A 42,128-nucleotide genomic window follows, 5' to 3' on the forward strand; every position below is an offset into this window, starting at 1 on the left:
GGCTGCGGTCCAGGGACGCCCAGACCACCACGGCATCGGCTCGCTCGCCGGAGGTGACGAAGATTTTCTCGCCGTTGAGCACGTAATGATCGCCATCCTTTACCGCCGTGGCGCGGATCGCCGCCGAGTCGGAGCCGCAACCCGGTTCGGTGATCGCCATGGCCGCCCAGGTGGAGCCGAAGCGCTGCAACTGCTCCTCGTTGGCCACCGCAGCGATGGCCGCATTACCCAGGCCCTGACGCGGCATGGCCAGGAGCAGGCCGACATCGCCCCAGCACAGCTCCATCACCCCCAGACAGGCGGACAGGTTGCCACCGTTGCGCACGCCCTCCTCCTGGGCCGTGCTCTTGCGCTTGCTCGCCGAGGTGGCACCGACCGCTTCCGGCGAACCGGCGTTCATGCCGTCTAGCAACGCCGCCAGCAGATCCAGCTCCTTCGGATAGGCGTGCTCGGCCTTGTCGTATTTGCGCGAGATCGGCCGGAAATAATTGGCCGCCACCTGATGTGCCTGGGTCACCAGGCCACGGAATTTCTTCGGGGTTTCCAGATTCATAGAAGCCTGCCTTAAAGGTGCACACCACCGGCCATCACAGCCAGGGCTCGGAGATCGCGGTACCAACGCTCGACCGGGTGCTCCTTGGTGAAGCCATGGCCGCCGAGCAGTTGCACCGCGTCAGTGCCGATCTTCATCGCCTTCTCGGTGCAGAGCAGGCGCGCCAGATAGGTTTCGCGCTGGAAATCCAGCCCCTGCTCGGCCCGCGCGCAGGCGCGCCAGACCATCAGGCGCATGGCATCCAGTTCAATGGCGATGTCCGCCACCATGAACGCCACACCCTGCCGATGGCTGATCGGCTCACCGAAGGCCATCCGCTCGTTACAGTAGGTGGTCACGTAATCCAGCGCCGCCTGGCCGGTACCCACGGCCAGCGCACACCAGGCCAACGCACAGTAGTCGACGAAGCGGCGGTAATCGAAATGCTCGGCCGCCAGGCGGCTCTCCGCCGGCACCTTCACGCCTTTCAGGCGAATGCGCGCCAGCCCCCCGGCCTTCAGCCCCATGGCTGGGTCGGCGCACCGCTCTATGCCTTTGGCGCCAGCATCGACAATGAACAAGGCGGGCCCCTGCTCGGCTTCGGCGGCAACGATCAGGTGGCTGGCCTCCAGACCGCGCAACACCAAGCACTTTTCGCCGGACAGCAGATAGCTGCCGCCCTTACGGCGGGCCTTGGTAGCCAGTTGCTGCGGATCGAACATCAGCGTTGGCTCACTCACCGCCAGGGCCATCAGCGGCGCTGTTTCCTCGCCGACGAAGGCCGGCAGCCAGCGTTCCTGCTGCTCCGCATTGCCCCAACGGCGAATGCAGTTGGCCGCGGATAGCGGCACCAGCAGCGCCGCGCCGAGGGACAGGTCGCCTTTGCCCAGGCACTCGGCGATCAAGGCGTTGGTTACGGTGGTGCGCTCACCGGCCATGCCGCCATGAACTTCGCCGACCCCATAGTAGGTCAGCCCCAGCTCCTGCACCTGATTGAGCAATTCGGCAGGGATCGACGCCGTCTCGTCGGCATCATGGGCTGCGGGACGCAGCACCTCGGCGGCAAAACCGTCGAGCATGTCCACCAGCATCCGCTGTTCGTCGGACAGCGACAGATCGAACAATGCATCCGGGTCGGGCTTTCGCGGAACCTTGCCTTGCTTGGCCGTTCGTTCGGCGGCCATACGGAAGCTGGCGCGGCTGCCGCTGTAGATGAGTTTCTCGAAGGGTTTACGCAGTTTGAGGCGGTCCGGCCAGTCGGCCTGGGCCACACGGTTGAGCATGGCCAGGGCGTGGCCTTGTACGTCGGTCATGGGCATCTCGTTCCCCGCAGGAGGCAGATGCCCAGATGATGCGTCCGTGGCCAAGGAGCGCCTATGACCGCTCCGCCACTTGCGTCTGGCAACCGGGCCAGTCGAGGTCCCGATACAGGCTCTTACTTCTGGCGAATCTTCTCGACAATGGCCGTAGTCGAGCTGTTCTCCACCAAGCCGAGCACCTTCACCGTACCGCCGTAAGCCTTGACGATCTCGGCTCCCACTACTTGGTCGATGCCGTAGTCGCCGCCCTTGACCAGCACGTCCGGCTTGACCTCGGCGAGCAGGCGCTCGGGGGTGTCTTCGCTGAAGCTCACCACCCAGTCCACCGCCCCGAGGCCGGCCAGTACAGCCATGCGCCGGTCGACGGAGTTGATCGGCCGGCCAGGGCCCTTCAGGCGGCTGACCGAACCATCGTCGTTGACCGCGACGATCAGCCGGTCACCCTGGGCGCGGGCCTGCTCCAGGTAAGTCACGTGTCCGGCATGGAGGATGTCGAAGCAGCCGTTGGTGAAGACGATCTTCTCGCCGTGGGCGCGAGCATCTTCGATGGTGGTGAGCAGTTGTTCGAGGCTCAGCACGCCACGCTCGGAGCCCTGCTCGCGCTGCACCGCCCGGCGCAGTTCCGGGGCACTGATAGCAGCAGTCCCCAGCTTGCCGACGACGATGCCGGCCGCCAGGTTGGCCAGGGCCACGGCCTGGGGCAGCTCTTCACCGGCAGCGATGGCGGCGGCCAGGGTGGAGATCACCGTGTCGCCTGCGCCGGTGACGTCGAACACTTCGCGGGCACGGGCCGGCAGGTGCAGCGCCGGATGGCCGGGACGCAGCAGGGTCATGCCGTGTTCGCCACGGGTGACCAGCAGCGCGCCGAGTTCCAGTTCGCGCATCAGCGCCGCGCCTTTGGCCACCAACTCGGCCTCGTCGGCACAACGGCCGACGATGGTCTCGAACTCGTTGAGATTGGGGGTAATCAGGCTGGCGCCACGATAAATGGAGAAATCCTTGCCCTTGGGATCGGCCAGCACCGGAATGCCGTGACGACGAGCTGCCTCGATCAGTACCTGATGGTTCTTCAGCGCACCTTTGCCGTAGTCGGACAGCACCAGCACCTTGACCCCGGCGAGCAGCCCGTCCACTTCGGCGGCCAGGGCGGCGGCGTCGGTGTCGAAGGCTTTCTCGAAGTCCAGGCGCAGCAGTTGCTGGTGGCGGCTCATGACCCGCAGCTTGACGATGGTCGGCTGGTCGTCGATGCGTTGGAAGCGCGCCTTGACTCCGGCGGCGGTCAGGCTGTTGCTCAGGCTTTCGGCCGCCTCGTCCTCACCGGTGACCCCGACCAGCACGGCCGGCGCACCCAGCGCGGCGATGTTCAACGCGACGTTGGCCGCGCCGCCCGGACGATCTTCGATCTGCTCGACCTTGACCACCGGTACCGGAGCCTCCGGAGAAATCCGCGAGGTACCGCCATGCCAGTAACGGTCGAGCATGACATCGCCCACCACCAGGACGGGGGCTTGGTCGAAACGGGGCATGGACAGCTTCATGGGTACTCCGGGCGGCGAAAAACGCCGCGGATCATAGCACAGGCGGTTTCGGGGCCGGCGCAGGCGGCGTCAGCCCTCCCGCGCCACCTCGGTGGTGGTATCCATATCCTCGAACTGCTTGGCGTGCAGACGGGCGTAGTAGCCATTGAGCGCCAGCAATTCGGCATGGGTGCCGCGCTCGACGATCTGTCCCTGGTCCATGACCAGAATCAGATCGGCCTTCTCGATGGTGCTCAGGCGGTGGGCGATGACCAGGGTCGTGCGCCCTTTCATGACGCGATCCAACGCACCCTGGATATGCCGCTCGGACTCGGTGTCGAGCGCCGACGTGGCCTCGTCGAGAATCAGCACCGGCGCGTTCTTCAGCAGCGCGCGGGCAATCGCCAGGCGCTGCCTCTGACCGCCGGAGAGCAGCACGCCGTTCTCACCGACCAGCGTTTCGTAGCCGTCCGGCATGCGCTCGATGAACTCGGCGGCGTAAGCGGCCTCGGCGGCTTCGCGGACGTCCTCCATCGGCGCGCCGGCCAGGTCGCCATAGGCGATGTTGTTGGTGACACTGTCGTTGAACAACGTGACCTGCTGAGTGACCAGCGCGACGTGCCGGCGCAGGTTACGCAGCCGATAATCCTCGACATCCACACCATCGAGCAGAATTTGCCCGGATTCATGATGGTAGAAGCGCGGGATCAGGCTCGCCAGGGTCGACTTGCCGCTGCCGGAGCGGCCGACCAGAGCCACCATCTGCCCCGGCTCGGCCGTGAAGCTGATGTTGTTCAGCACCTGCTTGTCGGTGTTCGGGTATTGGAAGCTCAAATCGCGCACTTCGAGACGTCCGCTGACCCGCTCGCGCTCCATGCTGCCGCGATCCACTTCCGGCTCCTGATCGAGCTGTTCGAAGATGCTCTCGGCGCCGGCCAAACCCTTCTGGATGGTCGCGCTGACTTCGGAGAGCTGGCGAATCGGCTTAGGCAAGAGACCGGCCGCAGTGATATAGGCGATCAGTTCGCCGGGCGAGGCGTCGCCGCGAAGATAGAGCACCAGGTACATCAGCAACGCCATGCCGATGTAGATGACCAGTTGCAGCAGCGGCGTATAGATCGACTGGGTGCGGGTCATACCCAGGCTCTTGTTCATATTGTCGGCGCTGGCCTTTTGGAAGCGCTTCTGCTCGTACTCCTCGCCGCCAAAGCTGCGCACCACCCGGTAGCCCTGGATGGTTTCCGACGCCACGTGGGTGACGTCGCCCATGGCTACCTGGATCTTCTTGCTCTGTTTGCGGAATTTCTTGCTGGCGCTGGTCACCAGCAGGGCGATGATCGGCAGGATCGCCAGCAGGACAAGAGTCAGCCGCCAGTTGCTGAACAGCAGGTAGCCGAACAGGAACACCACGGTCAGGCCCTCGCGGATCACCACCTTGATCGCATCGGTGGCGGCGCCGGTCACCATGGTCACGTTGTAGGTGATACGGGAAATCAGGTGACCCGAGTTGTGGTTGTCGAAATAGCGGTTGGGCAGGGTCAGCAGGTTGTCGAACAGTGCGCAACGCAGGTCATGCACCACGCCGCGTGCGACCTTGGCCAGGAAATAGTTGCCCAGGTACGAACCTATGCCTTGGTAGAGTGCAATGAGTACAATCAGCAGCGGCACGCCGTACACCAGCGGCACGCCGAGCAACATGGCGTTGTCGGGTGACTGCAGGCCGTCCAGGAAGTATTTCAGCATGTCAGCCAGCATTGGCTGGCTGGACGCGAACAGCAGGAAACCCAGGATACTGATCGCAAAGGCTCCCCAGTAAGGGAGAACGTATTTCAGCAAACGCAGATAGAGTTTGAGACTGGATTGCTGGGCAGATTCGGCCATTCGGCAAGCCTCGTACGACTGGCTAGAGAGACAAGATGCGGATTGTAACAGCGAACGAATTGCAAGGATGGCTCGATCAGGGAGAGGTACTGGAAAAGGACAGTCGAGGCCCCAAGGTCATCAAGCTCGCCGACGGCGACCTGCTGAAGATTTTCCGCAGCCGCCGCACCCTCATGGGCCGCTTGCGCCCGGATGCGCAACGCTTCGAAAAACATGCCCAGCACCTGCGCAAACTCGGTATCCGCACCCCCGACATCAACGCCTGTTACTGGATCGATCCCAGCCAGCGGATCAGCGCCTGCCTCTACCGACCACTGGAAGGAACTCCGCTGGACAAGCTGTTTCATCGGTCGCGTGAGGATTTCGACAAGCTGCTGCCCGAACTGGCGACCTACATCCGCAAGCTGCACCGGAGCGGCATCTACTTCCGTTCCCTGCACTTGGGCAACATCCTTCGCACGCCCGAAAACGATTTCGGCCTGATCGACTTCCTCGATATCCGCTTCAAGGGCCGCCCACTCGGCCGACTGCTGATCCGCCGGAATTTCCAGCATCTGCAGAGCTATTTGCAACGTCGCAAGGTGCAGGATTTTCCCTGGGAGCGACTTATGCGCTGCTATGAGGAAAGCTCAACATCGCATCCAACTGATCGAGGCTGATCTTCGGCACTACGCTGGACGGCAGACGACTGTCCAGCGACAGGTTGAAGACCTGGAAATCAGGATTGATCACCCTCTCGGCCAACAGTTGGAAGCTGGGTAGGATGTAATCCTCATAGTCTCCATCCAGGCGACTGGGTACGGCCTGTTCATTCTTCTCGTAGGACCGCCCTTTCTTTGAATCCAGGTCTACGCCCACCAGGAAGACCCGACTGAAGCCCAGATGGTAAGCGAGCTGGATGCCCGCGTAGGGAATGGTACGGCTGTTGAAATAGCCCTTGTCCAGATTGCGGCTGAAACCGATGCGGTTGGGTTTCTGCCGAAACCAGGAAAACCGACATTCGAAATCGGGATCGCGGCGGGCACGCCGGGAGAACTCGCGGTCGGATAATTCGCGGCCTGCCCTGTTCAAACGACCAGCCCGCGCCAGGCGATGAATCGACCGGGGTCCCAGGCTGTCGCCCGAAAGCCTTGCCAGTTCCGCAACGACTCGTTCGGAGAAAGCAACTTCATGGCTCCGACGCATCCCCTCCAGCAAGAGCGGCAGACGATTGCGCACGAAACTACTGTCATCACACAGATAAAACAACGGGGACAGCCCGGCTTCGGCGAACAGATGGATCGACCCATTCATCGCGAACATCGGATAGTTCGCGTAATGCGACAGGGGAAAATCCCGAGCGGATGGGCCCGAAGCGATGATGAACACCGCCCCGGTGCGGCTATTCCGGCATTCAGCAAAGGATTTCCAGCGTACATCGTCGAACGAGCGGGGTTCCCGTTCTCGTCCTGCGTCTGCATGACTTGGCATTCCAACCTCCTTGTCAGTCTCATATGAAACCTGTGTTACCCCGGCCTCGCTAGCCGGGTTTCGCAGAATCCTCTGCAAAGCCACCCGCGAGAGCCAGGCTCAGCCCCAGCGGCAGCCAAGTCAACAGCCAATCCGCACTAGGCTTCAACCAGGGGCCGAATCCATCGGTCAACAACGCCACTCCGGAGAAGACCCAGAGCGCAATCAGTGCCCGGCCCAGCTCATCCCGGTAATGCTGCAGCGCCCGCCAGCCTATCGCCGCCCACAGCGCCAACCAGAGCAGCAGCCCGCCCACTCCCAAACGCATGGCGACATTGAGGAACAAATTGTGCGGATGCTTGAAGGTCCGTCGCAATTCCTCAACCGGAATGTGGAATTCATTGAAGCCCATCCCGAACAACCAGTGCTCCTTCATCAGACGAACGCCACCGGACCATAAGGTGGGGCGATAGGACAGGCTGCGCTCCAGCAGCACGTCCGGCCAGACGAGCCAGACACCGGCCATGCCGAGCACCATCACGGCCAGCCCCGCCAGGATCAGACGGTTCCGACTCAACGCGGCCGTTACCAGCAGGCTGGCCGCCAGAGCCACCCAGACGCCACGGGTCTGGCCGAATCCCAGAAACAGCAGATAGCCGACCGCTGCGATCAGCATCGATGCCACTACCGGCCCACTCGATCGCGCAGGCGCCAAACACAACCCCAGCAAAGCCAACGCTCCGGCCGCGTGGGCTGCCATGATCGGCGTATCCCATATGCCCAGGGCGACCAAACGATCCGACCAGGGATGCCCCTGAACACCGTAGAACACCATCCAGGACAATGCCGCGCCCCAGCCGCCGGCCACACTGCTCCAGAACAGCAGCGACAGCAGGCGTGCCCGTCCGGCCTGTGCGACGGAGGCGATGGCGAGCAGTGTCAGCCCCACGTAGAACGGCAATTTGGCATTGCCGAAGTCTCCACCGCTCACCGCGATTACCAGCAGCGTCCAGGCCGAGAACAACAGAAAGATCACCATCTCGGGGCCTTTCATGCCCACCGGCAGCGCTCTGCGGGATAGCACCGACAGCAGGGCCGGCAGCCACAGCAGAACGCCGATTGCCTGGTGATAGAGCTTGTTGCTGGAGAGAATCCAGGGTGCACAGAGCAGCAGGACCAGCCCTGCCGACGTCCAGATCTCCCAGCGCCGCTGACAGGTCAAAGGCGTCCACTCATGACGACGCAAGCATGCGCTGCGCAACTTTGCGCAGGTGCGTCTGGTCTGCATCGCGCCAACTGCCGGGAATGCAGTACTCCTCCGCCATGTACAGGAAGAAATGCTGGCGCACCCGTTCGTCCAGCGACCAGTTCGGGAAGTCTTTCGCCAGTTGCAGTACCTCTTCCAAGGAGTCAGCGTGCGCCACCAAGCCTTCGATGTTGAAAAAGGCCTGCCCCAAGGTCATGACCGGCTTGCCGAGCAAAAGACTCTCCAGGCCGACCGTAGAGTTGAGCGTCACCACATACTGGCTGGCCTCGATCAGCGCCTGGGTGCTGTTGCCATTGGCGAACAGCACGCTCTTGCCCGCCCGCTCATGCAGGTCGGGATAGGTTTCGCGACTCGACGGATGCTCCTTGAACACCACGGGAATGCCGGAGGCCTGTGCCAATCGCTCACCGACCGCGAACAACTCGCGCATGCTCTTGATCCAGGGGGAGAACAGGCGGACCTGGGTATCGCGATCGTCCTGGAACGGAATGAAGATGAAGCGTTCGGGCAGCTCGATTTCCGGCAGCCCCGTCTGCCTCGGCTTGCGCGGCACCAGCTGCACGGCCTGCCTATCGCCCGGCTGGCCGCTGGACGAGCGGTAGTTCAGGAAAAACTCGGCATTCCGCGGAACCGAATTGAAATAATTCACCCCGCGCGGATCGAGGGTAGTGGTGTTAGGCAGCAGGCCGTTCTCGAAGAAAAAGGTCCGGGTGCCAGCCGGCAGTATGGCGCGCAACACTTGGCAGTAGCGGTGGGAGCCGTTCCACATCACCACCGCACCCGGCTTTTCCCGGTCCAGCAGGGCCACCGCGCGCAAGGCCATCACGCCCAGCTCCAGACGTACCAGCAGTCGATAGAGGCGTCCAGCGTACTTCCGCTTGACCAGGCGCTCCTGGCACTTTTCAGCAATCACTGCCGGCCAGTCGATTCGGCCGGCCACTCGAGACCATTGCCAAGGTCTCGGCAACGGCCATTGCATCGGCCCCACTACTTTGCCGCGCAGATCGGTCTCTTCGAGCAGACGACGGAAGTAAATCGTCTGGTGCTTGGCCAAGGAAAAGAAAAGAAAAGTCGTCATTGCTCGCTCCAAGCGCATCGCTGTTCCCTACCGGCAGTTGCCCGGCAGCTCACGGACGTCCGCCACCGACGCATCCAGCGCACCCGTCCGAAGGAGCGTTTCCAGAATCCGCACACTGTTCTCGAACCCTTTGGAGCCGTGGGCCAGATGGAATTCGACGAACTCACGGGAGCGCCGCACGTAATCGTCATAATGCTGCTCGATGTCCTGCAGGCGCGCTTCCAACTCGTCGGCGGTGGTCACGGTCTCACCGAAAAAACGCGGCTGGGAAAAGATGTCCCGGTCGTCACTGAGGTTGACCGGCACCACTGGGCGTCCCGCCAACGCCGCCTCGATCACCGCGTTGGACATCAGGTTCGCGACCACCGAGGCCTGCGCCAAGGCATCGGACAGCGAACAGTCCGCCGGCAATACCTGCAAGTTCGGAAGGTTTTCGCTCAATTGCTGCCAGAACGGCACCTGGCTGCGCGGGTGCCGCTTCACCAGAATCCGGTACTCGGGATGGCACCGGGCCCACTCGCCGAGCAGCGCATAGGTGCGCTGATAACCGGCTTCCTTCTCTTTGTCAGGACCGACGCCGAGCACCAGCAGAGCGCGCCACTGGGGGGCCGCCGGCGGTAGATCGTAGGCATCGTCGATCATGTGCGAGCCGGCCAGGACGACCTTGCAGCTTCCGAAACGCAGGGAGCGCTGAGCCAGGGCATCGAAGGAGCTCTGGCCGAAAATCAGGTAATAGTCGTAGTCGTTCATGCCCAGCTTGCGCGACCCTTCCACGGTGGTCGCATGGGCCAGGTGCACTAGCCGGCTCCCCCGCGCATTCAGCGCCAGCCGCAGGAACGGCGAATGCAGGCTACCGTTGCGGTCATTCAGCAGAATACGCGGCTGATAGCGCTCCACCAGCCACTGGGCATGCGCGGCATAGCCGAGGTAACGGAGCGGCACCTTCTCCGGTGGCCGGGCCAACAAGGCTTGGCGCAGGACCTCGCGCGGCGCCTCGATCGCTACTTCCTCCAGCCGATGGCCACGCTGACGCAGCGCCCCGATCAGCAGCTTCTTCCGTCGAAGAGCGATGACCTTGGGCGAGGCTTGTAGCAAGAGAAAATCGCAGGGAGTAGCGGAAGGGGATGCAGCCAGTATACGCGACCGGGCCTGCACGCCGAACATCAGGTCGACCAGCGCGTCGCGACCGTAGCGCAGGGCCGCGCCGAGCAAGCTGTGGCGTTCGCGCAGGAGGCGCCAGCGATAACGGTCCAGCGCCCTGGCCTTGCCCTTCCAGGCTCCTTCCATCGAACTCATCCCTGTGCTTCCGTCCACTGCGGCCCCATGCGTACTGCCCATCACTTCGCTTCGTTGAACGACGAAGGGAGGGGCAATTTCCAGAATTGGCGACGTACCGCCCCATCGGAGAAGTGCTCCTGCAAGCGCGCATCCATCGCCGCGACGCAGGCCCGACGCTGTCTGGGGTCCAGAGCACTGAGGTGGCCCAGGCCCTCCGCCAGCGCCATGTCGTCGCCCAGCGGGAAGAGGATGCCCAGCCCTTCCACCACTTCCCGGGCGCCGCCACAGGCCGTGGCGATCAGCGGTACGCCGGCCGCCATGGCTTCCAGCAGGACCATGCCGAAGGGTTCGTGGTCGGAACTCAGGGCAAAGATATCGAACGCCTTGAAATAGCGCCGCGCCTCCGGCACCTGGCCGAGGAACAGCACCTGCTGGGCGATGCCCAGTTCACGCGCCAAGTCCTTCAGTTCGTCTTCCAGACGGCCGCTGCCGAGAATCGCCAGCCTGGCGTTCTCCGGCAACTTGGGCAAAGCCGCAGCGAAACCGCGGAGCAGCGTGGCCTGGTCCTTATCCGGGTGCAGGCGGCCGACATTACCGACGATCCAGGCATCCTCCGGCAGACGAAGCTGCTGGCGGGCCGTTGCCCGGTCGACCTGCTGCGCACGCAGCGCCGCAACATCGACGCGGTTGTACAGCGTTTCGATACGCTCGACCGGCCAGTCGGGCAGGCATTGGCGGATGTCGTCGCGCACGGCATTGGACACGCCGAGCAGCGTCAGGCGCTTGCGGAACAATCTGGCGAACAGTCGACGAGGCAAGCGCTTGTATACACCGAAAGCATGGTGCACGCCGATGATCGGCAGATGGGTGGCCAGCGCAGCGATATACAGCGGCTTGAAACGATGCGCGATGCAGAAGCGGAAGTCTCGCGAACGGGCTATCTCGCGCAAATCGCGGATCGCGCCGAGCTTGAGGCCGCGTACTTCCTTCGAGCTGTAGTCGAGAAACAGCACCTCGTCGGATGCGCAGCCGGCAGCCACGTCCGGATCGGGCGCCCCGGTGAGGAACACCGTGGTCACCCGGTAGCCGCTACCCTCGAACAGACTGGCGTATTGACGGGCACAGTCGAGGAACGGCCCGTCATAGCCGTGGCAAAACTGCAGAACACGGGGCTCAGCTGACCGAGTCATACCAGTCCATACCCTCTTTGACGACCAGGATGTTTTCCATGATCAGATAGCGAAGGTCGGAGCCGTAGAACATGTTCAGGGCATCGGTGGGAGAGCAGACCATCGGCTCGCCACGGCGGTTCAGTGAAGTGTTGAGCGACACACCGTTGCCCGTCAGCTTCTCCAGCTCGACCATGAGATCGTACCAGCGTGGGTTGTACTCGCGTTCGAGCACCTGGGCACGGGAGGTACCGTCCTCGTGGACGACCTCTCCGACACGCTCTTTCCACTCTTCGTTCACTTCGAAGGTAAAGGTCATGAACGGGCTCGGATGGTCCACCTTGAGCATTTTCGGCGCCACGGTATCGAGCATCGACGGGCAGAAGGGTCTCCAGCGCTCGCGGAACTTGATCTGCTCGTTGATCCGGTCGGCCACGCCCGGCACGCTGGGGCAGCCGATGATGGAACGGCCGCCGAGGGCACGCGGGCCGAATTCCATGCGGCCTTGGAACCAGGCCACCGGGTTACCGTCGACCATGACTTTGGCGATGCGCTTCTCGACGTCGTCGATCTTCTTCCACGCCGGCGCGTTGGGATGGCGGGCGCAGGCTGCAATGATGTCTTCGTTGCTGTAGGACGGGCCGAGATAGACGTGTTCCATCTTCTCCACCGGTACGCCGCGCTGGTGCGAGACATAAGCCGCCGCGCCGACCGAGGTGCCGGCGTCGCCAGAAGCGGGCTGGACGAACAGCTCCTTCACTTCCGGGCGGGCGATGATCTTCTGGTTCAGCTTGACGTTGAGCGCACAGCCGCCGGCGAAGGCGATGCGACCGGTTTCCCGGATGATGTCGCCCAGGTAGTAGTCCATCATCTCCAGTGCCAGCTTTTCGAACAGCGCCTGCATGCTGGCGGCGTAATGGATGTAGGGGTCATCGGCGATGTCGCCTTCGCGCTTGGGTCCCAGCCACTCGATCAGCTTGGGCGAGAAGTAATAGCCCTTGCCCTTTTCCTTGTAACGGCGGAAGCCGATGACGTTGGCGTAATCGGTGTTGATGATCAGCTCGCCGTTCTCGAATGTCGCCAGGCGGGAGAAATCGTACTTGGCCGCATCGCCGTAAGGCGCCATGCCCATCACCTTGAATTCGCCGTCGAGCATCTCGAAGCCGAGGTACTCGGTGATCGCGCCGTACAGGCCGCCGAGGGAATCCGGGTCGTAGAATTCCTTGATCTTGTGAATCCTGCCGTTCTCGCCCCAACCGAAGAAGGTGGTGGCGTACTCACCCTTGCCGTCGATGCCCATGATCGCGGTCTTCTCGGTGAAGCCGGAGCAATGATAGGCGCTGGAGGCATGCGCCAGGTGGTGCTCGACCGGCTGGATCTTGATCTTCTTCAGATCGAAACCAAGCTGCTGCAGGCACCACTGGATGCGTTTCTTGTAGCGGTAATAGCGGCGGTTGCCCATGAGGATCGCATCGAGGGCGCGGTCCGGGGCGTACCAGTAGCGCTTGGCGTAATGCCAGCGTGCTTTCTCGAAGATGCTGATGGGGGCGAAGGGAATCGCCACCACGTCGACATCGGACGGTTTGATACCGGCTTGTTCCAGGCAGAACTTGGCCGATTCGTAAGGCATGCGATTCTTCGCGTGCTTGTCGCGCACGAAGCGCTCTTCTTCGGCGGCGGCGATCAGCTTGCCGTCGATGTACAGGGCGGCGGAAGGATCATGGCTCAGCGCGCCGGAAAGGCCGAGAATCGTCAATGCCACAGGTAAAGCCTCTTAGTCTTCGGTGCGGGCGTCAGGCGCCTGCGGTAAACGTTGGTCCAGCAACCGATACAGCGCCGAGTCGGCCGGCCAGTTGCGCAGAAAACGGGCGCGGTCCCTGGCATAGGCACGGGCGAAACGTGCCAGGCTGCGATGCTGCCGCACGGCGTCGAGATCGATCAGCAGCCAGCGACCGTTGTCCCAGAACAGGTTGTGCCCCTTCAAATCGCCGTGGCTGATGCGTTCGCGCAGCAAGGCGGCGAACAGGCGATCCAGCGCCAACAGCTCTTCTTCCGGCGGCGAACCGGTCAGGTACGGCTGAAAACGCGCGATTATATCTTGCCCGGCGGCATATTCGGTAATCAGCCAGGCGCGGCCACGTAACCAGCACCAGCGATTCTCGATCACCGCCAGGGGTTTTGGCGTGGAAATGCCGAGGAAATCCAGGCGGTTGCCCTCAACCCAACTGTGCCAGGCACGGCTCGGACGCCAGAAGCGCTTCAGCCAATGGCCGACCCCCTTGATGTTGTAGCGCTTGATGACCAGCTTCCGGCCATCCCGCTCCGCGCCTGCTACCGTGGCGGTGCCGCCGTTCTTGTAGAGAGGTCCCTGGACGATCGCCGCATCGGGGTCATCCAGCAGAGGATCCAGGGTCGCCGCGACGTCGCGCCGGACCACACGCAGGCCGAACGCACCGATCCTAGTGCTGAACAGGCTGCAATCGCGGGCAATCTTGCCCAGGTAGTCGCGCAGGCGCCAACGCCGCACCTTGGCCACTTCCTTGAGCAATGCCTCCAGCGGCAGGGCATGTTCGCCATTGGCGAGCAGGTAGTAGACCAGCAGCTCCTCGGTGAATGGCTCCAGGCTGGCCGGCAGCTGGGCGAAGAACACGCCGAGATTTTCCAGCACCCGCGCCCGCGACAACGGCTGGCCCGGAGTTTCCGCCTGCACCGCGCCGCCATCGATCAGATACAACTGACCGTTGTGACGCAGCAGGTTGTCCAAATGCAGGTCGGCCTGCCAGAGCCCCTTGGCATGCAGACCGGCGATGGCCGCCAGGGCTTCGCCGAGTACCGCTGTCTGGGCCTCGGACAACGGCGACTCACCTTCCAACGAGCGCCAGGCATCCCACAGGCTTTCGGCGCCCTCAAGGTAATCGAACAACAGCCAGCCGCCCTCACCTTCGGCCAAGCCGTCGACCAGCAGCAGCGGCGTGGTCAGTTGTTGCTCGGCCAGCAAACGCGCGCCGTTCAGCTCGCGCTGAAAGTGCCGCGCCGCCCGGTCGCCGACCAGCAACTTGGCCAGCACCTTCCGTCCACGCCATGCGCCGACGCCGACATAACGCTGGCCCGGCAGGACCCGCAGCAACCGCTCCATGCTCAAGGTCGCCATCCCGGCGGCATCGGCCAGCTCGACGCTGAACGGCAGCGCCGGTGTCCGCCCGGCACGGGAGAGTTCATGCAGTTTCATCGACGTGCCTCCTTCTGCCGCTGTCGCTTCGACAAACGCTGGCTCCAGCCATCCACAGCCTGCCGGTCCGGCAGATAGGCCGTCAGGAACTCCTGCACATCCGCTTCGCTCCAGGCATTCGAACGGCGCACCAGCGGCTCCAGATCCTTGATCCGGTCACGCTGGCCGAACAGGATCGGACGGGTCTTTTCGAGATCGATCAGGCAAGCCTCGAACACCCCGTCGCGTTCGCGCAGGAAAATGTGCTTGGGGTAGAAGCAGCCGTGGATTTGCCCCGCTTCGTGCAGGCGCCTGGCCAATCCGCCACAGGCATGCAGGATTGCCGTGCGTCGTTCCGTGTCGAGGGTAGTCCAGGTGGCAAGCCAGCCGTCCAGGTCGCGCCAGTCGTCGAGCGCGCGGGTCAGAAGGATCGCCCGCTGCTCGCCGGGCACCCGGCGCATGCCGAAGAATGCGGCCTGCAGGGCGGGGATGCCCAGCTCCCGGTACCGCCGGATATTGCGGAACTCGCGGGCGAAGGTCGGCTCGCCGAAGGGATGCGCCAAGTTTCGGGTGAGATGGTTGTTCTGCCGCTTGAGGTAGTAAGCGGCACCGTCGAGCTCCAGGCGGAACACGCTGCTCCAGCCGCCGCGCTCGGTATTTGGCGTATCCACCGCCTCCAGCCGCAATTGCCAGAGGGCATCGAAATCATCCAGGCCATTGACGCGCAGCTGCGCGCGATCTTCCTCGGCGATGAAATCCTCGTCCTTCATTCCCGCCCCTCGAAAAAAGCCAGGATGCGTGCGATACGGCGTTTATCGCAGACGCTCAGGCGCTCGCGACCACGGTATTGCAGGTAGAAACGAAGGCGCTGGGTGCGCGATAGCTGGTACTTGGCGACTTTATCCAAGCAGGCGAGGTCCTTGATGACCCGGTGGTGCAGCAGAGGCCCCCGCCAGAAAGCGCCGGTCGGGCAGTCGATGAGAAACAACTCACCCTCTTCGTTGACCAGGAGGTTGCGCCACTTCAGGTCGTTGTGGGCGAAGTGGTGGTCATGCAGCGTCCGAGTAGCCCGCGCCAGTTGCCGGCTGATGCCGTCGACCCAACGGGGCTCGGCCAGACGGGGATCGCGCCGCTTGGCGAGCAGTGCGAGGTCTTCGGTGCCACCCAGCTCACGGGTGATCAGCGCCCCTCGCACGAAAGCACCCAGCTTCCGCTCCAAGCCCCAGGCAACGATGGGGGCGGTAGGCACGCCCCATTTGCGGAAACATTGCAGGTTCTGCCATTCGGCTTTCACCCGCGGACGGCCAAGATAGCGGCGCAATCCCTTTCCGGCACCCCAGTAGCGCTTGACGTAGTAGCGCACGCCGTCGCGCTCGATGCGGATCACTTCCGAGAGAGGATCCTTGGTCAGCCGCTCTCCCGTCAGGGCGAACACCGCGTCGAGACTACCGAAATCCTTGGCCAGCCCGGCATAGGCCGGGTCGAGATTCCAACCCGCCATCAAAGCGCATCCCCGTAACGTTGCTTACGCGCGTACAGCTTGGCGGCCTTGCGTTCCAGCCGCGCCAGCAAGGGGGCCTCTTCGGCGAGGATATGCCGCGGCGGGCGCTGAAAGTAGCCGGCCAGGAAACGCAGCTTGTCGCGGCGGGTCAGGCCGATCTCCAGCGCCGAGTAGTACAGCGCGGCCAGATCCTTGTCGCGCCAGCGACGCGGCGTGGCGGCACGGGTCTGGGCGCGGTGCAGATCGATCACGGAAATCCGGAAGTCATCGGCACGCACCGGTTTATCGGTGTGCAACAGGAAATGGCAGATATAGCAGTCGCGATGGTTCACTCCCGCGCGGTGCATGGTACCGACCATCCGCGCCATCTCGGCGATCAGCGCCCATTTCAGGCGTGGCTCCGGCGGACGGCTCGGCCAGTCGCGGCAGTAATCCTCCAGGCTGATAGTCGGCGCCAGCTCCTCGGTAACGATGAACGAGTGCTGCGCGGCGGGGTTGCTGCCACGCTCGCCGTAGGCCACCGCCGTCATAGTCGGCACGCCGATCTGCTCCAACCGCCGGATCGCTGCCCACTCCTGTCCGGCACCGAGCACGGGCAGCTTGGCGCTGAGCAGGTTCTTGGCGATCTCGCCCCAACCGATGCCCCGGTGAATCTTGACGAAATAACCGCGACCGGCGACTTCGGTGCGCAGGGTCCGGCGGCCTTCCAGCTCGCGATAGACCTGCCCCTCGAGACGCTCCACTTCGACGAAGGGGTCGCGTCCGGCCCAGAGGCTCTTGAACGGCTCGGCCAGCATCAACTTCATGGGCGCTCCGCCAGGATCACATCGGCCGCTCGTTGCGGCATGCTGTAGAGGTCGGCCTCGTCGGCGTAGGCCAGGCCGTTGCGGTGCCAGAACGCCCGCTGGCGCGCGTCGGCCAGCATGTCGGCGAGCATGCGGTTGAGGCGCTCCTGCTCGAACGGGCTCGGCACCACCCGGCCGCAATCGGCCTCGGCGATGTAATGGGCATAACCGCAGATATCGGTAACCAGCACCGGCAGCCCGGCAACCAGGGCCTCCAAGAGCACGGTGCCAGTGTTCTCGTTGTAGGCCGGATGAATCAGCAGATCGGCTCCCAGCAGGAAACGCGGGATATCGCTGCGCCCCTTGAGGATGCGCACCTGATCGGAAATCCCCAACGCCTTGACCTGCAGCTGGAAGGGTTTGGGATCGTCCTGGCCGATGACGATCAGCCGGGTGCGTTTCTTCAGCTCGCGCGGCAGGGACGCGACCGCCTTCAGCGTGCGGTCCAGGCCCTTGGTCTTGAAGCCGGAACCGATCTGCACCAGCAGGAGCTGGTCGTCGCCCAGTTCGAATTCTCGACGGAACTCGACACGGATTTCCGCCGCATTCGGCGGTGCCCGGCGGTCCTGGGCGATGCCCGGTGGCAGCAGGTGGAAGCGTTGCCGGGGCGTGTGGTAGTGCTTGATGAACAACGGCTGCTGCACCTCGGAGATCATCAGGATTTCGGTCCTGGCCTCCGGCGCGAACACCGCCCGCTCGTAGTCGGCGAAATGCTTGTAGCGCCCCCACTTGCGATACAGCGGGTTGCGCAGGGTTTGTGCCTTTTCCTCGAAACAGGGATCGGCGGCGTAGTAGACGTCCAGCCCCGGCATCTTGTTGAAGCCAATCACCCGACCCACCGGCCGCTGCGCCAGGTCAGCCTGCACCCAGGCGGTGAATTTCTCATTGCGCCGGTGGTTGAACAGCGCCTTCACCGGCGCCACCCGTACCTCGAAACCGTCCGGCACATCGCCTTCCCAGATCATGGTGTAGACGCGGATGGCGTGGCCGCGCCGCTGGCACTCCAGGGCAATGCGCATGAAATCGCGCTGCAGGCCGCCGAACGGAAAGTACTTATAGAGGATGAAAGCTAATTGCATGAGACCGCCCCGCTGCGCAGGTCCGTCGATTGGCGTCGCGCACGCCGCTGCCCGATCAAGGGCATTTCAGCGAGCAACCTAGCAGCACTTGATAAACCCTGCACCCTCACGGCGCCTCGCTCAACAGCAAGGCTTCCAGCTCGGTGGCGACACGCTCCGCAGGCAGGTCATCGAAGCAAGGCTTGTGGCGATCGCCGCTACCGGCGTGCGGACCGCTGGCGCACAGATGAACCTGAGAACGGCCGTAGGCACCCACCCGCTCGGGCCGGGTCGGGCCGTAGAGCGATAGCGTCGGCACGTCCAGCGCCGCCGCCAGATGACCGAGACCGGTATCCACCGCCACGCAGGCCCGCGCCCCGGCGATGACCTTGGCTACCCCGGCGAGGTTGAGACGAGGCAGCACGGCGGCGTTGTCCAAACCGGCGACGATGCGCTCGGCACGCGTCTTTTCAGTGTCGTTACCCCATGGGAGGCGGATCGCCCACCCGAGTTCGCTCATGCGCTCGGCCAACTGGCGCCAATTGGCTTCCGGCCAGTGCTTGCTCGGCCAGGTGGTGCCATGCAGGAACAGCAGATAGGGTTGCGCCGACGGATCGGCCAGTTGCGTCCGGTCCAGACCGTAATCGCCGATACCGTCCGGCAGCGGGTAGTCCAGCGCCTGGGCGAACAACTGGCGCACCCGCTCCAGGGCATGCTGTTCGCGCGGCACCCGATAGGTCCGATCATAGAAACGGCAGGCCAGCGGCTCGCGGGCGGACTCGCGGTCGAGCCCAGCCACCGGGGCCTTGACGTAACGGGTCAGCCAGGCGCTCTTCAGCAGGCCCTGGGCGTCGATCACCAGATCGTATTTCGTCTCGCGCAGGCGCTGCTTGAAACGCCGCCACTCGCCGTTGCGCAGGGTTTGCCAGAGGTTCTTGCGCCAGCGGCGGATCGCCACCGGAATCACCCGTGCCACTGCCGGGTGCCAGGCGGGAATCTCGGCGAAACCCTCCTCCACCACCCAGTCGAACTGGATGCCGGGGATCGCTCGCGCAGCGTCGGTCAGCGCCGGCAAGGTATGAATGACATCGCCCAAGGAGGACGTCTTGATCAGCAATACCCGCACTTACTCGACCTCAATGGGTTCGGCAGGGTCGCCCACCAGGCGGTCCAGCGCATCGATCACCGCCCGCGGCCTCAGCTCGCGCAGGCAGTTGTAATGACCGAAACGGCAGGTGCGGTCGAAACAGGGGCTGCAATCCAGGCCCAGGCGGACGACTTCCACCTGTTCGGCCAGCGGCGGCGTGAACTGCGGCGACGTAGAGCCGTAGACGGCTACCAGCGGGCGGTTCAGCGCGGCGGCCACATGCATCAGGCCGGAATCGTTGGACACTACCGCCGAGGCGCAGGACATCAGGTCGATAGCCTCGGCGAGGGTGGTATCGCCGGCGAGGTTGATCGCCTCTTCGCGCAGACCGGGAATCAGCCGGGCACGGATTTCCTCGCCCACCGCTCGGTCGTTCTTCGAGCCGAACAGCCAAACCTGCCAGCCGGCGCGGATCTTCACTTCGGCGACCTTGGCGTAGTGCTCCACCGGCCAGCGCTTGGCCTCGCCGAACTCGGCGCCCGGGCAGAGGGCCAACACCGGACGGTCCAGGGTCTGACCGAACTTGGCCAGCGCCGCGTCGCGGCTGGTCGGATCGATGCGCAGCGCCGGCCGCGGATACGGCTTGGGCAGCTCGGCGCCCGGCTCGTAGGCCAGCGCCATGAAGCGCTCGATCATCAGCGGATAGCGCGCCTTGTCCAGCTTGCGGATGTCGTTGAGCAGGCCGAAACGCATCTCTCCGCGCCAGCCGGTGCGTTTGGGAATGCCGGCGAAGAACGGCACCAGCGCCGACTTCAGCGAATTGGGCAGGAGGATCGCCTGATCGTAACGGCCGCGCAGCGACTGGCCGAGCGAGCGACGGGTCGCCACGTCCAGCACGCCATGGCCGAGCGGGAAACTCAGCGCCTCACGCACTTCGGGCATGCGCTCGAGGATCGGCCGGCTCCACTCGGGGGCGAGCACGTCGATCTCACAGTCGGGATGGCGCTGTTTCAGGCAGGTGAACAGCGTCTGCGCCATCACCATGTCGCCGACCCAACTGGGACCGATGATTAGTATCTTCATAAGGGCAGCTTCAAGCGGCGAACCTCGAGCTACAAGCCGCAAGGGCATCAAAGCGCTTGCAGCTTGCGGCCAGTGGCTTACGGCTTATTTGACCAGGGTGCGCCACTCGGCGTGGGCGGAGGTCTGGCCGGTCACCAAGTCGAAGTAGGCCTTCTGCAGCTTCTCGGTCACCGGGCCACGGCGGCCGGCACCGATCTGGCGGCCGTCGACTTCACGGATCGGGGTCACTTCGGCGGCGGTACCGGTGAAGAACGCCTCGTCGGCGATGTACACCTCGTCGCGAGTGATGCGCTTCTCGACCAGCTTGATGCCCAGCTCGTCGGCCAGACGCAGCACCGTGTTACGGGTGATGCCGTTCAGGCAGGCGGTGACTTCCGGGGTGTAGACCACACCGTCCTTGACGATGAATACGTTCTCGCCGGAGCCCTCGGCCACATAGCCTTCCGGGTCCAGCAGCAGCGCTTCGTCGGCGCCGGCGGACAGGGCCTCCTGCAGCGCCAGCATGGAGTTGATGTAGTGACCGTTGGCCTTGGCGCGGGTCATGGAGATGTTCACGTGGTGACGGGTGAAAGAACTGGTGCGCGCCTTGATGCCGACCTGCAGGGCTTCGTCGCCCATGTAGGCGCCCCAGTTCCAGGCGGCGACGATCACATGGACCTTCAGGCCGGTGGCGCGCAGCCCCATGCCTTCCGATCCGTAGAACACCATCGGGCGCAGGTAGGCGCTTTCCAGGTTGTTCTCGCGGACGGCAGCGCGCTGCGCCTCGTTGATCTGGTCCTTGGAGAAGGGAATCTTCATGCCCATGATGTGGGCGGAATCGAACAGCCGGTCGGTGTGCGCCTGCAGACGGAAGATCGCCGTGCCCTGCGGAGTGTTGTAGGCACGCACGCCCTCGAACACGCCCATGCCATAGTGCAGGGTATGGGTCAGCACGTGGGTGGTGGCGTTGCGCCACGGCACCAGTTCGCCGTCATACCAGATCACGCCATCACGATCGGCCATCGACATAGTTGCCAGCTCCTCAAAAAATTCGATTCATGCAGCCTGAATTCTAACCGAGTCCCAGTTCCCGCCAGATGCGCAGCACTTCGCGGCGCTCGGCCTGGAACTGGTCCCCGCTTACCACGCCCGGCTGTTTCTGCAGCGCCTGTCGGTGGGCCGCCGAACGGTAGGCCTTGTAGGCCTCCTGCAGGAGCTGGACATCCGCGCCGGGCAACAGGCCGGCTTCGCCGAGGCCGTCGAGGATGCGGATGTTGTCGGTGTAGCGCAGCAGCTCCGGATGCCGGTGCGACCAGGCCAGGGCCGCGTATTGCACCATAAATTCGATATCGACGATACCACCGGCGTCCTGCTTCAGATCGAACAGAGCCGAGGCTTCGAAAGCCTCTGCCGAGGTGCCGCCAGCCGTTTCCCGACTGCCCAGGTTGTCGCGCATCTTGGCGCGCATCTCGCTGACTTCGGTGCGCAGAGCCTCCAGCTCGCGCGGCCGGCCGAGCACAACGGCGCGAACCTGCTCGAACGCAGCCCCGACCCGCCGGCAACCAACCAGCACACGGGCGCGCACCAGGGCTTGGTGTTCCCAGGTCCAGGCCTCGTTCTCCTGGTAGCGCTGGAAGGCGCCCAGCGAGCTGACCAGCAACCCCGCTGCGCCACTTGGTCGCAGGCGCATGTCGACCTCATAGAGCTGCCCGGACGGAGTCTGGGTCGTCAGCAGGTGGATGATTCGCTGCCCCAGGCGGGTGAAGAACTGGGCACCATCGATGGGTTTGGGGCCGTCGGTCTCGGCCTGCGGATCGCCGTCGTGGATGAACACGAGGTCCAGGTCGGAGCCATGCCCCAGCTCGATCCCGCCGACTTTGCCATAGCCAACGATGATGAAATCCGGGTCGCACAGGCTGCCATCCGGCCGGCGCGGCGTGCCGTACTTGGCCACGCTCTGCCGCCAGGCCAGCGCCAGCACCTGTTCGAGAATCGCTTCGGCCAGCCAGGTCAGGTAGTCGCTGACCTTCATCAGCGGCAGGGTCCCGGCGATTTCCGACGCCGCCACTCGCAGCCCATGGGCCAGCTTGAAGTGCCGCAGCGCCTCCATCTGCTGTTCGAGGTCGTCCTCGGGGATACGCATCAGCCGCTCGCTCAGCTCGGCGACCAGCTCCGGCGCCTGCGGCGGGCTGTAGAGCCGTCCTTCGTTGAGCAATTCATCGAGCAATAAAGGAAAGCGCGTAATCTGCTCGGCGATCCACGGGCTTGCCGCGCACAGCATGAGCAGACGTTCCAGGGCGCCAGGGTTCTCGCTGAGCAGCACCAGATAAGCCGAACGCCGCGCCACCGCCTCAACGAGCGGCAGCACCCGTTCCAGCACCAGATCGGGCTCGCCGTGCTCCACCGCCATGGTCAGCAGGCGCGGAATGAAGGCATCCAACCGCTCGCGCCCCAGGCGCTGCATGGCCCGCACCTGCGGACCGTTGCGCAACCCGGCGAGGCGCTTCCAGGCCGCCGGCGCGTCGGCGAAGCCCGCCTCACTCAATTGGCGGCAGGCGGATTCTTCGTCCAGGGCTTCTTCCCACAGCGGCAGCCATTCGCTGCCCGGAGAACTTTCGCTCGGTGCGCCTTCCTCTTCATCGGGGTCAGCGATCACCTGACGGAAGTGCCAGTCGACCCGGCCCCGCCAGAATGCCAGCCGTTCGAGAAAGCTCATCCAGTCCGGGAAGCCGAGGATGCAGGCCACCCGCGCGCGGTCGAGGTCGCTGTCCGGCAACATTTGCGTCTGCCGGTCGGCGATGGCCTGCAAGGCGTGCTCGGTATAGCGGAGGAATTCGTAGCCGTCGCGCAGTTCGGCGACCACCGCCGGCGGCAGGTAGCCCTGCCCCTCCAGGGTCGCCAGCACCTTGAGCAGGGGGCGCTGCTGCAGGCTCAGGTCGCGCCCGCCATGGATCAGTTGGAACGCCTGGGCAATGAACTCCACTTCGCGAATGCCGCCGGAGCCCAGCTTGATATTCTCCGCCATGCCCTTGCGCCGCACTTCCTGCTGGATCAGCTGCTTCATATTGCGCAGCGCCTCGATGGCGGAGAAATCCAGGTAGCGCCGATAGACGAACGGACGCAGCAGCTCCAGCAACTGCTTGCCGGCCACCTGGTCGCCACCCACTACCCGCGCCTTGATCATGGCGTAGCGCTCCCAGTCGCGACCTTGGTCCTGGTAGTACTGCTCCAGGGCGCTGAAGCTGAGCACCAGGGCGCCGGACGAACCGTAAGGACGCAGACGCATATCGACGCGGAAGACGAAGCCATCCAGGGTGATGGCGTCCAGCGCCTTGATCAGCCGCTGGCCGAGCCGGGTGAAGAACTCTTGATTGTCCAGCGCACGCTTGGCACCGACCGTCTCGCCGCCTTCCGGATAGGCGAAAATCAGGTCGATGTCCGAAGACAGGTTCAGCTCCACCGCCCCCAGCTTGCCCATGCCGAGGATGACCATGTGCTGCGGCGTGCCGGAGCGGGCGCCGGTCGGTACTCCCGACTGTGCACTGAGTTGGTCGTAAAGCCAGCGATAAGCCAGGTCGATGCCGGCATCGGCGAGATCGCTGAGATCGCGGCAGGTTTCCTTGAGATCGGCCCGACGGGTGATGTCGCGCCAGATGATGCGTACCTGCTGGCGGGTCCGGTAGCGGCGCAGGCGGCGCGCCAGCTCGTTTTCGTCGACGCAGCCGTCGAGGGCCTCGACCAGTTGCTGACGCAGCTCGCCGGAGTTCAGCGAACGCTCCAATTCCCCCGACTCGGCCAATGCCAGCAGCATTTCCGGGTCGCGCATGGCCTGTTCGGCAACGAATTCGCTGTTCGCGCAGACGCGGCGAAAATCCTGTCGCCGCGCCTCTGGCCAGGCGGAGAAGTACCCGGCGGCTTCGGCGCCGAGCGCCTCGATCGCAGTCTGGAAGGAACGCTCGACACGATCGGCGAGGGGCAGCAGGGAGGCCGGCAGATCGACCGGCGAAGGCAGGCTCATGGTCTATCCTTTCGGGGCGCAAAACGGTGGGCCAGCCACATTTTTTCGCGGCTTCTGCCGCCCCGATTGTAGTTTTACTACTGATGAATGTGTCCGGACTGCTGAAACGGCCGTCAATTTGTAGTAAAACTACACGCGGCCGGTCCTACCCCCGGTTAATCCAAGAATTAGCCGCTGCACCCAAAAGGTGCCAGCGAACACTGGCTACCGATTCTGGAAGCCTTTCCGCCCTGGAGCAAGCCATGCAAGACCTCGATCCAATCGAAACCCAGGAATGGCTGGACGCCCTGGAGTCCGTTCTCGACCGCGAAGGTGAATCCCGCGCCCATTATCTGATGACCCGGATGGGTGAACTGGCCACTCGCAGCGGCACCCAGCTGCCCTATGCGATCACTACGCCTTACCGCAACACCATCCCGGTAACCCACGAAGCGCGCATGCCGGGCGACCTGTTCATGGAGCGGCGCATCCGCTCGCTGGTGCGCTGGAACGCACTGGCCATGGTGATGCGCGCCAACCTGCAGGACCCGGACCTGGGTGGACACATCTCCACCTTCGCCTCCAGCGCGACCCTGTACGACATCGGCTTCAACTACTTCTTCCAGGCCCCGACCGACGAACACGGCGGCGACCTGATTTACTTCCAGGGTCACGCCTCCCCCGGTGTCTATGCCCGCGCCTTCCTCGAAGGCCGCATCAGCGAAGACCAACTGAACAACTTCCGCCAGGAAGTGGACGGCAAGGGCCTCTCGTCCTACCCGCACCCCTGGCTGATGCCGGACTTCTGGCAGTTCCCCACCGTTTCCATGGGTCTCGGCCCGATCCAGGCGATCTACCAGGCCCGCTTCATGAAGTACCTGGAAGACCGCGGCTTCATCCCCGCCGGCAAGCAGAAGGTCTGGTGCTTCCTCGGCGACGGCGAGACCGACGAGCCGGAGTCCCTGGGCGCCATTGCCCTGGCCGGCCGCGAGAAGCTGGACAACCTGATCTTCGTGGTCAACTGCAACCTGCAACGCCTGGACGGCCCGGTGCGCGGCAACGGCAAAATCATCCAGGAACTCGAAGGCGTGTTCCGCGGCGCCAACTGGAACGTCAACAAGGTCATCTGGGGCCGTTTCTGGGACCCGCTGTTCGCCAAGGACGAAGCCGGCCTGCTGCAGGCCCGCATGGACGAAGTGGTCGACGGCGAATACCAGAACTACAAGGCGAAGGATGGCGCCTTCGTGCGTCAGCACTTCTTCGGTGCGCGTCCGGAGCTGCTGGAGATGGTCAAGGACCTCTCCGACGAGGAAATCTTCAAGCTCAATCGTGGCGGCCATGACCCTTACAAGGTCTATGCGGCCTACCACCAGGCGGTCAACCACAAGGGCCAGCCGACCGTCATCCTGGCCAAGACCATCAAGGGCTACGGTACCGGTGCCGGCGAAGCGAAGAACACCGCGCACAACACCAAGAAGGTCGACGTCGACAGCCTGAAGAAATTCCGCGATCGCTTCGATATCCCGATCAAGGACGAAGACCTGGAAAAACTGCCGTTCTTCAAGCCGGAAGAAGGCAGCCCCGAAGCCAAGTACCTGCGCGAGCGCCGTGCCGCCCTCGGCGGTTTCGTGCCGCAGCGCCGGACCAAGAGCTTCAGCATCCCGACGCCGCCGCTGGATACCCTCAAGGCCATCCTCGATGGCTCCGGCGATCGTGAAATCTCCACCACCATGGCCTTCGTGCGCATCCTGTCGCAACTGGTCAAGGACAAGGAACTGGGCAGCCGCATCGTCCCGATCATCCCGGACGAAGCACGTACCTTCGGCATGGAAGGCATGTTCCGCCAGCTCGGCATCTACTCCTCGGTCGGCCAGCTCTACGAGCCGGTGGACAAAGACCAGGTGATGTTCTACCGCGAGGACAAGAAAGGCCAGATCCTCGAGGAAGGCATCAACGAAGCCGGCGCCATGTCCAGTTGGATCGCCGCGGCGACCGCCTACAGCAACCACAACCAGCCGATGCTGCCGTTCTACATCTTCTATTCGATGTTCGGCTTCCAGCGTATCGGCGACCTGGCCTGGGCTGCCGGCGACAGCCAGGCACGCGGCTTCTTGGTCGGCGGCACCGCCGGCCGCACCACGCTGAATGGCGAAGGTCTGCAGCACGAGGACGGTCACAGCCACCTGATGGCGGCAACCATCCCGAACTGCCGCAGCTACGACCCGACCTATGGCTACGAGCTGGCGGTGATCATCCGCGAAGGCATCCGCCAGATGACGGAAGAGCAGCAGAACGTCTTCTACTACATCACCGTGATGAACGAGGCCTACGCCCAGCCGGCCCTGCCGCAGGGCGCCGAGGAAGGCATCATCAAGGGCATGTACCTGCTCGAGGAAGACAAGCGCGAAGCCGCGCACCACGTGCAACTGCTGGGCTCCGGCACCATCCTGCGCGAAGTGCGCGAAGCGGCGAAGATTCTCCGCGAGGAGTTCAACGTCGGCGCCGACGTATGGAGCGTCACCAGCTTCAACGAACTGCGCCGCGATGGCCTGGCCATCGAGCGCTGGAACCGCCTGCACCCTGGCCAGAAGCCGCGCAAGACCTATGTCGAGCAGTGCCTGAACGGCCGCAAGGGTCCGGTCGTGGCCTCTACCGACTACATGAAATTGTTCGCCGACCAGATCCGCCAGTGGGTCCCGAGCAAGGAATACAAGGTGCTCGGCACCGACGGCTTCGGCCGCAGCGACACCCGCAAGAAGCTGCGTCACTTCTTCGAGGTGGATCGTCACTGGGTCGTGCTGGCCGCCCTCGAGGCCCTGGCCGACCGTGGCGACATCGAGCCGAAAGTGGTGGCCGAGGCCATCGCCAAGTTCGGCATCGACCCCGAAAAACGCAATCCCCTGGACTGCTGAGGAGACGCATCGTGAGTGAGATTATCCGCGTACCCGATATCGGCAGTGGCGAAGGCGAGGTCATCGAGATCCTGGTCAAGGTCGGCGATCGCATCGAGGCTGACCAGAGCCTGCTGACCCTGGAATCGGACAAGGCCAGCATGGAAATCCCGGCGCCCAAGGGCGGCGTGATCAAGGCCCTGAAAGTGAAGCTGGGCGACCGCCTGAAGGAAGGCGACGAACTGCTCGAACTGGAAAGCGAAGGCGGCGCTGCCGCGGCCGAAGCACCGGCCCCCGCTGCCGAGACGCCGAAGCCAGCCCAAGCCGTCGACGAGGCCGAGGCGCCGACTCCGGCCGCAGCCTCCGAAGCCAGCGCAGGTGCCGAGAGCAGCCAGGAAATCCGCGTGCCGGACATCGGTTCGGCGGGCAAGGCCAAGGTCATCGAAGTGTTGGTCAAGGTGGGCGATAGCGTCGCCGCCGACCAGTCGCTGATCACCCTGGAATCGGACAAGGCGAGCATGGAAATCCCCTGCCCGCAGGCCGGCGTGGTGGAGAGCCTGTCGGTCAAGCTGGACGACGAAGTCGGTACCGGCGACCCGATCCTGACCCTGCGCGTAGCCGGCGCCGCCCCGGCGGCCAAGGCCGAATCCAAGCCTGCCGCCGCCCCGGCCCAGGCAGCGGAAGCCGCCAAGCCGTCCGCTGTGCCGGCAGCCGCACCGTCCGCCAAGGCCGAAGCACCGCAACCGGTCGGCGCGCCCAGCCGTGACGGCGCCAAGGTCCATGCCGGCCCCGCCGTGCGCATGACCGCCCGCGAGTTCGGCGTCAACCTGGCCGAAGTCACCGGCACCGGGCCCAAGGGCCGCATCCTCAAGGAAGATGTGCAAGCCTACGTGAAGGCGATGATGCAGAAGGCCAAGGAAGCGCCGGCCGGCGCGACCGGCGGCGCCGGCATCCCGCCGATCCCGGAAGTCGACTTCAGCAAGTTCGGCGAAGTGGAAGAAGTGGCGATGACCCGCCTGATGCAGGTCGGCGCCGCCAACCTGCACCGCAGCTGGCTCAACGTGCCGCATGTGACTCAGTTCGACTCGGCCGACATCACCGAGCTGGAAGCCTTCCGCGTTGCCCAGAAGGCCGCGGCGGAAAAGGCCGGCGTGAAGCTGACCGTCCTGCCGCTGCTGCTCAAGGCCTGCGCACACCTGCTCAAGGAGCTGCCGGACTTCAACAGTTCCCTGGCTCCCAGCGGCAAGGCCGTGATCCGTAAGAAGTACGTGCACATCGGCTTCGCCGTGGACACCCCGGACGGCCTACTGGTCCCGGTGATCCGCGACGTCGACCAGAAGAGCCTGTTGCAACTGGCCGGCGAGGCCGCGGAGCTGGCCGAGAAGGCCCGCACCAAGAAGCTCTCCGCCGATGCCATGCAGGGCGCCTGCTTCACCATTTCCAGCCTCGGCCATATTGGCGGCACCGGCTTCACGCCGATCGTCAACGCGCCGGAAGTGGCGATCCTCGGTGTGTCCAAGGCGACGATGCAGCCGGTATGGGACGGCAAGGTCTTCCAGCCGCGCCTGATGCTGCCGCTGTCGCTGTCCTACGACCACCGCGTGATCAACGGCGCCGCCGCGGCGCGCTTCACCAAGCGCCTGAGCGAACTGCTGGCGGACATCCGCACGCTGCTGCTGTAACGCACCGGGCAACCCAAGGGTTGCCCGGTATCGAATTCGAGCACGCCACGCTCGTTCCTCGGCCCCGCCACTTGGCGGGGCTTTTTTTGAATGACATGCGGATCATTCGCACTCATACCCCTGCAAATCGAGGGCATCCGTCAGATGCTCCGCGAGGTACGGATGGGCGATGAGGTATTCGGCCGTTCGGGTATTCCAGCTCTCGCGCGCCTCCTGCAGGAGCGCCGTCCAGTCCTCGAGGTCACCGTCGCCTCGCCCCAGCCACAGCAACGCCACGACTTGTTGCTGCTGGTCCGGCTCCAGATCCTCGATGATCGACTTGAACTCCTGGAAGACCTCGTCATCCGCATGGTCGGCGAGCACCTGCAACGCCCAGTCGTCACTGGGGCTGGTCGGTTCCTGGGGAAAGACCACGACGTCCTTGGCATGGAACGCGCGGGCCAGCGCGATAAGTCTGCAAACGGTATCGGGATTGACGTCCAGCATGATGCGCCCCTTTTCGGCAGCGACATTCGTCTATAAAGAATAGACCCGCCGCTGCGTCATCCGCAGGCGGTGCACGGCTCCGTTCCGAAGCCCGATTCCATACCGTTGAAGGACACTGGCCGCCCAATCGATGAGGCGGCCGGCTCGGTCAGCCCTTCTGCACGTTGCGGATCAGGAACGACAGCGCCTTGGCCAGCTCGGCGGCGCCATTATGATCGCGAAGGATGGTCAGCCAGGGGCTGCCGTCGGCGGGGTTGAGCAGCACGCAGGAAACACCGTTGTGCGGGCAGTCGTAGCGAATGAAGGGATCGACGCCGAATACCGACAGTCGCGTATTGCGCACCGCCACCTGGCCGCCCTCCGCCGCCCTGGACTCCTCGCGCACCATCAGCTCGCCGGGCGCGCCGAGGCTGAGACGGTACAGCAGGTCCTGGCGACCGGGCTGGCCGACCTGGTAGCCCGCCCGCAAGGCGTAGGTCTGCAGCAGGTCGTTGCAGTGCGCGAGGAGCGCCTTGCGCTCGTCGTCGGTCAGGTAGAGCCGTTTGATTTCCGCCAGGTAACGCGCCGGCTCATCCCCGCTGAGCGCGGGCCCCGTTTCGGCGGAATGGGCCGGAATAGAGCCGAATAGTGCCGTAATGAGGAATAGTCCACCGAGTCGCCTTGTCAGTCTCCGCCGCATGATGCACCCTTGCCGAACGCGATAGTGAAGAGGGCCGAGGCCCGAACTCGGTCAGCATACTGGAAGCGAGTCGCCCGATGAAAAGCCATCCCGATGCCGCCAGCCGTTCGGCGGCCGAGGTTGTGACGCAGTTGCCAGTCCCTTCGAGACTGGGTCTGCTGCGCTTCGAGCGACTGAACGAAGCCAGCTGGACGCTGCTCTACCTGGACCCCGCCTGCGAACGGCAACTGGGTCTGCCTGCCGGCGACCTCTGCTCGCTGATCGGCACCCCCTACGCCAGCCTGATGGAACCCGCCGAACGCTACCGGCTGCACGATGCCATCCAGCAGCAGCTCAGCGCCGGCCCGCATTATCTGGTGCAATACCGGCTGCACACGCCCCACGGCTCGCTCAACCTGCTGGAGCTGGGCGAACCCTTCCAGCAGCACGGCCGCCAGTTGCTGCGCGGCTATCTGCTGGTGGCGGATGATTCCCTGAGCCCCGAGGAGCTGCAGCGGCAGATCGAACGGCAAGACGAGACCAGCCGGATCGAAGCCACCCTGGAACTCTACCAACTGTCCCAGGAAGACCATCTGAAACACCTGGCCCGCTCCCGCGCACAGCAAAACCTGATCCTGCGCCTGGCGCGCCACCGCTACCAATCCGACGACCCGCTACGCGAAGCCGCCGAGCTGATCACCCAGGCGGCCAGCGAAGCCTATGACGTGGCCCGCGCCGGCATCTGGCGTCTGCAAGGCGAGCACATGGAGCCGGTGGCGCTCTATCGCCAGGACCTCGCCCGCCACGAGCCCGGCGAAACCATGGACGTCGGGCGCTACCCGCTCTACCTGGAAGCGCTGCACAGCGGTCGCGCCATCGATGCCCATAACGCCGCCCGCGACCCGCGCACCAGCGAGCTGAGCGCGGACTACCTGCAACCCATGGGCATCACCGCCATGCTCGATGCCAGCATCCGCGTCGGTGGCGAGGTGGTCGGTGTACTGTGCCTGGAACATACAGGCACGCCGCGCATCTGGCAGACCGACGAGATCGCCTTCGCCGGCGAACTGGCCGACCAGTACGCCCAGGTGCTGGTCAACCAGCAACGCCTGCATGCCACCGGTACGCTGCATCTGTTCCAGCGCGCCGTCGAGCAGAGCGCCAGCGCCTTCATGCTGGTCAACCGCGAAGGCGTGGTCGAATACGTCAACCCGAGCTTCACCGCGATCACCCAGTACAGCGCCGAAGAAGTGCTCGGCCGCCGCCTGGCCGAACTGCCAGCGGTGGAGAACCTCAGCGAATTGCTGTTCGACGCCCGCTCCAGCCTGGCCCACGCCAACAGTTGGCAGGGCGAGTTCCGCAGCCGACGCAAGGACTTCGAACCCTACTGGGGACAGTTGTCGATCTCCAAGGTGTTTGGCGAGCACGGCGAGCTGACCCACTACATCGGCATCTACGAAGACATCACCGAAAGCAAGCTGGCCCAGCAACGCATCGAACGACTGGCCTATACCGACAACCTGACCAGCCTGGACAACCGCCCTGCTTTCATCCGCCGCCTGGAAGAGCGCTTCGCGGAACACCGCGACACCCCGGTCAGCCTGCTGCTGGTGGACATCGACAACTTCAAACGGATCAACGACAGCCTGGGCCACCAGATCGGCGATAAGCTGCTGATCGCCCTGGCCCGACGCCTGCGCAACAGTCTGAGCCCGAACGGCAATCTGGCACGCTTCGCCAGCAATGAATTCGCCGTGTTGCTCGAAGATACCGGCCTCGAGGCCGGGCAGATGGTCGCCAGCCAGGTGCTGAATACCATCGGCAAGCCTCTGTTCGTCGAGAACCAGTTGATCAGCGTCACCGGCTCGGTCGGCCTGGCCAGCGCACCGCTGCACGGCCAAGACCCGCAGACCCTGATGAAGCACGCCGGCCTGGCGCTGCACAAGGCCAAGGCCAACGGCAAGCATCAGGTGCAGGTGTTCACCGAGGCCCTGAACGCCGAAGCGAGCTACAAGCTGTTCGTCGAGAACAACCTGCGCCGCGCCCTGACCCAGAACGAACTGGAAGTCTTCTATCAGCCCAAGCTGTGTCTGAAGAACGGCCAGTTGATCGGCATGGAGGCGCTGCTGCGCTGGAACCATCCGGAAAAGGGCATGATCCGCCCCGACCAATTCATCGCCGTGGCCGAGGAAACCGGCCTGATCATCCCCATCGGCAAGTGGGTTCTGCGCCAGGCCTGTCGGATGAGCAGACAACTGTCTGCCGTCGGCCTCGGCGAATTGCAGGTGGCGATCAACCTGTCGCCCAAGCAGTTCTCCGACCCGGACCTGGTGGGCTCCATCGCCGCCATCCTCCACGAGGAACAACTGCCGCCGGCGCTGTTGGAACTCGAACTCACCGAGGGGCTGCTGCTGGAAGCCTCCGACGACACCCGCCAGCAGCTCAACCGCCTGAAGAGCCTGGGTCTGTCTCTGGCGATGGACGATTTCGGGACCGGCTATTCGTCGCTGAGCTACCTGAAGAAATTCCCCATCGACGTGATCAAGATCGACCGCAGCTTCATCAAGGACATTCCCGACAGCCAGGACGACAAGGAAATCACCTCGGCGGTGATCGCCATGGCGCACAACCTGCGCCTGAAGGTGGTTGCCGAAGGCATCGAGAGCGCCGCCCAACTCAACTTCCTGCGCCGGCAGCAGTGCGATGTCGGCCAGGGCTACCTGTTCGACCGCCCAATCTCAGGCCGCGACCTGATCGACAGCCTGCGCCGCTATCCCTGCCGGAGTTGAGTGCGTCTTCATGTGGGGGTAGATGAATTCGCCCCCACGCACAAGCGGTTTCCGGCCGTGACGGGCACACCGCACTCAAACGGTTGCCCGGCCGGGCGCTTGCTTGTAGCGTGGAACCCCACGCTTGACGCTACGCTGGCCGGAGGCCCCATGGTTCTACGTTCGCAAATCCTCGCCCACAAACTGGAGCTGCCCACCGCCGAACAAGCCCTGCCCGGTCGTGATACACCCATGCCCGTGCCGGAAACGCACTTCGTCAATGGCAATCCACTGCAACCGCCCTTCCCCGCCGGCCTGCAACAGGCGGTGTTCGGCCTCGGCTGTTTCTGGGGTGCCGAGCGGCGTTTCTGGCAGCAACCCGGCGTCTGGACCACCGCGGTCGGCTATGCCGGCGGTGTCACGCCGAACCCGACCTACGATGAAGTCTGCTCCGGCCTGACCGGGCACACCGAAGTGGTGATGGTGGTGTTCGATCCGCAGGTGACCAGCTACGAGGCCCTGCTCAAGGTGTTCTGGGAAGCGCACAACCCAACCCAGGGCATGCGCCAGGGCAACGATGTCGGTACCCAGTATCGCTCCGCTATCTATACCTTCGATGCTGCCCAACGCGCCGCCGCCGAAAGCACCCGCGAACGCTTCCAGGCCGAACTGGCCAAGGCCGGCCTGGGCGAGATCACCACCGAAATCGCCGACGCCCCGCCGTTCTATTACGCGGAGGCCTACCACCAGCAGTATCTGGCGAAGAACCCCAACGGCTACTGCGGCCTGGGCGGCACCGGCGTATGCCTCGGTTAGAGTAGCGGCAAGCTTCAAGCCGTAAGCTGCAAGACAAGAGCAGCTCCGCAGACCGCCTTTAGCTTGTCGCTTGCAGTTTGAAGCTTGCCGCTGCTTTTTCAGGCTTCATCGATGATCCAATCGAGCCGCCAGTCGCCGCGGGTCTGTGCCAGGGCCTCGGCCAGCCAGGGCAGCAATTGGCGCAGCTCGTCTTCAAGCCCCCACGGCGGGTTGGCGATGGCCAGGCCGGAACCATTGAGGCCAAGGGTGTTGTCGGGGGCATGGACCATCAGTTCGGCGCGCAACAGCTTGGGGGCGCCGGTTTTTTCCAGATCCTGATAGAAACGCTTGAGCTGGCGCTGGTCCTTGATCGGGTACCAGATCGCCACGATTGCCTGGCGCATGCGGCCGATGGCCTCTTTCATCGCCTGGGCACAGCATTCCAGCTCGTCGACCTTTTCGAAGGGCGGGTCGATCAGCAGCAGGACCCGCTTTTCCCGGGCCGGCAACAATGCGCGCGGCACGTGCCAGCCCTCGCCCAGGTGCACCGCGACACGCCGGTCGCCGGCCATGTTCTCCTTCAACAGCCGGCCATCCTCGGGATGCTTCTCGTTGAGGTGCAGGCGATCCTGCTCGCGGGTCAGTTGGCGCGCCAGTTCGGGCGAGCCAGGATAGAAGCGCAACGAGCCGTCGGCATTCAGGGCCTGGATCACGCCCAGGTAATCGGCCATGACCTCCGGCAGGTCCTGGCGCTCCCACAACCGTCCGATGCCTTCCTGCCATTCGCCGGTACGACTGGCCTGGTCGCTTTGCAGGTCATACAGACCGACACCCGCATGACTGTCGAGGTAGGCGAACGGCGCCTCCTTCTTTTTTAGCAGCGCGATGATGCGGGCCAGGGTCTGGTGTTTCAGGACGTCGGCATGGTTGCCGGCATGGAAGGCGTGGCGGTAGTTCATGGCAGGGCTCCTCGAAGGGCGGAGTGTACCGGCTTGCCCGACCCCGGCACAGCGCTTGCTTTCCCCCTCCGGGAGACATCCAGGCGGGCGGGATTCGGGAATTTGCTACACGCAGGGCGTAACCCGGGTGTAGACCGGTTGCACCCGACCAGATCACCGAGGCTTCCATCAGCGCAACCAGGTCCAGAAAAGTTGCACCTCGGCATTTCGCCAGCCCCATCTGCCCCGTTTTGCAGCGCAATACGAGGGCTGTTGTCCGGAATGCGCAGCGAGCATGCAGTCGCACGACCGTTCAGCGGAAACCCTCCGAAATGCTCCTGGGCTCCGCGAAAAATGCGGGTTGCACCTAGTTGCACCCTTAAACGGACATCGCTACTCTTCGCGCTGGCTGACGCCGTGACCAAGCGGTTTTATTGAGGATAAGAAACATGGCAACCACCACGACCCTCGGGGTCAAACTCGACGAAGCGACCCGGGAGCGGCTGAAGGAAGCGGCGCGCAAGATCGATCGCACGCCCCATTGGCTGATCAAGCAGGCCATCTACAGCTACCTGGCGACCCTCGAGAGTGGCGTCAGCATGCCCGAGCTGGAAGCCATCGCCACGCGCCTGGCCGAAGGCGACAACGAAGCCGTCGAGGCACTGGTGGATCCGGGCTTCCAGCCCTTCCTCGAATTCGCCGAAAGCATCCTGCCGCAATCCGTGCTGCGCGCCGCCATCACCGGAGCCTACCGCCGCCCCGAGCAGGAAGTGGTGCCCATGCTGCTGGAACAGGCGCGTCTGCCGGCCGAACAGGCCGAAGCCACCCAGAAGCTCGCCCAGCGTATCGCCGAGAAACTGCGCAACCAGAAGAGCGCCGGCGGCCGCCAGGGCCTGGTCCAGGGCCTGCTGCAGGAATTCTCCCTCTCCTCCCAGGAAGGCGTGGCCCTGATGTGCCTGGCCGAAGCCCTGCTGCGTATCCCGGACAAAGGCACCCGCGATGCCCTGATCCGCGACAAGATCAGCACCGGCAACTGGAGCCAACACCTCGGCCAGAGCCCGTCGATGTTCGTCAACGCGGCTTCCTGGGGCCTGCTGATCACCGGCAAGCTGGTGTCCACCCACACCGAGGCCGGCCTGTCCAACTCGCTCAACCGCATCATCGGCAAGAGCGGCGAACCGCTGATCCGCAAGGGCGTGGACATGGCCATGCGCCTGATGGGCGAGCAGTTCGTCACCGGCGAAACCATCGCCGAAGCCCTGGCCAACGCCAGCCGCTATGAAGCCAAGGGCTTCCGCTACTCCTACGACATGCTCGGCGAGGCCGCGCTGACCGAGGAAGACGCCCAGCGCTACCTGGCCTCCTACGAGCAGGCCATCCACGCCATCGGCAAGGCCTCCCACGGCCGCGGCATCTATGAAGGCCCCGGAATTTCCATCAAGCTGTCCGCCCTGCATCCGCGCTACAGCCGCGCCCAGTACGAGCGGATGATGGACGAGCTGTACCCGCGCCTGCTCAGCCTGACCGTCCTGGCCAAGCAGTACGACATCGGCCTCAACATCGACGCCGAAGAAGCCGACCGCCTGGAAATCTCCCTCGACATGCTCGAGCGCCTCTGCTTCGAACCGCAGCTGGCCGGCTGGAACGGCATCGGCTTCGTCATCCAGGCCTACCAGAAGCGCTGCCCGTACGTCATCGACTACGTCATCGACCTGGCCCGCCGCAGCCGCCACCGCCTGATGATCCGCCTGGTGAAGGGCGCCTACTGGGACAGCGAAATCAAGCGCGCCCAGGTGGAGGGCCTGGAGGGCTACCCGGTCTACACCCGCAAGGTCTACACCGACGTCTCCTACATCGCCTGCGCCCGCAAACTGCTGGCCGTGCCGGAAGTCATCTTCCCGCAGTTCGCCACCCACAACGCCCACACCCTGTCGGCCATCTACCAGATCGCCGGGCAGAACTACTACCCGGGCCAGTATGAGTTCCAGTGCCTGCACGGCATGGGCGAGCCGCTCTACGAGCAGGTGGTCGGCCCGGTTTCCGAAGGCAAGCTGAACCGCCCGTGCCGCATCTATGCCCCGGTCGGCACCCACGAGACGCTGCTCGCCTACCTGGTGCGTCGCCTGCTGGAAAACGGCGCCAATACTTCGTTCGTCAACCGCATCGCCGACCAGTCCATCTCCATCAAGGAACTGGTCGCCGACCCGGTGCCGACCATCGAGCAGATGGCCATTCAGGAAGGCCAGCTCGGCCTGCCGCACCCACGCATCCCGCTGCCGCGCGACCTGTACGGCAAGGCGCGGATCAACTCCAGCGGTATCGACCTGGCCAACGAACACCGCCTCGGCTCGCTCTCCAGCGCCCTGCTGACCACCGCCCACGCCGACTGGAAGGCCGCGCCTATGCTCGGTTGCGAGAGCAGCAACGGCGTCGCCGTGCCGGTACTCAACCCGGCGGACCACCGTGACTTGGTCGGCCACGTGCAGGAAGCCAGCGTCGAGGACGTCAACAACGCCCTGCTTGCCGCCCTCGCCGCCGCCCCGATCTGGCAAGCCACCCCGCCGGCCGAGCGCGCCGCCACCCTGGATCGCGCCGCCGACCTGATGGAAGGCCAGATGCAGACCCTGATGGGCCTGCTGGTGCGCGAAGCCGGCAAGACCTTCGCCAACGCCATCGCCGAAGTCCGCGAGGCCGTGGACTTCCTGCGCTACTACGCCGCCCAGATTCGCGCCGACTTCTCCAACGACACCCACCGCCCGCTGGGCCCGGTGGTCTGCATCAGCCCGTGGAACTTCCCCCTGGCGATCTTCAGCGGTCAGGTCGCCGCCGCCCTCGCCGCCGGCAACACCGTGCTGGCCAAGCCGGCCGAGCAGACCCCGCTGATCGCCGCCCAGGCCGTACGCATCCTCCTCGACGCCGGCATCCCGGCCGGCGTGCTGCAACTGTTGCCGGGCCGCGGCGAGACCGTCGGCGCCGCCCTGGTGGGCGACGAGCGCGTCAAGGGCGTGATGTTCACCGGTTCCACCGAAGTCGCCGGCATCCTCTCGCGCAACGTCGCCGGACGCCTCGATGCCCAAGGCAGGCCGATCCCGCTGATCGCCGAGACCGGTGGGCAGAACGCCATGATCGTCGACTCCTCCGCCCTGGTGGAGCAGGTGGTCACCGATGTGGTCGCCTCCGCCTTCGACAGTGCCGGCCAGCGCTGCTCCGCGCTGCGCGTGCTGTGCGTGCAGGAAGACGTGGCCGAACGCCTGATCGCCATGCTCAAGGGCGCCATGGCCGAATGCCGCCTGGGCAACCCGGACCACCTGGGCACCGACATCGGCCCGGTGATCGATGGCGAAGCCAAGGCCGGCATCGAGCGCCACATCCAGGCCATGCGCGAAAAAGGCCGCAGCGTCTACCAGAACGCCCGTCTGGAAGGTGATGCGATCCGTCGCGGCACCTACGTGACGCCGACCCTGATCGAGCTGGAAAGCCTGTCCGAGCTGGAACGCGAAATCTTCGGCCCGGTGCTGCACGTGGTGCGCTACAAGCGCAAGGACCTCGGCGCCCTGATCGAGCAGATCAACGCCACCGGCTACGGCCTGACCCTCGGCGTGCATACCCGCATCGACGAGACCATCGCTCAGGTCGTGAGCAAGGCCCACGCCGGCAACCTCTACGTCAACCGCAACATGGTCGGCGCGGTGGTCGGGGTGCAGCCGTTCGGCGGCGAGGGACTCTCCGGCACCGGTCCGAAGGCCGGCGGCCCGCTGTACATGTACCGTCTGCTGTCGACCCGTCCGGCCGATGCCATTGCCCGCGGCTTCGCCCACAGCGATGCCGAGACCCCGGCGGACGCCCAACTGCGTGCGGTCCTGCAGCTGGATAAGCCCCTGGCAGCGCTCAAGTCCTGGGCACAGAGCAACGACCAGCAGGCCCTGGCTGCCACCGCCGACGCGTTCTCCTCCGCCTCGCAGAGTGGCATGACCCGCCTGTTGCCCGGCCCGACCGGTGAACGCAACACCTACAGCCTGCTGCCGCGCGAACGCGTGCTGTGCCTGGCCGAGACCGAGCAGGACCTGCTGACCCAACTGGCCGCCTGCCTGGCGGTCGGTAGCAAGGCGCTTTGGGCCGAAGGCGAGCTGACCCGCGGTCTGGCCAAGCGCCTGCCGGACGAGGTCAAGGCGCGCATCGAGCTGGTGGCCGACTGGCAGAAGGACGAGGTGCGTTTCGACGCGGTGCTGCACCACGGCGACTCCGACCAGTTGCGTGCGGTCTGCCAGCAAGTGGCCAAGCGCTCCGGCCCGATCGTCGGCGTGCAGGGCCTGTCCCAGGGCGAAACGGCGATCCCGCTGGAGCGCCTGCTGATCGAACGCGCCCTCAGCGTCAACACCGCCGCTGCCGGCGGCAACGCCAGCCTGATGACCATCGGCTGACGTCCGGTGCCCGCCCCGGTTGCCGCCGGGGCGGCACCACGCCGCGCAGCGTGATGAACGTGGGCTACCCGCCCGGCACGGCGCTCTTCCTCTCTCGCGTCTGCGGACGCACTGCCACGAAGGTGGACGAAGGCGAGGCCACAAGCCCCGCCTTTCGCTTTTCTGCGCCCCGGCTTTTCAGGCTTTATCAAGCGCATGGATGGTGCTGGGCACCCATCATTCAGCGGGACTAGACTCGGACATCCCACGGAGGAACGTCCATGTCCGAAACCCTGCTCAGCTCCCGCAACCTGGCCTTCGAACTCTACGAAGTGCTGGACGCCGAAGCCCTGACCCAGCGCGAACGCTTCGCCGAGCACAGCCGCGAAACTTTCGACGCCGCCCTCGGCACCGCCCGCGGCATCGCCGAAAATCTCTTCGCGCCGCACAACCGCAAGAACGACGAGAACGAGCCGGAGTACGTCAACGGCGAGGCCCGCCTGATTCCCGAGGTGAAGCCAGCGGTGGACGCCTTCCTCGAGGCCGGCTTCCTCAACGCCACGCGCACCTTCGAACAAGGCGGCATGCAGTTACCCAACCTGCTCTCCCAGGCCTGCTTCGCCCACTTCCAGTCGGCCAATATCGCCACCTCGTCCTACGCCATGCTGACCATGGGTGCGGCCAATCTGATCGAAGCCTTCGGCAGCGAAGAGCAGAAACAGCGCTTCCTCCAGCCGATGATCGAAGGGCGATTCTTCGGCACCATGGCCCTGACCGAGCCCCATGCCGGCTCCTCCCTGGCGGACATCCGCACCCGTGCCGAACCAGCCGGCGACGGTACTTACCGGATCAAGGGCAACAAGATTTTCATCTCCGGCGGCGACCATCCGCTGTCGGAAAACATCGTGCACATGGTCCTGGCCAAGCTGCCGGACGCCCCGCCCGGCGTGAAAGGCATCTCCCTGTTCATCGTGCCCAAGTTCCTGGTCAACGACGACGGCAGCCTGGGCCAGCGCAACGACGTACTCCTGGCCGGCCTGTTCCACAAGATGGGCTGGCGCGGCACCACCTCCACCGCACTGAACTTCGGCGACAACGGCGAGTGCGTCGGCTATCTGGTGGGCAAGCCGCATCACGGCCTGGCCTACATGTTCCAAATGATGAACGAGGCGCGCATCGGCGTCGGCATGGGCGCCATCATGCTCGGCTACGCCGGCTACCTCTACTCGCTGGAGTATGCCCGCGAACGCCCCCAGGGCCGCCTGCCGGACGGCAAGGACCCAACCTCCAAGCCGGTGCCGATCATCCAGCACGCCGACGTGCGGCGCATGCTGCTGACCCAGAAGGCTTACGTGGAAGGCGCCTTCGACCTCGGCCTGTACGCTGCCCGCCTGTTCGACGACACCGAGACCCTGCCCACCGAAGACGAACGCAAGCAGGCCCACGAACTGCTCGACCTGCTCACCCCCATCGTCAAATCCTGGCCCTCGGAGTTCTGCCTGAAGGCCAACGAACTGGCGATCCAGATCCTCGGCGGCCACGGCTATACCCGCGAATACCCGGTGGAGCAGTACTACCGCGACAACCGCCTCAACCCGATCCACGAAGGCACCCACGGCATTCAGTCCCTCGACCTGCTCGGCCGCAAGGTGGCGCAGAACAACGGCGCCGGTCTTAAGCAACTGACCCGGCTGATCCAGGATTGCTGCCGCCGCGCCGCCGAACACCCGGCGCTGGACGCCCTGCGCCAGCCACTGGAACACCTCCTGGCGCGCCTCTCGACAGTGACCCTGGCCTTGCTCGGCGACCTCATGCAGGGCCAGGTCAACCAGGCCCTGGCCAACTCGGCGCTGTACCTTAAGGTATTCGGCCACGCCGTGATCGGCTGGCGCTGGCTGGAACAGGCCATCCGCGCCGAACAGGGCTTGGCCGGCGGCAACCCGGCGGACGCCGACTTCTATAAGGGCAAGCTCCAGGCCGCGCGCTACTTCCTCACCTGGGAAGTCCCGTCCTGCCACCACGAGCTGGCCCTGCTGGAAGCCCGCGATCCGACCTGCCTGGAGATGCAGGACGCCTGGTTCTGATTACCTGACCCAGCGCAGCGTATGCAGGCCGGTCGGAGAACCGCACAGGGTTTTCCACCGGCCACGCCGTTACTACTGACATCGTGCAAGGGTGGTAGCCCGGCTCACAAAGGCACACCGGCCAGGCCAGGGCCTGCCTCGCACGGCCCGCCACAGCCCGCCACAGCCCGCGAAGATAACAATGAACCCTGCCGATAAACCTCGCACGATTCCACCCCTGCGACAGACTGCCAATACCCGCCGCCCTGGTTGAACTGGAAAGTTCCGGCGCCTATGCTTCCCAGCTTCCCGGAAGTATCGCCCTCACCATGACCCCTTCCGCTCGCCGCCCCTCCTCAGCGCCATCCGCGACGAGGCAGATGAAACCTCTGCTCCACCCCGCCCGGGCCGTAGCCCTGGCCTTCCTCACCGTGATCCTGATCGGTACCGCCGTCCTGATGCTGCCCATTTCCCAGGCCGAGGGGCAGGCCGCGCCCTGGACCGTCGCGCTGTTCACCGCCGTGTCGGCGGTCTGCGTGACGGGGCTGGTGGTGGTGGACACGGGGACCTACTGGTCGATGTTCGGCCAGTCGATGATCATGCTGCTGTTCCAGCTCGGCGGCTTCGGCATGATGACACTGGCCACCGTGCTGGGCCTGCTGGTCAACCGGTCGTTCCGCCTGCACACCAAGCTGATCGCCCAGGCCGAATCCCGCACGCTGGGGCTGGGCGATCTCTCCAGCGTCGCCCGGCTGGTGTTGACGGTGACGGTGGCGATCGAACTGAGCGTGGCGCTGCTGCTGATGCTCCGGCTTCACCTGGCCTACGGCCTTCCCTGGGGCGAGGCAGCCTGGAGCGGGCTCTTCCATGCCATCTCCGCCTTCAACAACGCGGGCTTTTCCATTCACGCCGACAGCCTGATGCGCTACGCCACCGATGCGCTGGTGCTGCTGCCGGTCATGGCCGCCATCGTCATCGGCGGGGTCGGGGTTTCCGTGGTCAGCGACCCCCGCAACAAAATGCGCGATCCCCCCCCCCGGTGCCCACCCACCCAACAGACCCTCCCCGGCGCCCCCAGCGGGGTCTGTTGGGTGTGTGGGGACCGGGGGGGGGGACCGCGCAGTTTGTGGCGCGGGTCGCTGATCCGGGAAAACCCGATCCCGCCGATGACGATGGCGGCCATGACCGGCAGCAGCACC

The 42,128-nt window shown here is 64.7% G+C and carries 30 protein-coding genes (1 of these 30 only partly in view); 8 read left to right on the forward strand and 22 right to left on the reverse strand.

Features of this window, described 5'->3' with window-relative positions; all coding sequences use genetic code 11:
- The 4 genes from BZL41_RS14845 to msbA all read right to left on the reverse strand — a co-directional run.
- Positions 1 to 553 carry the beginning of an acyl-CoA dehydrogenase family protein gene (locus BZL41_RS14845; protein ID WP_095600005.1) on the reverse strand. It extends 653 nt beyond the left edge of the window, so only the first 553 of its 1,206 coding nucleotides appear in the window; the start codon lies at positions 551 to 553; its stop codon lies beyond the left edge, outside the window.
- 11 nt (positions 554 to 564) lie between these two features.
- A complete protein-coding gene (locus tag BZL41_RS14850) occupies positions 565 to 1,851 on the reverse strand; it encodes an acyl-CoA dehydrogenase family protein (RefSeq protein ID WP_095600006.1) in 1,287 nt (428 codons plus the stop codon).
- A 116-nt stretch (positions 1,852 to 1,967) separates the two neighbouring features.
- Positions 1,968 to 3,389 carry a bifunctional D-glycero-beta-D-manno-heptose-7-phosphate kinase/D-glycero-beta-D-manno-heptose 1-phosphate adenylyltransferase HldE gene (hldE, locus tag BZL41_RS14855; protein WP_095600007.1) on the reverse strand — a complete coding sequence of 474 codons (1,422 nt, stop codon included), beginning with the start codon at positions 3,387 to 3,389 and terminating at the stop codon, positions 1,968 to 1,970.
- Between the two features lie 69 nt (positions 3,390 to 3,458).
- Positions 3,459 to 5,249 (reverse strand): lipid A export permease/ATP-binding protein MsbA, encoded by a 1,791-nt coding sequence (gene msbA / locus BZL41_RS14860; protein WP_095600008.1) that lies wholly within the window; start codon positions 5,247 to 5,249, stop codon positions 3,459 to 3,461.
- Between the two features lie 35 nt (positions 5,250 to 5,284).
- On the opposite strand from msbA, the gene BZL41_RS14865 reads away from it, so the two are divergent.
- Positions 5,285 to 5,908 carry a lipopolysaccharide kinase InaA family protein gene (locus tag BZL41_RS14865; protein ID WP_095600009.1) on the forward strand — a complete coding sequence of 208 codons (624 nt, stop codon included), beginning with the start codon at positions 5,285 to 5,287 and terminating at the stop codon, positions 5,906 to 5,908.
- On the opposite strand, the gene BZL41_RS14870 is transcribed toward BZL41_RS14865, so the two are convergent.
- The 15 genes from BZL41_RS14870 to glnE all read right to left on the reverse strand — a co-directional run bounded on the left by BZL41_RS14870 (position 5,856) and on the right by glnE (position 24,269).
- Positions 5,856 to 6,719 (reverse strand): lipopolysaccharide core biosynthesis protein, encoded by an 864-nt coding sequence (locus BZL41_RS14870; RefSeq protein ID WP_143518096.1) that lies wholly within the window; start codon positions 6,717 to 6,719, stop codon positions 5,856 to 5,858. The genes BZL41_RS14865 and BZL41_RS14870 overlap by 53 nt on opposite strands.
- Before the next feature lie 49 nt (positions 6,720 to 6,768).
- The gene (locus BZL41_RS14875) at positions 6,769 to 7,920 is read right to left on the reverse strand and encodes an O-antigen ligase (protein ID WP_168191006.1); all 1,152 of its coding nucleotides are present in this window, start codon (positions 7,918 to 7,920) and stop codon (positions 6,769 to 6,771) included.
- A 10-nt stretch (positions 7,921 to 7,930) separates the two neighbouring features.
- The gene (locus tag BZL41_RS14880; protein ID WP_095600012.1) at positions 7,931 to 9,043 is read right to left on the reverse strand and encodes a capsular biosynthesis protein; all 1,113 of its coding nucleotides are present in this window, start codon (positions 9,041 to 9,043) and stop codon (positions 7,931 to 7,933) included.
- 27 nt (positions 9,044 to 9,070) lie between these two features.
- A complete protein-coding gene (locus BZL41_RS14885) occupies positions 9,071 to 10,330 on the reverse strand; it encodes a capsule biosynthesis protein (protein WP_256578162.1) in 1,260 nt (419 codons plus the stop codon).
- 50 nt (positions 10,331 to 10,380) lie between these two features.
- Positions 10,381 to 11,511 carry a glycosyltransferase gene (locus BZL41_RS14890; protein WP_095600014.1) on the reverse strand — a complete coding sequence of 377 codons (1,131 nt, stop codon included), beginning with the start codon at positions 11,509 to 11,511 and terminating at the stop codon, positions 10,381 to 10,383.
- The gene (locus tag BZL41_RS14895) at positions 11,495 to 13,252 is read right to left on the reverse strand and encodes a carbamoyltransferase (RefSeq protein ID WP_095600015.1); all 1,758 of its coding nucleotides are present in this window, start codon (positions 13,250 to 13,252) and stop codon (positions 11,495 to 11,497) included. The genes BZL41_RS14890 and BZL41_RS14895 overlap by 17 nt, the downstream gene beginning before the upstream one ends.
- A 12-nt stretch (positions 13,253 to 13,264) precedes the next feature.
- Entirely contained in the window at positions 13,265 to 14,719 is a 1,455-nt protein-coding gene (locus BZL41_RS14900) for a lipopolysaccharide kinase InaA family protein (protein ID WP_095600016.1), read from the reverse strand.
- Positions 14,716 to 15,468, reverse strand: a complete 753-nt coding sequence (locus BZL41_RS14905) for a lipopolysaccharide kinase InaA family protein (RefSeq protein WP_095600017.1) — start codon at positions 15,466 to 15,468, stop codon at positions 14,716 to 14,718. The genes BZL41_RS14900 and BZL41_RS14905 overlap by 4 nt, the downstream gene beginning before the upstream one ends.
- Positions 15,465 to 16,199, reverse strand: coding sequence for a lipopolysaccharide kinase InaA family protein (locus BZL41_RS14910; RefSeq protein WP_095600018.1), 735 nt, complete (start codon positions 16,197 to 16,199; stop codon positions 15,465 to 15,467). The genes BZL41_RS14905 and BZL41_RS14910 overlap by 4 nt, the downstream gene beginning before the upstream one ends.
- Positions 16,199 to 17,005, reverse strand: a complete 807-nt coding sequence (gene rfaP / locus BZL41_RS14915) for a lipopolysaccharide core heptose(I) kinase RfaP (RefSeq protein WP_095600019.1) — start codon at positions 17,003 to 17,005, stop codon at positions 16,199 to 16,201. Before rfaP ends, BZL41_RS14910 begins: the two co-directional genes overlap by 1 nt.
- A complete protein-coding gene (locus BZL41_RS14920; protein WP_095600020.1) occupies positions 17,002 to 18,123 on the reverse strand; it encodes a glycosyltransferase family 4 protein in 1,122 nt (373 codons plus the stop codon). The genes rfaP and BZL41_RS14920 overlap by 4 nt, the downstream gene beginning before the upstream one ends.
- Before the next feature lie 106 nt (positions 18,124 to 18,229).
- The gene (gene waaC, locus BZL41_RS14925) at positions 18,230 to 19,228 is read right to left on the reverse strand and encodes a lipopolysaccharide heptosyltransferase I (RefSeq protein ID WP_095600021.1); all 999 of its coding nucleotides are present in this window, start codon (positions 19,226 to 19,228) and stop codon (positions 18,230 to 18,232) included.
- On the reverse strand, positions 19,229 to 20,272 hold the full coding sequence (gene waaF / locus BZL41_RS14930) for a lipopolysaccharide heptosyltransferase II (protein WP_095600022.1): 1,044 nt from the start codon (positions 20,270 to 20,272) through the stop codon (positions 19,229 to 19,231).
- Positions 20,273 to 20,356: 84 nt separating this feature from the next.
- Positions 20,357 to 21,280: a branched-chain amino acid transaminase gene (locus BZL41_RS14935; protein WP_095600023.1), complete on the reverse strand. Its 924-nt coding sequence runs from the start codon at positions 21,278 to 21,280 to the stop codon at positions 20,357 to 20,359.
- 43 nt (positions 21,281 to 21,323) lie between these two features.
- Positions 21,324 to 24,269 carry a bifunctional [glutamate--ammonia ligase]-adenylyl-L-tyrosine phosphorylase/[glutamate--ammonia-ligase] adenylyltransferase gene (gene glnE, locus BZL41_RS14940; RefSeq protein WP_095600024.1) on the reverse strand — a complete coding sequence of 982 codons (2,946 nt, stop codon included), beginning with the start codon at positions 24,267 to 24,269 and terminating at the stop codon, positions 21,324 to 21,326.
- 242 nt (positions 24,270 to 24,511) lie between these two features.
- Here glnE and aceE point away from each other — a divergent pair, with 242 nt between their 5' ends.
- Positions 24,512 to 27,160 (forward strand): pyruvate dehydrogenase (acetyl-transferring), homodimeric type, encoded by a 2,649-nt coding sequence (gene aceE / locus BZL41_RS14945; protein WP_095600025.1) that lies wholly within the window; start codon positions 24,512 to 24,514, stop codon positions 27,158 to 27,160.
- Between the two features lie 11 nt (positions 27,161 to 27,171).
- A complete protein-coding gene (gene aceF / locus BZL41_RS14950) occupies positions 27,172 to 28,821 on the forward strand; it encodes a dihydrolipoyllysine-residue acetyltransferase (protein WP_095600026.1) in 1,650 nt (549 codons plus the stop codon).
- 102 nt (positions 28,822 to 28,923) lie between these two features.
- Here the strand turns inward: aceF and BZL41_RS14955 are convergent, their stop codons facing one another.
- On the reverse strand, positions 28,924 to 29,307 hold the full coding sequence (locus BZL41_RS14955) for a DUF3775 domain-containing protein (RefSeq protein ID WP_095600027.1): 384 nt from the start codon (positions 29,305 to 29,307) through the stop codon (positions 28,924 to 28,926).
- A gap of 148 nt (positions 29,308 to 29,455) precedes the next feature.
- A complete protein-coding gene (locus tag BZL41_RS14960) occupies positions 29,456 to 29,986 on the reverse strand; it encodes a hypothetical protein (protein WP_095600028.1) in 531 nt (176 codons plus the stop codon).
- A gap of 77 nt (positions 29,987 to 30,063) precedes the next feature.
- On the opposite strand from BZL41_RS14960, the gene BZL41_RS14965 reads away from it, so the two are divergent.
- Both BZL41_RS14965 and msrA read left to right on the forward strand, forming a co-directional pair.
- On the forward strand, positions 30,064 to 32,754 hold the full coding sequence (locus BZL41_RS14965) for an EAL domain-containing protein (RefSeq protein WP_095600029.1): 2,691 nt from the start codon (positions 30,064 to 30,066) through the stop codon (positions 32,752 to 32,754).
- A gap of 150 nt (positions 32,755 to 32,904) precedes the next feature.
- Positions 32,905 to 33,549, forward strand: a complete 645-nt coding sequence (gene msrA / locus BZL41_RS14970) for a peptide-methionine (S)-S-oxide reductase MsrA (RefSeq protein ID WP_095600030.1) — start codon at positions 32,905 to 32,907, stop codon at positions 33,547 to 33,549.
- A gap of 98 nt (positions 33,550 to 33,647) precedes the next feature.
- On the opposite strand, the gene BZL41_RS14975 is transcribed toward msrA, so the two are convergent.
- Positions 33,648 to 34,487, reverse strand: coding sequence for a 23S rRNA (adenine(2030)-N(6))-methyltransferase RlmJ (locus BZL41_RS14975; RefSeq protein WP_095600031.1), 840 nt, complete (start codon positions 34,485 to 34,487; stop codon positions 33,648 to 33,650).
- 428 nt (positions 34,488 to 34,915) lie between these two features.
- Here BZL41_RS14975 and putA point away from each other — a divergent pair, with 428 nt between their 5' ends.
- The 3 genes from putA to BZL41_RS14990 form a co-directional block, all read left to right on the forward strand.
- Complete coding sequence (putA, locus tag BZL41_RS14980; protein ID WP_095600032.1) at positions 34,916 to 38,887, forward strand: trifunctional transcriptional regulator/proline dehydrogenase/L-glutamate gamma-semialdehyde dehydrogenase; 3,972 nt, start codon at positions 34,916 to 34,918, stop codon at positions 38,885 to 38,887.
- 260 nt (positions 38,888 to 39,147) lie between these two features.
- Positions 39,148 to 40,950: an acyl-CoA dehydrogenase gene (locus BZL41_RS14985; RefSeq protein ID WP_095600033.1), complete on the forward strand. Its 1,803-nt coding sequence runs from the start codon at positions 39,148 to 39,150 to the stop codon at positions 40,948 to 40,950.
- A 359-nt stretch (positions 40,951 to 41,309) separates the two neighbouring features.
- Positions 41,310 to 42,128 (forward strand): potassium transporter TrkG (locus tag BZL41_RS14990; RefSeq protein WP_305884106.1); only part of this gene is annotated, 819 nt, incomplete at its 3' end.

Origin of the sequence: Pseudomonas sp. PIC25 (assembly GCF_002286785.1) — a bacterium.
Classification (GTDB): Bacteria; Pseudomonadota; Gammaproteobacteria; order Pseudomonadales; family Pseudomonadaceae; genus Pseudomonas_M.

What these genes read in the sequence shown, in the direction of transcription:
- BZL41_RS14850 (WP_095600006.1), bottom strand. Translation starts at nt 1,851, where the DNA reads ATGCCCATGACCGACGTACAAGGCCACGCCCTGGCCATGCTCAACCGT.
- hldE (WP_095600007.1), bottom strand. Translation starts at nt 3,389, where the DNA reads ATGAAGCTGTCCATGCCCCGTTTCGACCAAGCCCCCGTCCTGGTGGTG.
- msbA (WP_095600008.1), bottom strand. Translation starts at nt 5,249, where the DNA reads ATGGCCGAATCTGCCCAGCAATCCAGTCTCAAACTCTATCTGCGTTTG.
- BZL41_RS14865 (WP_095600009.1), top strand. Translation starts at nt 5,285, where the DNA reads ATGCGGATTGTAACAGCGAACGAATTGCAAGGATGGCTCGATCAGGGA.
- BZL41_RS14870 (WP_143518096.1), bottom strand. Translation starts at nt 6,719, where the DNA reads ATGCCAAGTCATGCAGACGCAGGACGAGAACGGGAACCCCGCTCGTTC.
- BZL41_RS14880 (WP_095600012.1), bottom strand. Translation starts at nt 9,043, where the DNA reads ATGACGACTTTTCTTTTCTTTTCCTTGGCCAAGCACCAGACGATTTAC.
- BZL41_RS14885 (WP_256578162.1), bottom strand. Translation starts at nt 10,330, where the DNA reads ATGGAAGGAGCCTGGAAGGGCAAGGCCAGGGCGCTGGACCGTTATCGC.
- BZL41_RS14890 (WP_095600014.1), bottom strand. Translation starts at nt 11,511, where the DNA reads ATGACTCGGTCAGCTGAGCCCCGTGTTCTGCAGTTTTGCCACGGCTAT.
- BZL41_RS14900 (WP_095600016.1), bottom strand. Translation starts at nt 14,719, where the DNA reads ATGAAACTGCATGAACTCTCCCGTGCCGGGCGGACACCGGCGCTGCCG.
- BZL41_RS14905 (WP_095600017.1), bottom strand. Translation starts at nt 15,468, where the DNA reads ATGAAGGACGAGGATTTCATCGCCGAGGAAGATCGCGCGCAGCTGCGC.
- BZL41_RS14910 (WP_095600018.1), bottom strand. Translation starts at nt 16,199, where the DNA reads ATGGCGGGTTGGAATCTCGACCCGGCCTATGCCGGGCTGGCCAAGGAT.
- rfaP (WP_095600019.1), bottom strand. Translation starts at nt 17,005, where the DNA reads ATGAAGTTGATGCTGGCCGAGCCGTTCAAGAGCCTCTGGGCCGGACGC.
- BZL41_RS14920 (WP_095600020.1), bottom strand. Translation starts at nt 18,123, where the DNA reads ATGCAATTAGCTTTCATCCTCTATAAGTACTTTCCGTTCGGCGGCCTG.
- waaF (WP_095600022.1), bottom strand. Translation starts at nt 20,272, where the DNA reads ATGAAGATACTAATCATCGGTCCCAGTTGGGTCGGCGACATGGTGATG.
- BZL41_RS14935 (WP_095600023.1), bottom strand. Translation starts at nt 21,280, where the DNA reads ATGTCGATGGCCGATCGTGATGGCGTGATCTGGTATGACGGCGAACTG.
- glnE (WP_095600024.1), bottom strand. Translation starts at nt 24,269, where the DNA reads ATGAGCCTGCCTTCGCCGGTCGATCTGCCGGCCTCCCTGCTGCCCCTC.
- aceE (WP_095600025.1), top strand. Translation starts at nt 24,512, where the DNA reads ATGCAAGACCTCGATCCAATCGAAACCCAGGAATGGCTGGACGCCCTG.
- BZL41_RS14955 (WP_095600027.1), bottom strand. Translation starts at nt 29,307, where the DNA reads ATGCTGGACGTCAATCCCGATACCGTTTGCAGACTTATCGCGCTGGCC.
- BZL41_RS14960 (WP_095600028.1), bottom strand. Translation starts at nt 29,986, where the DNA reads ATGCGGCGGAGACTGACAAGGCGACTCGGTGGACTATTCCTCATTACG.
- BZL41_RS14965 (WP_095600029.1), top strand. Translation starts at nt 30,064, where the DNA reads ATGAAAAGCCATCCCGATGCCGCCAGCCGTTCGGCGGCCGAGGTTGTG.
- msrA (WP_095600030.1), top strand. Translation starts at nt 32,905, where the DNA reads ATGGTTCTACGTTCGCAAATCCTCGCCCACAAACTGGAGCTGCCCACC.
- BZL41_RS14975 (WP_095600031.1), bottom strand. Translation starts at nt 34,487, where the DNA reads ATGAACTACCGCCACGCCTTCCATGCCGGCAACCATGCCGACGTCCTG.
- putA (WP_095600032.1), top strand. Translation starts at nt 34,916, where the DNA reads ATGGCAACCACCACGACCCTCGGGGTCAAACTCGACGAAGCGACCCGG.
- BZL41_RS14985 (WP_095600033.1), top strand. Translation starts at nt 39,148, where the DNA reads ATGTCCGAAACCCTGCTCAGCTCCCGCAACCTGGCCTTCGAACTCTAC.